The 57,671-nt window shown below is 37.1% G+C and carries 56 protein-coding genes, 1 tRNA gene and 1 riboswitch (2 of these 58 cut by a window edge); of the genes, 38 read left to right on the top strand and 19 right to left on the bottom strand.

Features of this window, described 5'->3' with window-relative positions:
- Positions 1-322: the 5' portion of a deoxynucleoside kinase gene (locus tag B5X51_RS13180; protein WP_057480549.1), read on the bottom strand. It extends 293 nt beyond the left edge of the window; 322 of the gene's 615 nt are visible here — the first part of the coding sequence; it begins with the start codon at positions 320-322; its stop codon lies off the left edge, out of view.
- 177 nt (positions 323-499) lie between these two features.
- On the opposite strand from B5X51_RS13180, the gene B5X51_RS13175 reads away from it, so the two are divergent.
- Complete coding sequence (locus tag B5X51_RS13175) at positions 500-1,393, top strand: DUF302 domain-containing protein (protein WP_079721660.1); 894 nt, start codon at positions 500-502, stop codon at positions 1,391-1,393.
- Here B5X51_RS13175 and B5X51_RS13170 read toward each other — a convergent pair.
- A complete protein-coding gene (locus tag B5X51_RS13170) occupies positions 1,390-2,307 on the bottom strand; it encodes an AraC family transcriptional regulator (protein WP_079721659.1) in 918 nt (305 codons plus the stop codon). The two genes, B5X51_RS13175 and B5X51_RS13170, sit on opposite strands and share 4 nt — an antisense overlap.
- Before the next feature lie 113 nt (positions 2,308-2,420).
- Here B5X51_RS13170 and B5X51_RS13165 point away from each other — a divergent pair, with 113 nt between their 5' ends.
- Positions 2,421-3,920: an aldehyde dehydrogenase family protein gene (locus B5X51_RS13165; RefSeq protein WP_079721658.1), complete on the top strand. Its 1,500-nt coding sequence runs from the start codon at positions 2,421-2,423 to the stop codon at positions 3,918-3,920.
- Between the two features lie 2 nt (positions 3,921-3,922).
- Entirely contained in the window at positions 3,923-4,282 is a 360-nt protein-coding gene (locus B5X51_RS13160) for a DUF779 domain-containing protein (RefSeq protein ID WP_079721657.1), read from the top strand.
- A 299-nt stretch (positions 4,283-4,581) separates the two neighbouring features.
- Here the strand turns inward: B5X51_RS13160 and B5X51_RS13155 are convergent, their stop codons facing one another.
- From B5X51_RS13155 to B5X51_RS13145, 3 genes are all read right to left on the bottom strand, one after another.
- A complete protein-coding gene (locus B5X51_RS13155) occupies positions 4,582-4,950 on the bottom strand; it encodes a DUF6122 family protein (protein ID WP_079721656.1) in 369 nt (122 codons plus the stop codon).
- A 61-nt stretch (positions 4,951-5,011) separates the two neighbouring features.
- Positions 5,012-5,353 carry a DUF202 domain-containing protein gene (locus tag B5X51_RS13150; protein WP_079721655.1) on the bottom strand — a complete coding sequence of 114 codons (342 nt, stop codon included), beginning with the start codon at positions 5,351-5,353 and terminating at the stop codon, positions 5,012-5,014.
- Positions 5,354-5,467: 114 nt separating this feature from the next.
- Positions 5,468-8,761: an amidohydrolase family protein gene (locus tag B5X51_RS13145; protein WP_079721654.1), complete on the bottom strand. Its 3,294-nt coding sequence runs from the start codon at positions 8,759-8,761 to the stop codon at positions 5,468-5,470.
- 334 nt (positions 8,762-9,095) lie between these two features.
- On the opposite strand from B5X51_RS13145, the gene B5X51_RS13140 reads away from it, so the two are divergent.
- On the top strand, positions 9,096-9,614 hold the full coding sequence (locus tag B5X51_RS13140; RefSeq protein WP_079721653.1) for a DinB family protein: 519 nt from the start codon (positions 9,096-9,098) through the stop codon (positions 9,612-9,614).
- Here B5X51_RS13140 and B5X51_RS13135 read toward each other — a convergent pair.
- The 5 genes from B5X51_RS13135 to metK form a co-directional block, all read right to left on the bottom strand.
- The gene (locus tag B5X51_RS13135; RefSeq protein ID WP_079721652.1) at positions 9,611-10,549 is read right to left on the bottom strand and encodes a pyridoxal-phosphate dependent enzyme; all 939 of its coding nucleotides are present in this window, start codon (positions 10,547-10,549) and stop codon (positions 9,611-9,613) included. The genes B5X51_RS13140 and B5X51_RS13135 overlap by 4 nt on opposite strands.
- Positions 10,550-10,622: 73 nt before the next feature.
- A complete protein-coding gene (locus B5X51_RS13130) occupies positions 10,623-11,075 on the bottom strand; it encodes a universal stress protein (RefSeq protein WP_079721651.1) in 453 nt (150 codons plus the stop codon).
- 15 nt (positions 11,076-11,090) lie between these two features.
- Entirely contained in the window at positions 11,091-12,020 is a 930-nt protein-coding gene (locus B5X51_RS13125; RefSeq protein WP_079721650.1) for a 2-hydroxyacid dehydrogenase, read from the bottom strand.
- 29 nt (positions 12,021-12,049) lie between these two features.
- On the bottom strand, positions 12,050-13,414 hold the full coding sequence (locus tag B5X51_RS13120; RefSeq protein WP_079721649.1) for an acyl-CoA dehydrogenase family protein: 1,365 nt from the start codon (positions 13,412-13,414) through the stop codon (positions 12,050-12,052).
- A gap of 132 nt (positions 13,415-13,546) precedes the next feature.
- Complete coding sequence (metK, locus tag B5X51_RS13115) at positions 13,547-14,803, bottom strand: methionine adenosyltransferase (protein ID WP_079721648.1); 1,257 nt, start codon at positions 14,801-14,803, stop codon at positions 13,547-13,549.
- Positions 14,804-15,685: 882 nt separating this feature from the next.
- On the opposite strand from metK, the gene B5X51_RS13110 reads away from it, so the two are divergent.
- From B5X51_RS13110 to B5X51_RS13060, 11 genes are all read left to right on the top strand, one after another.
- Positions 15,686-16,978, top strand: a complete 1,293-nt coding sequence (locus B5X51_RS13110; RefSeq protein WP_079721647.1) for an O-acetylhomoserine aminocarboxypropyltransferase/cysteine synthase family protein — start codon at positions 15,686-15,688, stop codon at positions 16,976-16,978.
- Between the two features lie 87 nt (positions 16,979-17,065).
- Complete coding sequence (locus B5X51_RS13105) at positions 17,066-18,079, top strand: alpha/beta fold hydrolase (protein WP_079721646.1); 1,014 nt, start codon at positions 17,066-17,068, stop codon at positions 18,077-18,079.
- The gene (locus B5X51_RS13100) at positions 18,042-19,115 is read left to right on the top strand and encodes a homoserine dehydrogenase family protein (protein ID WP_079721645.1); all 1,074 of its coding nucleotides are present in this window, start codon (positions 18,042-18,044) and stop codon (positions 19,113-19,115) included. The genes B5X51_RS13105 and B5X51_RS13100 overlap by 38 nt, the downstream gene beginning before the upstream one ends.
- A gap of 20 nt (positions 19,116-19,135) precedes the next feature.
- Complete coding sequence (locus B5X51_RS13095) at positions 19,136-20,299, top strand: trans-sulfuration enzyme family protein (protein ID WP_079721644.1); 1,164 nt, start codon at positions 19,136-19,138, stop codon at positions 20,297-20,299.
- Between the two features lie 95 nt (positions 20,300-20,394).
- The gene (locus B5X51_RS13090) at positions 20,395-20,811 is read left to right on the top strand and encodes an RrF2 family transcriptional regulator (protein WP_079721710.1); all 417 of its coding nucleotides are present in this window, start codon (positions 20,395-20,397) and stop codon (positions 20,809-20,811) included.
- A 123-nt stretch (positions 20,812-20,934) separates the two neighbouring features.
- Positions 20,935-21,186, top strand: a complete 252-nt coding sequence (locus tag B5X51_RS13085) for a DUF2061 domain-containing protein (RefSeq protein WP_079721643.1) — start codon at positions 20,935-20,937, stop codon at positions 21,184-21,186.
- Between the two features lie 66 nt (positions 21,187-21,252).
- A complete protein-coding gene (locus B5X51_RS13080) occupies positions 21,253-21,882 on the top strand; it encodes a phosphoadenosine phosphosulfate reductase domain-containing protein (protein ID WP_079721642.1) in 630 nt (209 codons plus the stop codon).
- Between the two features lie 175 nt (positions 21,883-22,057).
- On the top strand, positions 22,058-24,151 hold the full coding sequence (locus B5X51_RS13075; protein WP_079721641.1) for a HEPN domain-containing protein: 2,094 nt from the start codon (positions 22,058-22,060) through the stop codon (positions 24,149-24,151).
- Complete coding sequence (gene cobA / locus B5X51_RS13070) at positions 24,117-24,926, top strand: uroporphyrinogen-III C-methyltransferase (protein ID WP_394331565.1); 810 nt, start codon at positions 24,117-24,119, stop codon at positions 24,924-24,926. The genes B5X51_RS13075 and cobA overlap by 35 nt, the downstream gene beginning before the upstream one ends.
- A gap of 7 nt (positions 24,927-24,933) precedes the next feature.
- Positions 24,934-25,527: a precorrin-2 dehydrogenase/sirohydrochlorin ferrochelatase family protein gene (locus B5X51_RS13065; protein ID WP_079721639.1), complete on the top strand. Its 594-nt coding sequence runs from the start codon at positions 24,934-24,936 to the stop codon at positions 25,525-25,527.
- Positions 25,520-26,581 carry an NAD(P)/FAD-dependent oxidoreductase gene (locus B5X51_RS13060; protein WP_079721638.1) on the top strand — a complete coding sequence of 354 codons (1,062 nt, stop codon included), beginning with the start codon at positions 25,520-25,522 and terminating at the stop codon, positions 26,579-26,581. Before B5X51_RS13065 ends, B5X51_RS13060 begins: the two co-directional genes overlap by 8 nt.
- A 184-nt stretch (positions 26,582-26,765) precedes the next feature.
- Here the strand turns inward: B5X51_RS13060 and B5X51_RS13055 are convergent, their stop codons facing one another.
- Positions 26,766-28,853, bottom strand: coding sequence for an AAA family ATPase (locus B5X51_RS13055; protein ID WP_079721637.1), 2,088 nt, complete (start codon positions 28,851-28,853; stop codon positions 26,766-26,768).
- Between the two features lie 226 nt (positions 28,854-29,079).
- On the opposite strand from B5X51_RS13055, the gene B5X51_RS13050 reads away from it, so the two are divergent.
- From B5X51_RS13050 to B5X51_RS13025, 6 genes are all read left to right on the top strand, one after another.
- Positions 29,080-29,502: an OsmC family protein gene (locus tag B5X51_RS13050; RefSeq protein WP_079721636.1), complete on the top strand. Its 423-nt coding sequence runs from the start codon at positions 29,080-29,082 to the stop codon at positions 29,500-29,502.
- Positions 29,503-29,895: 393 nt separating this feature from the next.
- Positions 29,896-30,004, top strand: a riboswitch (SAM riboswitch).
- 52 nt (positions 30,005-30,056) lie between these two features.
- Positions 30,057-31,073, top strand: coding sequence for a homocysteine S-methyltransferase family protein (locus tag B5X51_RS13045; protein ID WP_079721635.1), 1,017 nt, complete (start codon positions 30,057-30,059; stop codon positions 31,071-31,073).
- Positions 31,070-34,210, top strand: a complete 3,141-nt coding sequence (locus tag B5X51_RS13040; protein WP_079721634.1) for a vitamin B12 dependent-methionine synthase activation domain-containing protein — start codon at positions 31,070-31,072, stop codon at positions 34,208-34,210. Before B5X51_RS13045 ends, B5X51_RS13040 begins: the two co-directional genes overlap by 4 nt.
- A 15-nt stretch (positions 34,211-34,225) precedes the next feature.
- Positions 34,226-35,182, top strand: a complete 957-nt coding sequence (gene metF / locus B5X51_RS13035) for a methylenetetrahydrofolate reductase [NAD(P)H] (protein WP_079721633.1) — start codon at positions 34,226-34,228, stop codon at positions 35,180-35,182.
- A gap of 24 nt (positions 35,183-35,206) precedes the next feature.
- Positions 35,207-36,307 (top strand): acyloxyacyl hydrolase, encoded by a 1,101-nt coding sequence (locus B5X51_RS13030; RefSeq protein WP_079721632.1) that lies wholly within the window; start codon positions 35,207-35,209, stop codon positions 36,305-36,307.
- A complete protein-coding gene (locus B5X51_RS13025) occupies positions 36,304-37,065 on the top strand; it encodes a head GIN domain-containing protein (protein WP_079721631.1) in 762 nt (253 codons plus the stop codon). The genes B5X51_RS13030 and B5X51_RS13025 overlap by 4 nt, the downstream gene beginning before the upstream one ends.
- 135 nt (positions 37,066-37,200) lie before the next feature.
- Here the strand turns inward: B5X51_RS13025 and gldA are convergent, their stop codons facing one another.
- Positions 37,201-38,118 carry a gliding motility-associated ABC transporter ATP-binding subunit GldA gene (gene gldA / locus B5X51_RS13020; protein WP_079721630.1) on the bottom strand — a complete coding sequence of 306 codons (918 nt, stop codon included), beginning with the start codon at positions 38,116-38,118 and terminating at the stop codon, positions 37,201-37,203.
- Positions 38,119-38,537: 419 nt separating this feature from the next.
- Between gldA and B5X51_RS13015 the strand changes: the two genes are divergently transcribed.
- From B5X51_RS13015 to B5X51_RS12955, 13 genes are all read left to right on the top strand, one after another.
- Positions 38,538-39,362 carry a prephenate dehydratase gene (locus B5X51_RS13015; protein ID WP_079721629.1) on the top strand — a complete coding sequence of 275 codons (825 nt, stop codon included), beginning with the start codon at positions 38,538-38,540 and terminating at the stop codon, positions 39,360-39,362.
- Positions 39,362-40,510, top strand: a complete 1,149-nt coding sequence (locus tag B5X51_RS13010; protein WP_079721628.1) for a pyridoxal phosphate-dependent aminotransferase — start codon at positions 39,362-39,364, stop codon at positions 40,508-40,510. Before B5X51_RS13015 ends, B5X51_RS13010 begins: the two co-directional genes overlap by 1 nt.
- Complete coding sequence (locus B5X51_RS13005; RefSeq protein WP_079721627.1) at positions 40,507-41,355, top strand: prephenate dehydrogenase; 849 nt, start codon at positions 40,507-40,509, stop codon at positions 41,353-41,355. Before B5X51_RS13010 ends, B5X51_RS13005 begins: the two co-directional genes overlap by 4 nt.
- Before the next feature lie 23 nt (positions 41,356-41,378).
- Positions 41,379-42,461, top strand: coding sequence for a bifunctional 3-deoxy-7-phosphoheptulonate synthase/chorismate mutase type II (locus B5X51_RS13000; RefSeq protein ID WP_079721626.1), 1,083 nt, complete (start codon positions 41,379-41,381; stop codon positions 42,459-42,461).
- A 207-nt stretch (positions 42,462-42,668) separates the two neighbouring features.
- Complete coding sequence (gene rsgA, locus B5X51_RS12995; protein ID WP_079721625.1) at positions 42,669-43,619, top strand: ribosome small subunit-dependent GTPase A; 951 nt, start codon at positions 42,669-42,671, stop codon at positions 43,617-43,619.
- Entirely contained in the window at positions 43,616-44,068 is a 453-nt protein-coding gene (gene dtd / locus B5X51_RS12990; protein WP_079721624.1) for a D-aminoacyl-tRNA deacylase, read from the top strand. Before rsgA ends, dtd begins: the two co-directional genes overlap by 4 nt.
- 2 nt (positions 44,069-44,070) lie before the next feature.
- Complete coding sequence (locus B5X51_RS12985; protein WP_079721623.1) at positions 44,071-44,397, top strand: nucleotide pyrophosphohydrolase; 327 nt, start codon at positions 44,071-44,073, stop codon at positions 44,395-44,397.
- Positions 44,397-44,660 carry a hypothetical protein gene (locus tag B5X51_RS12980; RefSeq protein WP_079721622.1) on the top strand — a complete coding sequence of 88 codons (264 nt, stop codon included), beginning with the start codon at positions 44,397-44,399 and terminating at the stop codon, positions 44,658-44,660. The genes B5X51_RS12985 and B5X51_RS12980 overlap by 1 nt, the downstream gene beginning before the upstream one ends.
- A 12-nt stretch (positions 44,661-44,672) precedes the next feature.
- On the top strand, positions 44,673-45,896 hold the full coding sequence (gene aroA / locus B5X51_RS12975; protein WP_079721621.1) for a 3-phosphoshikimate 1-carboxyvinyltransferase: 1,224 nt from the start codon (positions 44,673-44,675) through the stop codon (positions 45,894-45,896).
- An 86-nt stretch (positions 45,897-45,982) separates the two neighbouring features.
- Complete coding sequence (gene queA / locus B5X51_RS12970; RefSeq protein ID WP_176132762.1) at positions 45,983-47,038, top strand: tRNA preQ1(34) S-adenosylmethionine ribosyltransferase-isomerase QueA; 1,056 nt, start codon at positions 45,983-45,985, stop codon at positions 47,036-47,038.
- 13 nt (positions 47,039-47,051) lie between these two features.
- The gene (locus B5X51_RS15965; protein ID WP_079721620.1) at positions 47,052-47,258 is read left to right on the top strand and encodes a hypothetical protein; all 207 of its coding nucleotides are present in this window, start codon (positions 47,052-47,054) and stop codon (positions 47,256-47,258) included.
- A gap of 77 nt (positions 47,259-47,335) precedes the next feature.
- Entirely contained in the window at positions 47,336-48,379 is a 1,044-nt protein-coding gene (gene rlmN, locus B5X51_RS12960; RefSeq protein WP_079721619.1) for a dual-specificity RNA methyltransferase RlmN, read from the top strand.
- Between the two features lie 133 nt (positions 48,380-48,512).
- Positions 48,513-49,490, top strand: a complete 978-nt coding sequence (locus B5X51_RS12955; RefSeq protein WP_079721618.1) for a polyprenyl synthetase family protein — start codon at positions 48,513-48,515, stop codon at positions 49,488-49,490.
- A gap of 123 nt (positions 49,491-49,613) precedes the next feature.
- Here B5X51_RS12955 and B5X51_RS12950 read toward each other — a convergent pair whose 3' ends face one another.
- The 6 genes from B5X51_RS12950 to B5X51_RS12925 all read right to left on the bottom strand — a co-directional run bounded on the left by B5X51_RS12950 (position 49,614) and on the right by B5X51_RS12925 (position 53,808).
- A complete protein-coding gene (locus B5X51_RS12950) occupies positions 49,614-49,847 on the bottom strand; it encodes a hypothetical protein (RefSeq protein WP_079721617.1) in 234 nt (77 codons plus the stop codon).
- A 79-nt stretch (positions 49,848-49,926) separates the two neighbouring features.
- A complete protein-coding gene (locus B5X51_RS12945) occupies positions 49,927-50,163 on the bottom strand; it encodes a hypothetical protein (protein ID WP_079721616.1) in 237 nt (78 codons plus the stop codon).
- Positions 50,164-50,209: 46 nt separating this feature from the next.
- Positions 50,210-50,992 carry a TIGR03915 family putative DNA repair protein gene (locus B5X51_RS12940; protein WP_079721615.1) on the bottom strand — a complete coding sequence of 261 codons (783 nt, stop codon included), beginning with the start codon at positions 50,990-50,992 and terminating at the stop codon, positions 50,210-50,212.
- Between the two features lies 1 nt (position 50,993).
- Positions 50,994-52,253, bottom strand: coding sequence for a putative DNA modification/repair radical SAM protein (locus B5X51_RS12935; RefSeq protein ID WP_079721614.1), 1,260 nt, complete (start codon positions 52,251-52,253; stop codon positions 50,994-50,996).
- Positions 52,254-52,335: 82 nt separating this feature from the next.
- Positions 52,336-52,893: a sulfatase/phosphatase domain-containing protein gene (locus B5X51_RS12930; RefSeq protein WP_079721613.1), complete on the bottom strand. Its 558-nt coding sequence runs from the start codon at positions 52,891-52,893 to the stop codon at positions 52,336-52,338.
- A gap of 15 nt (positions 52,894-52,908) precedes the next feature.
- Positions 52,909-53,808, bottom strand: coding sequence for an alpha/beta hydrolase (locus B5X51_RS12925; RefSeq protein WP_079721708.1), 900 nt, complete (start codon positions 53,806-53,808; stop codon positions 52,909-52,911).
- Positions 53,809-53,984: 176 nt separating this feature from the next.
- Between B5X51_RS12925 and B5X51_RS12920 the strand changes: the two genes are divergently transcribed.
- The 3 genes from B5X51_RS12920 (at position 53,985) to B5X51_RS12910 (ending at position 56,431) form a co-directional block, all read left to right on the top strand.
- Entirely contained in the window at positions 53,985-54,437 is a 453-nt protein-coding gene (locus tag B5X51_RS12920) for a GatB/YqeY domain-containing protein (RefSeq protein WP_079721612.1), read from the top strand.
- 97 nt (positions 54,438-54,534) lie between these two features.
- Positions 54,535-54,608, top strand: a tRNA-Arg gene (locus tag B5X51_RS12915).
- Positions 54,609-54,991: 383 nt separating this feature from the next.
- Positions 54,992-56,431, top strand: coding sequence for a sulfatase (locus B5X51_RS12910; RefSeq protein WP_079721611.1), 1,440 nt, complete (start codon positions 54,992-54,994; stop codon positions 56,429-56,431).
- A 90-nt stretch (positions 56,432-56,521) separates the two neighbouring features.
- Here the strand turns inward: B5X51_RS12910 and B5X51_RS12905 are convergent, their stop codons facing one another.
- Positions 56,522-56,938, bottom strand: coding sequence for a hypothetical protein (locus B5X51_RS12905; protein ID WP_079721610.1), 417 nt, complete (start codon positions 56,936-56,938; stop codon positions 56,522-56,524).
- 393 nt (positions 56,939-57,331) lie between these two features.
- On the opposite strand from B5X51_RS12905, the gene B5X51_RS12900 reads away from it, so the two are divergent.
- Positions 57,332-57,671: the start of a histidine kinase dimerization/phosphoacceptor domain -containing protein gene (locus tag B5X51_RS12900; protein WP_217699553.1), read on the top strand. 1,445 nt of this gene lie beyond the right edge of the window; only the first 340 of its 1,785 coding nucleotides appear in the window; the start codon lies at positions 57,332-57,334; the stop codon falls past the right edge of the window.

Below are 57,671 nucleotides of genomic sequence, written 5' to 3'. Positions count from 1 at the left end.
AACTGTAATTTTCAAAATCGCGATTGGTCATTAATCCCATCGCGTGCAGGTTGGGTGCGAAAATATGGGCATCTTCATAGATGGTTCTGTCCTGGATGATCTTTTTTCCGCTCTCGCGTATTTGAAGTATTTGCCTAAACCTGCTATTTAAAAAGTATATTTGGAGGTTAAAAGACCAACGCTCCATTTTATTATAGAAATCTTCAAGATAGGGGTTCTCCAATACATCTTCATACTGCGCTTCCCAGTTATAATGTTTTGCCAATAATTTAGTAAGGGTGGTTTTTCCTGCGCCAATATTCCCTGCAATCGCTACGTGCATAAATTTGTTATAATTAGATAGTTGTTAGGGCCGCTTTAAAAAGCGGGGTGCAAAGATACAAGAATTAAGGTTCTTTGATTTTTACACTTTGTCAAATTACTCATAAATCTTGAAAAGCTAAAGTTTTTGATTCTATATCTTCTTAAAATTCATTAACTTAAAGTTGAATTTAAAGCTATGAAATCTCTGTTAAAATATTTTATCTTCATTTTTTGTTGCGGTATTCAATTTGGAACAGCGCAAGAAAAAGATAAAGACCACCTAATGCTTACTCGCAGTGATTATAGCTTTAAAGAAACAGCTTCGCGTTTGGATAAGATTTTAAAGCTAAATAATAATCTCACTCTTTTTGCTGAAATTCAGCACTCGGAAGAAGCTAAAAAAGCCGGGTTAGAACTTTCAGCAAAAAATCTGTTTATTTTCGGAAATCCAAAACAGGGCACCTTATTGATGCAATGTGATCAACTGGCAGGTCTGGATCTTCCGCTTAAAATTTTAGTGTATAAAATAGAAAACCAAACCAAAATCACCTACAGTAGTGTTAATTATTTGAAACAGCGGTACGAGCTTAAAAAAGCCAGGAATTTAGGCGACCTAAATAAAGCGCTGAAAAATATAGCTTCTAAGGTATCGGGGAATAGGGTAAAAAAATCAGGGGAGTTTAAGTTAAACAAGCACCAGGGTATAATTTCAGAAATAAGTGAATTTGATTTTCAAACTACCTATGAGCGTCTGGTTTCTGCGATTGAAACTAATCTCAATCTTCAGATTTTTTCAGAAATAGATCATTTTAAAAATGCTGAAGAAATAAACCTGGGAATGCGCCCCACTAGACTTATAATTTTTGGAAACCCTAGAATTGGTACCCCAATTATGCAAGAAAATGCAAAGATAGCCCTGGAGTTGCCGGTTAAATTTCTGGTTTGGCGTGATGAAGCCGGAATCGTGAAAATTTCTTATAATGATCCTGCATTTTTAGTAGAAAGGTTTAAACTTACCAAGAATATTCCTCAGTTGGAAGCCATGAAAAGTGCCCTGGAAAACCTTAGTATGAATGCTGCGAAATATTAAGCAATATTGTTTTTAACCAGTTTTCTATATTGATTGGGTGTAACTTTTTCAAAACGTTTAAATTGTCGATTAAAATAGCTGGTATTGTTAAATCCGCTTTTATAAGCAATATCTGCAAACTTATTGTTTGTTCTTTGAATAAGCTTCTTCGCAAATTTAATTCGTTCTCCGTTTAGATAATCTATAGGACTTTCACCAAGCGTATTTTTAAAACTTCGGTAAAAATTTGAAGTACTCATACATGCTTTATTCGCCAATTTATCTACCTGAATGTTTTCGGTAAGATGTTCTCGCATATATTTTACGATAAACGCCATTCTATTATTATCAAAAAGTGTTTCATTATCCAGGAGCATTACTTTTGCTTTAGTTTGAAGTAACCTTATAATGAGTTCTTTTACCATTAAGTCTAACAACATGTCTTTAGCCCTGCCATCTTCCAGGAATGTGCTAAAAATGCGGTCTAACACAAATTGTACCTGCTGGTTATTGGCCAGATGTACAGCGCTTGCGTCAAAACTATGTTGATCATTTTCGAAATCAATACGAGTATTTTCATTAAAAAATTCAACTGTTTCTTTTATTTTATCCGGATCAATTCCCAGAGCGAGGCATCGCGTAGGATGTTTGGAGTTGGCCAGGGGGAAATCTATGATCATCTTTTTATCTGAAGGCAACACTACCGATTCTCCCGGGAAAAAATCAAAAGATTTCATACCCTCCAGGTGCATTATTTTCTTTCCCGTAAGCATACTTGCAATAATTGGAAACCCAAACTGAAGATTTACACTTTCTGCTACCTGCCGGGTTTCAAAAACATTTAATTCAGCATAATCAGCACTGTAGATCGTCCTGTTTTCTATTGAAGTGTTGAGTTTTAAATCGCGATTGTAGTTTAGTAAATTATTATTCAAAACCTATTTAATTTAATAAGACAGTAGTAATGTAGTATTTATTTGTAGAAAAGTTCAATTATTTAATCTTAAAATTAAGGATATTGTAGTGTTAATTATAAATAATTATTTCAATGAGCTACTCAGCACCAAAATTTAAGGAAAAATATGGCAATTTTATTAATGGAAAATTTCAGGATCCTATTGATGGAGCGTATTTTGAAAACCATTCTCCGGTAGACAATAAACTATTGGCCAGGTATCCAAGGTCTAATGAGAAGGATGTAAAAAATGCGATTGAAGCTGCTAATAATGCAAAGCACGAATGGGGGAAAACATCAGCTTCAGAACGAGCTACTATACTGAATAAAATCGCTGATGTTATTCATGAAAATCTGGAAACTTTTGCGCAAATGGAAACTGCAGATAACGGGAAGTCCATACGAGAGACCATGAATGCAGATGTCCCATTGGCGGTAGATCATTTTAGATATTTTGCAGCAGCAATTCGGGCAGAAGAAGGTTCTGCTACAGAACTTAACGAAAATACACTTTCCTTAATTATTAATGAACCGCTTGGTGTAGTTGCACAAATTATTCCGTGGAACTTTCCATTATTAATGCTTGCCTGGAAGGTGGCGCCTGCATTAGCATCGGGAAACTGCGTTGTTTTAAAACCTGCCGAACAAACCCCGGCCTCAGCAACATTTTTAGCTGAAAAAATTGCAGATCTTTTACCGCCCGGTGTATTCAACGTGATTCATGGTTTTGGTCCCGAAGCGGGGAAACCTCTAGCTTCCAGCCCTAATGTAGATAAGGTGGCCTTTACTGGAGAAACTACTACCGGCCAATTAATTATGCAATATGCTTCAAAGAACCTGCACCCGGTAACTATGGAATTGGGTGGAAAATCGCCCAATGTATTTTTTAATAGTATTATGGACCATGATGATGCTTTCCTTGATAAATGTATTGAAGGCGCTGTGCTTTTTGCATTTAACCAGGGAGAAGTTTGTACCGCGCCATCCAGGATCTTGATTCAGGAAGATATTTATGATGAATTCATTAAGCGGGTAATTGAACGTACCAAAGCTATAAAAATGGGTAATCCTTTTGAAGAATCCACTATGATGGGTGCACAGGCTTCCAGCGATCAGCATCAAAAAATCCTGGAATATATTAAGATAGGAAAAGATGAAGGCGCCGAGGTTATAGCCGGCGGTGGTGCAGCAAAACTTGATGGAGATTTAGCAAACGGATTTTACATTCAGCCAACTATTTTAAAAGGCCATAATAAAATGAGGGTTTTTCAGGAAGAAATTTTTGGTCCTGTAGTAGCGGTTTGCACATTTAAAGATGAAGCTGAAGCGATTGAAATCGCAAATGATACTATGTATGGTCTTGGTGCCGGCGTTTGGACCAGAGATGCACATCAATTATATCAAATTCCACGAGCAATAAAAGCCGGACGGGTTTGGGTAAATTGCTATCACGATTATCCTGCGCACGCCCCATTTGGAGGTTATAAAAAATCTGGTTTCGGAAGAGAAAACCATTTAATGATGCTGAATCATTACCGACAAAGCAAAAACATGTTGATTTCCTATGATAAGAATAAACTGGGATTCTTTTAGAAATGGAATATAAAAGAGTAGAAATAACTCCTGAAGCAAATAAATTATTGCAGGAACTCAAGCAACAGCACGGCGAGGTGATCTTTCACCAAAGCGGCGGCTGTTGCGACGGGTCTTCGCCTATGTTACTGCCAAAAGAGGATTTTTATATTGATGATAATGATATTTTACTGGGGGAAGTTGGCGGCGTAAATTTTTATATGAGCCACGACCAATTTGAGTATTGGAAACATACTCATCTTACCGTAGATATCGTAAAGGGTAGGGGAGGTAGCTTTTCGCTGGATATTCCCACCGGTTATCGCTTTCTAATAAAATCAAGAATGCTTAGCGATGAAGAAAATAATAACCTAAACCCTTAAATTGTTGCTTAAGCAATGCCTGAAATCTGTTTATACCCTAAATATTCAGTTTTTCAGGTTTTTTACTCGATAATCGAGATTTAATACTCTGTTGCGAAGCATCGGGTTGCCTCGAAATCAAAAAAAATCCATTTAATGTCTCGTGCGTTTGCTATGAGTTAATTTTGCTGGTAGGTTTAAATTGTGCTATGACCGTCTAAAGAAATTTGTTTTAGAGCTTGTCCCGATTTTTACTCGGGGGATCTAAGATGTTGGAAATTGAAACAAAATTATGATGTTCCTATATTTCTAAAAAAAAATTAATTAAACCATTTATAAATTTCAGAAGAAGTATAACATTCACCGCATTTAGAAAACATCCAAATGCAATCTATAAAATCGGTAAGCATATGAAATAGCAAACCTATGAATATTAATTTCAATAGTTTGTTTTTTATAAAAAAGAAGCCTAATAAATAGCCAATAATTGCAAAATGAGAATGTAAAGGATGATAGCCAATTCCGCAGCGCATGGGATCAAATAAAGGAGTGGCGAAGACGTGATCAAGATCTACGGCCATAGTAGCTAGTAAAATAAGCCAGTTTTTTTTCCAGTTCTTTTTATCATAAAACCAGGCAATAGCACCAATAGCTATAAAATGAAGAAAATAATGTGTGACTGTTTGCAATTGAAGTTTTTACAAATTGAAGTTTCTAAAAAATATCTAAACCTGGACCTCAATAAACTTATTAATTATTTTCAGGTTCTTCTTCCTCTTCAGCTGTAGACTCTATTTTGCCCTTTAAAAGATCCTTCATCTTATTTTTTAGTACGATGAATCGCCAAATACCAATGGTAAGGAACAATACAGAAATGACCAGGGCCAGGTAGCCAATATAATGCATCTCTTGGTATTCCTTTAGCTGAATTAAAGCCAAACCCCCCAGCAGAAAGTACATAGCCGCTTGGGTATAGGATAACAGCGTACGCTCATTGGCGAGCTTAGTTCTTTCCAGCGCAAGATGTTCGCGAATAATGCTTTCATCTATTTTTCTGTGAGTGAAAAGCTTTCCAAATTTAACCCTTCTCATAAAATTTTATATTTCAGCATAGAAACTGGATAGTTAATTTGCTTTAAAAGTTACCAAATTAGGTTTGTTTAAGCAAGAACTTAATTAACTATCCAGTTTGTGATTTTTGGTTTTTTAATTAGTTAATCTATGGCAGGTACAACCGGGAGCGGTAAAGCTCTGGGTGCTTTCGTGCCATGGGAAAGCCGCATTATATTTGTTATTTTCCCAATAAAATTCGCCGCGTTCTTCTGGATTGTTTCCAATTTCATTCATTGTTTCGGCGTCATATAATCTACCGTTTACCATCGTGTAAATAACCGATTCAGAATTACGAATATCTTCCAATGGATTCTTCTCTAAAACAATTAAATCGGCTAGTTTACCTTCTTCTAAAGATCCAATTTCGCTGCCCATTCCAATATACTCGGCACCGTTAATTGTGGCTGCCTGTAATGCTTCCAAATTGGTCATTCCGCCCATTTGCAGTAGCCAAAGTTCCCAGTGAGCACCAAGTCCCTGCAACTGCCCATGTGCTCCAAGATTAACCTTTACGCCAATGTCAGAAAGTTCTTTAGCAGTGTTTGAAACTAAAATAGGTCCGTTATCATATTCTTCATCAGGAAGTTTTGTACGATGTCTTGATCTTGAATCTACAATTTGACGAGGAGTAAAATTTAGCAAGCGCTCATTCTCCCAAACATTGTCCTTTTGATAAAAGTAATATTCACCGTTTACGCCTCCGTAATTTACAATTAACGTTGGGGTATAACCGGTATTGCTGTTGCTCCAAAGTGTTTCTATATCTTTAAAAACAGGTGCTACAGGAATATTATGCTCTATCCCGGTGTGCCCGTCTACAATCATATTCATATTATGTAAAAAGGTACTTCCACCTTCGGGTACTACATTCATTTCTAGTTCTTTAGCTGCCTGCATAATTTGCTGGCGTTGTTCACGACGGGGCTGATTGTAACTTTTTACCGAAGTCGCTCCAAAGGCTTTTGTTCTTCTTAAAGCCGATTTAGCATCTTCCAGACTATTAATTACCGCTTTAAAATCGCCTTCTGCACCGTAAAGAATAATTCCGGTAGAATAGATTCTTGGCCCTACCATTTCACCGGCTTTCACCATTTCTGCCATACTAAAAATGCTTTCACTTAAAGCCGAAGGATCGTGCACTGTAGTTACCCCAAAAGCCATATTTGCATATAAAGGCCAGTGTTTTTCGGGCGTTAAGCCATATCTAAACGCGCCAATATGAGCGTGAGCATCAACAATACCGGGCATTATTGTTTTCCCTTCCAGGTCATAAACTTTCGCGTTATTCGGAATATTTACTTCGGAAGCTTCGCCTACTGAAACAATTTTATTTTCTTCAATAACCAGACTTCCATTTTCAATTACCTGATCACCGTTCATGGTAATAATCCTGGCATTTGTAAACGCGATTTTGCCTTCGGGAACATCGGTTTTTAATTGCAATCCTATTTTTGTTCCTTTTTCGGTAATAGCAGGAATAGAATCTGGAGAACTTTCTAAGAACGTAAAACGCTCTGAAACTTCATTGGTAAAATATTCGTCACCTAAGGTCCAATGTACATTTTGGCTGTTGTTAGACCAATGTAAGTTCATTCCGGCGTCTTTGGTGATTTGGGTTACCGGAATACTTTTGGTGTTGTTATCTAAATCTAAAGGTCTTCCTGTTAATGTAAGCGGTGCCAAATAAGCCTGGTGCAAATGACTAAAAGCTACCCATTTGTTATCAGGGCTTGGTACTAAACGGTTAGCGTGTTTTGAATTGATGTGCGTGCGCTCGTCATTTCCATTTACGTCAATACTTTTTAAGCTCTTTTGCAGGCTACCCATAAGTGCGCCCCCGGTTTGAAAGAAAATTCGGGAATCGTCTTTGTTAAACACTGGGAAATCTCCCGTGTTGTGGATCTTCTTTTTATTTTCTCCCGAAGCACTTATCGTGTAAATTCCAGGTTCTTTGCTAAATGTTTGTCCCTGGTCGCTATTCCCTCTTTCTTTAACAAAAACAATTTGTTCTCCATTATTTGAGAAGGCCGGGTTTCTATAAATTCCTTTTTCTGAAGTGAGTTTTTGCGGATTTCTTCCATTAAGGCCAACTTTCATTAAAGCCCCCATTTTTGAATCGTTCCAGGTCACATAAACAAGCTCTTTCCCGTTTGGTGAAAAAGCAGGTTCAAACTCAAAATCTTCACTCTTTGTAATTCGCTGAGGTTTTCCGTTAGGTAAAGATTTTTTCCATAGATAACCAACCGCATTAAAAATAAGGGTTTTTCCATCTGGTGAAGTTACTGCGTGACGAATCACTTTAGGATTAAAATCTTCTGAAAACACCTGATGTTCACTGCGATGCGTTTCAGCGATTTCTATGGTATTTTCAGCTTCAAAAGGAATGATTTCAGAAGAATAATCTTCAATATTTACTTTATTAATCTTTCCTTCACTCCAAAAAACAAGCTCTTTTCCTGAAGGCATCCAGCTAAAACCGGGATAAACTCCAAAAATTGCCCATGCTTCCTGCTGGTCTTTACTCAACTTATCGTATACCGGCCATTCTTCGCCAGTTTCCAGGTTATGAATAAATAAAACCGATTTTGTTCTTACGCGTTTTATAAAAGCGAGCTTCTTTCCATCAGGAGAAACCTGAGGTCTTGCTGCACCTCCGGGACCACCGGTAATAGTCTTGTTTTTACCGGTTTCAAAATCGTATCTTTTAATTACATAGATCTGTTTATTAGGGTCTTTATTGTACTGAAACATTCCGCCCGGGTACATATCTTCACTGTAATAAAGGTAGCGGCCATCGGGAGAAACGCTAGGCTCATTGACGTCTTGCTGGTCGTTTTTGCGTTCTGTTAATTGTAAGCCACCTTCGCCACCAATATGATACAACCACATTTCACCGGCACCAAGAGAACGGCCAGAGGTAAAGTGTTTTCTGGCAACGATCGCATTTCCGTCAGGCGTCCAAACCGCATTGTTTAATAATCTAAAATCTTCTTTGGTAAGTTGCTTTGCATTTTCTCCTTCGGCATTCATGACCCAAATATTGTCACCACCGCCGGCATCACTGGTAAAAGAGATTTTAGAACCATCGGGGCTAAAGCGCGGCTGGACTTCATAAGCCATTCCGCTTCTTAAAAGTTCTGCTTTGCCGCCAGTAATTGGCATTTTATAGATATCGCCTAAAAGATCAAAAACAATGGTTTTGCCATCTGGGGAGACATCAAGGTTCATCCACGTACCTTCATCGGTTTGCAGTGGAACTTCTTTAATATTCCAATCATCGGAATAAGGATCGTTTACATCCCATTTTTTTTTCTCTTCTTTTTCTTGAGAGAAAAGTGGTGAAGCGGCTAAAAGTAACATAATAGCCGGAAGAAAATTTCTAAGCATAGTGTAATTTTTAATGATTTTTGTTAGGATGCCAATTAGATGTGCAGGTGTCACTTCGAGTGGTTATTGCTAATTATTGAAACTGTATCGACAAGTGTGAATCGTTTTTAACTTATTCTCGATATGATTTTCGCAAAAAAAACTATTCGAATTAACGTACTCTTAAAAGTGTTTAATAAGCTCCTTTCTTAAAGAGGCTAAATATACTATGAAATGCTCAAAAGCTAAAGCCGAAATGCAGATTTAAAAACTTAAAGCTTACCGACTATTTTTTATGAGCTTTGTTTTTTCTATTAAGTTTTTATTCGATATTTTTTGGATGAAAAATTAAAAAATGGAAAATAATAAACCTGAAGTTTGGTTACGTGGAAAGATACTTGGTGTTCCTAATTTGTTGCAACCTGCTGCTCATGCTCTTTTGCAATCTAGCGAAGAAGTAGAAAAGTATATAAAAGATTTTCCTGAAGAATTGCTTTGGAAAAAGCCTGCAGGTCGGGCTTCAGTAGGATTCCATTTACAACATTTAACCGGAGTGATAGATCGAATGTTAACCTACGCGAAAGCCGAAAAACTATCGGAAACTCAGTTTGAATATTTGGAAAATGAAGGAGTTGTGAATCCGCAGATAGCACTAGTGTTTCTTGTGCAGAATTTTCGGGATAAAGTGGAAGAGGCACTCGTTTTTCTTAAAAATACTCCTGAGAACAAACTAACTGAATTTAGAGTTGTGGGAAGAAAAAAATTACCTTCAACAGTAATTGGCTTACTTTTTCACGCGGCAGAGCATAGCCAGCGGCATGTTGGACAACTTTTGGTAACGGTAAGTTTTTTAAAGGAGAACAGGGAAATTTAAAAAGGTAAATTACTTAAGTCTACATTACCTCCAGAAATGATAATTCCCACCCTTTTTCCGTGAAATTTTTCTTTTTCACGTAGAACAGCCGCAAAGGCTACCGCGGCAGAGGGTTCAACGACAATCTTCATTCGTTCCCAAATAAGTTTCATAGCCGTTATAATTTCCCCTTCTTCAACCCTAATAATTTCGGAAACTTTATTTTGTATAATTGGGAAGTTTTTATCGCCCAAATGTGTTTTTAGTCCATCGGCAATAGTGTTGATAGTTTTATTAAACTCAATTTTTCCGCTTTCTAAAGAGCGGTAAGCATCGTCAACTTCAAAAGGCTCTGCGCCTATGGTTTTACATTTTTCGGCATAAAAATCTACTGCAAGTGCGGTGCCGGCTAAGAGACCACCGCCACCAACGGGAGTGATTATAACATCCAGTTCTGGGAAATCTTCAATAAACTCTTTTGCTGCGGTTCCCTGGCCATAGATTACATTAACATCGTTAGAAGGATGTAGAAAAGTAGCGCCGGTTTCTTTCTGTATTTTTGCAGCAGCTGCTTCCCGGGCTTTTATATTGGGTTCACACTCGGTAATTTGGCCTCCATAAGTTTTTACTGCATCTTTTTTAACTATAGGGGCAGAGGAAGGCATCACGATATAAGCAGGGATTCCCAGGCTTTTTGCTGAAAGTGAAACAGCCTGAGCAAAATTACCTGAAGAATGTGTAACAACTCCTTTTGCTCTTTCTTCTGCGCTTAGTGCTAAAATTGCAGCAGTAGCGCCGCGCATTTTAAAAGCGCCCATTCTTTGAAAATTCTCGCATTTAAAATACACTTCGGTTTCGGCAAGACCATTTAATAATCGCGATCGCATTACAGGCGTGCGCTTAATGTAGGTTGCAATTTGTGAGTGTAGTTTTGTGAACTCCTCTTTACTTATCATTATAACCGGTTTATGCTAATAAAATTAATACAAATTATGCGGTAAAGATTGAAAAATAAGACTGAATAAAATGCTATTTTTCTTCTTCAATTGGAACAGAAAGAACCGGGATTTCAGCATTTTTAAATAGTTCTACCGATACACTCTCGGCAAAAAGATTATAGAAAAAGCTGTGTTTGTGAGTGCCTACAATAAGCATGTCAGCTTTTAATTTTTTGGCTTCTTCAAGTACAGTTTCTACTGTAGAACCTTGAATTAAAAGCGCATCAGATGCTATCTTTTTGCTAATAAACATTTCGCAAATTTGTTGTAGTTCTTTATGTTCTGCCTTAAGTTCATCAGCACGCATATCCCGTATGTATTGAGGTCCTGTACTATAGCCTACGAAATCTGGATCTGGAGCGGCCACGTGGACCACCCAGATTTTTGCTCCAAATTTCTGCGCCATACTTTCAGCGTAAGCCATAAGTTCACCTACGGCATCGTTAAAATCTACCGCTACAAGAATATTTTTGAAATTTTTCATAAGCTTATTTTTTAATTAATAGCCTCTATCTCTTTTCACCTCATTTTTAAGTTCTTCACCTTCCTGTAATCTCTCGTAGTTCTCAATAATTTGTGGTACTACAGAATTTGGCTGAGTAACACTGGCAATGTGCGGGGTTACTCTAATTTTTGGATGTTTCCAAAATGGGTGCTCATCTCTAATGGGTTCTTCCCAGAATACATCTAAGGCAGCACCGGAAAGATGACCGTCGTCTACCTTAGCTAAAAGATCTTGCTCTACCAAATGTTCACCACGAGCAACATTTATTAAATATGCACCTTTAGGTAATTTTTCAAATAATTCTTTATTGAGTATTTTTTCGGTATCTGGAGTTAAAGGAAGCATGTTTACCAAAATATCTGACTGCTCTAGAAAATCATCTAATTCATCTTCTCCGGCAAAGCTCTCTACGTTTTCAAATTCTTTCTTGTTTTTTGAAAATCCAATTACCTTAAAATCGTTTTGAAGCAATTTATGAGCAACCCTTTGTCCCAGGTTTCCAATTCCCAAAATTCCAACTTTAACTTCGTTGTTCCGGGTGTAAGGAACGGGTTCCCATTTTTCGTTAATTTGACTTTCACGATAGTGCAATAGGTTTCTTTGGTGAGCCAAAACAAGGCTGAGTACAAAAGTTCCCATATCTTCCGCTAAACGATTGTCTACCACTTTGGTGATTTTCACATTTTTGGGAAGCTCCTCATCACTGGTGATATGGTCTACCCCGGCACCCATAGAAGCAATAACTTTTAGATTAGGATAATTTTGGAAAATTCCGCGGGGATGATTCCAGGTTAATGCGAATTCTACATCTTCTTTATCGTGGTCTTCGGGATAAACATAAATATTTAATCCTGGATGTTGTTCTTTTAAGGCTTCAACCCAGGCTTCCGGGTCTTTCCCCGGGCTAATAACTAATAATGACATTCTCTTTCTTTTTTTTTGATTATTTAATATCAATTCACAAACGCACTGTAACCGGTAATTGCACGACCTACAATAAGTGAATTTATTTCTTTTGTTCCTTCATAACTATAAATGGCTTCTGCATCTGCTACAAAACGCGCTACATCGTGTTCAAGTAAAATACCGTTGCCACCCATTACCTCTCGAGCACGGCTCACCACATCTCTAGTGCGCATACTACAGAAAACCTTAGCCAGAGAAGCGTGTTCATCTGTGAGTAAGTCGGCATCCTGCATTTCAGAAAGCCTGAAAACTAAAGTTTGCATCGCGGTAAGATTGGAAACCATTTCTACCAAATGATCTTGAATTAATTGATAAGAAGCAATTGGTCTCCCAAATTGTTCTCTTTTTCGGGTATATTTTAAAGCACTCTCGTAAGCTCCACGAGCACAACCCACAGCCTGCCATGCTACGCCAGCTCTGGTCATACGAAGTACTTTTGCAGTATCTTTAAAAGAATCTGCTTTTTGTAATCTATCACTTTCCGGTACTTTGCAATCGGTTAAGGTAATAAGGGCGTTTTGTACAATTCTAAGCGCCATTTTATCTTCCATCTTTTCGGCTTTAAAGCCTGGATTTCCTTTTCTAACGAGGAAACCTTTTACCTGGTTACTATCTTCGTCCCGAGCCCAAATAATAACTACATCGGCGAAGGTGGCATTACTTATCCATTTTTTCTGTCCGTTTAATATCCAATTTTCACCATCAAATTTACAGGTGGTTTCCAACCCCCCGGCAACTCCAGATCCTACATTTGGTTCTGTAAGTCCAAAGGCACCAATAGCATCTAATTTTTGCATCTTTGGAAGCCATTCCTGTTTCTGTTCTTCACTTCCGCAGAGATAAATAGAGCCCATTGCCAGGCCACTGTGCACACCAAAGAAGGTTGAAATGGAAACATCTACCCTGGCAATTTCCTGTGCGATGATGCCTTCCATTAAAAACGGAAGATTTGGGCAGCCGTAACCTTCGTAAGGAACGCCGGTAATATTTAATTTTTTAAATTTTTCAATAATCTCGTGCGGAAATTTAGCGCGGTTCCAATGGTCGTTTACCAAAGGTCTAACTTCATCTTCCATAAAATTTCGCACCTCCATCTGCAACTTGCGTTGCTCATCTGTTAATTTAAGGTCTAAATTGTAAAAATCGCCATCTATGGGAGGGAGGTCGCTTTGCCCTTTTTTACGTTTGGTTTTTAACATTTTCATCAAACCCTTGAGCTGGCGTTCATCGAGTTGGCCTAAACTTTTCATCGCTTCAGAAAGGTCTATTTGCTCATTTATTTTTGCTAATTGATCCATGTCAACCGACTTTAATAGGTTGATGGTGTTTTTTACTTTTTTAAAAACAGACATAAGGTGTTTGATTGGTGGAATTCTAAAATTAGGAATTTAAACTGCGTCCCGTTGTTAAAGCTTTCCGAAGAAAACGTCAAAAAAAATACCGCTGGTTTCAGCGGTATTTTTAATAATTATGGCGTTTATAATTTAAAGCTCAAAAGCTTCCTTAACTTTATCTACATAATCCAGTTTTTCCCAGGTAAAGAGTTCAACTTCTTTCTTTATTTCTCCGGAATAAGGACTTTTAAAGATTTTTGTTATTGTTTTTGGGGTTTTTCCCATATGGCCGTAGGCAGCAGTTTCCCGATAAATAGGATTCCTTAGCTTTAATCTATCTTCAATGGCCCAAGGGCGCATATCAAATATTTGAGCTACTTTCTTCGCGATTTCACCATCTTTCATATCTACTTTAGCTGTGCCGTAGGTTTCTACTGAAATTGAAGTAGGTTCTACAACCCCAATGGCATAAGAAACTTGAACTAAAACTTCATCTGCAAGCCCGGCTGCAACTAAGTTTTTGGCCACATGTCTAGATGCGTAAGCGGCCGAGCGGTCTACTTTACTGGGATCTTTTCCGGAGAATGCACCACCACCGTGAGCACCTTTACCACCGTAGGTGTCTACGATAATTTTTCTTCCGGTAAGTCCCGCATCACCGTGGGGTCCACCAATAACAAACTTTCCTGTTGGGTTTATATGATATGTAATATCATCATTAAATAGTTTCTGAACGTATTCAGGTAATTGAGCTTTTACTCGCGGAATAAGGATTTCAAGAATATCTTTCTTGATTTTTTTTAGCATTTCATCATCATTCTCATCAAAATCATCGTGCTGGGTAGAAACTACCACTGCAACAATTTTTTGCGGAACATTTTCATCGCTATATTCTATAGTAACCTGGCTTTTAGAATCTGGACGCAGGTAGGGGATATCTTTTCCTTCACGTCTTAATTTTGCCAGTTCAATAAGAATTTTGTGAGAGATATCTAGCGCCAGGGGCATATAATTTTCTGTCTCGTTAGTGGCGTAGCCAAACATCATGCCCTGGTCTCCGGCGCCTTGTTCCTCCTTGTTTCCGCGATCTACACCCTGATAGATTTCCTGGGATTGTTCGTGAATTAGGGAGATTACGCCACAGGAATCACCACTAAATTTATAAGCGCCTTTGGTGTAGCCAATGTCATTTATAACTTCCCGCGCAATGTTTTGCACATCTAAATAAGTGTCGCTTCTAACTTCTCCGGCAAGTACAACCTGGCCAGTAGTTACCAATGTTTCGCAAGCAACTTTAGAATTTTCATCAAATGCAAGGAAATTATCTAGTAGTGTATCGCTTATTTGATCTGCGATTTTATCGGGGTGACCTTCAGATACACTTTCTGAAGTAAATAAATATGCCATATTTTAAAATTATTTTTTTAAAAATACGGGCAGAATTTGACAAATAAAGCTAAGAGGAGTGTATTACTGCTTTAGCATTTTTAATACACACATTGTGTATTTCAGGGTTGCAATCAGTCAAATCCTTCCCTTTAATTAATTAAGGTACAAATGTATAAAAATAACCTTAACTCAAACTTGCTTTAACTTTCTTTTTTATTCGGTTTAAGGATGTTAGGATTATTACAAGAAAGAATTATTTGACAGTCTTTATTGTATTTTGTTGTTTTTTAGATAATTAGGTTTTTTTAAAATCTTAAAAATGAATTATTATCATTTTTAATGAAATTTATTCTCGATTATTTACTTTACATGCCCTAAAATATTTTTTTTCATAAAAATGAGGTTTGGGTTTGGATATTATAAATTTCTCCCCTTATATTTGTCCCGAACAAAACGATAAAATGTACCAGACAATTTTCAATATGATGCGTATGATGATGTGGAAAACTTCCGCAGCGCGCTCAATTGTTTAATTCTGAAAAGATATAATTGCAAAGCCGCTGCCAACCGCAGCGGTTTTTTTATGCAATAAAAATAAATTAAAATTAGATTCCCACTTGTGTGGGAATGACAAGAATAAATATGATGAATAAGGCAATAAATAACATGATGATGCGCAATATGATGATGTGTATGTCTATGCGACACATGAAACGCTATTGCCAAAACCGAATTTAACTTAGTTTGTTTAGAGTTCAATTTAAAGGTCCCCTTGGTAATAGCTACTTAAGGGGACTTTTTTTATTTAAATCAATTATTTCTCCGCAAAGGCGGAAATTCAATAAAAACAAAACAAGCTTCAAAAAATTAGAAGCAAGAACTTAAAAAAAACTAGAAATTATGAGTACTCAAAAATTTTCAACAAACGCATTACACGCCGGTCACGATACAAAAATTAACGGAGGAACAAGAGCAGTGCCTATTTATCAAACAACTTCTTATGTGTTTAATAATTCAGATCACGCTGCGAATCTTTTTTCATTAGCAGAGCCTGGTTATATCTACACCCGTTTAAATAACCCAACCAACGATGTGTTGGAACAACGCCTTGCGGCATTAGAAGGAGGTATTGCTGCTGTGGTAACAGCTTCTGGAACTGCAGCCATTAATACTACGCTATTAACGCTTTTAAAAGCCGGAGATCATATTGTAGCATCCAGTAGTTTATATGGCGGAACTTATAATTTATTAAGTGTAACCTTACCAAGATTTGGAATTACAACCACTTTTGTTGATCCGGAATATCCTGAGAACTTTAAAAAGGCTGCTAAAGAAAACACCCGTGCAATTTTTGTAGAATCGCTGGGAAATCCAAAACTTGATGTTTTAGACCTAAAAGCAATTGCTGCAGAAGCCAGTGCCCTTAAAGTGCCATTTATAGTTGATAATACGGTTGCTACGCCTTCTTTACTAAAACCAATAGAGCACGGAGCAGATATTGTTATTGAATCCCTTACCAAATATATTAGTGGTAATGGAACTTCGCTGGGAGGTGCTATTATAGATGCCGGTAATTTTAATTGGGCAAATGGAAAGTTCCCGGAATTTACAGAGCCTTCACCAGGTTACCACGGACTTGTTTATCACGAAGCATTGAAGGAAGCTGCTTTTATAGCCAAAGTTAGAATAGAAGGTCTTCGTGATCACGGTGCAGCTTTAAGTCCGTATAACGCATTCCAAATATTACAAGGTTTGGAAACCCTGGAGATTAGAATAAAGCAGCATAGTGAAAATGCCTTAAATCTGGCTAAGTGGTTAGAGCAGCAGGAAGAGGTGAAATGGGTAAATTATCCAGGATTGGAAAGCAGTAAGTATAATAAACTTGCCAAAGAATACCTTCCAAAGGGGCAAAGCGGTGTGGTTACTTTTGGAGTAGAGGGTGGCTTTGAATCGGCTAAAGTTATAGCTGACGAGACCAAACTATTTTCTCTTGTTGCCAATATAGGGGATACTAAATCTTTGATTATTCACCCGGCGAGTACTACGCATCAGCAACTTGACGAAAAGCAACAGGCAACAACAGGAGTTACGCAAGACCTTATTCGTCTTTCGGTAGGCCTGGAAGATGTAGAAGATTTAAAAACAGACCTAAAAGAGGCTTTCACTAAAATTAAGGAAAAGGCTTTAGTATAATTTATTGTTGGTGGAAAGGCAAGGGAGAAAGCAGCCAGGTTAAGTCTTTTTCCTTTTGCTCTTTCTAAATCAAAAAAAAGAGAAAACATGCTTCAGGAACTCTGTTTAAAAGATTTTAGAAATTCGGCGGGAACGGTACAGGATATCTATTTAAGCTTTCAGCAATTTGGGCAAAGCCACAAGACTGCGCCGGTTGTATTAATAAACCATGCACTCACCGGAAACTCCCAAATTACCGGAAAGTTGGGTTGGTGGACCAAAATTGTAGGTGAAAACAAAAGTATAGATACCAAGAAATTCAGTATCCTGGCTTTTAATATTCCAGGAAATGGTTTCAACGGAAAAAAAGAGCACTTAATTGAAAACTATAGGGAATTTACCCTGGCCGATATTGCTAAAATTCAAGCTTTAGCGCTTAGACAATTAAATATTGAGAAGCTGTTTGCCATAATTGGTGGTTCTATTGGTGGCGCACTTGCCTGGGAGCTGGCTGCTTTAAAACCAGATTTGGCAGAGCATATTATTCCTATTGCTACAGATTATAAAGCGACAGATTGGGTGTTGGCAAATTGTAAGGTGCAAGGGCAGATATTAAATAATTCTAACGCCCCGGTAAAAGATGCCAGAATGCACGCCATGACTTTTTACCGCACGCCACAATCCTTAAGTAAAAAATTTAATAGAAGTAAAGAAGACGTGGAGCCTTGTTATAAAGTTGAAGGCTGGTTGCAATATCACGGTAATAAGCTGGAAGAACGTTTTCAACTTGCTTCTTATAAGTTAATGAACCATTTGCTAACTACTATAGATATTAGCAAAGGTAGCGGTAAGTACCTGGAAGCCGCAAAAAGAATTAAGGGAGATATTCATATTGTAACGGTAAATTCAGATTGGTTTTTCCTGGCCGATGAGAATTGGGATACTTATGTAAATCTCTCGCTAGAAAAAAATAATGTGAGTATTCACGAAATAAGATCAATCCATGGGCACGATGCGTTTTTAATTGAAGCTGCGCAATTGTCTAGATTTTTAAAACCTGTATTTAAAACCAACATTAAAGAAAATGAAAAAAGTGAACATCATCTTGTTTGGGATCGGTAACGTAGGAAGTACCCTTATCAATCAATTACTTAGTGCCAAAGAGCAATGGGAAAAGAATTCTGGAATTTCGGTAAGTATCCCTGTAATTGCCAATTCTACGAAAGCGCTTTTTAATGCTGAAGGAATTTCAAAAAACTGGCAAAAAGATTTCGAAAAATCTGCTGAAAATTATAATCTCGAAGATATCCTGGACTTTACCAAAGCGAATGATTTGGAACACTTAATTGCCATAGATGCTACGGCAAGTAAAGAGTTTGTAGAGATTTATATTCGGTTAATTCAAAATGGCTTTAACCTGGTAGCTGCCAATAAAGTAGCGAATACATTATCCTCAGATTTTTACAAGGAAATACGTAAGGAATTAGATTATCACGGCAAGCATTTTTTCTATGAAACCAATGTAGGTGCGGGATTACCAATTGTACAGACTATACAGGGCTTATATCAATCGGGTGAAAAAGTAACTAAAATTCGCGGTGTTTTTTCCGGCTCTCTAAGTTTTATTTTTAATACGTTTTCTGAAAATAAAGAAAATTTCTCTGATGTTTTGGAAAAAGCTGGGAAGCTTGGCTATACAGAACCCGATGCCCGCGAGGATCTTTCAGGTAACGATGTTGGAAGAAAACTGTTGATCCTGGCTCGTGAGCTTGAGTTAAATAAAGAATTTCAGGAAGTGAAAATTCAGTCTTTAATACCTGAAAAATTAAACGGGAAAACTTCGGCAGAAGAGTTTCAAAAAAGAATAGGGGAGCTGGATGAGATCTTTACCAAGCATAAAACTGAGCAAGAGCAAGGTAATGTGTTACGATATATTGGGGAAATTGAAGTTGCAAGTGCCAGCCTGGAGGCAAAGCTTATTTCTGAACCTAAAAATACGGCATTGGGCCAGATTAAAGGAGCCGATAATATCTTTGAGATTTATACCGAATCCTACGGTGATCAACCCCTGGTTATTCAGGGTGCGGGTGCAGGAGCTGCGGTAACTGCCCGTGGAATTGCAGGCGATGTACTTAAATTATCACAAAGGCTAAATTAGAAACTACCAAACCAACAATTATGCATTTTGAAACCGAAGCCATTAGAACGCAAAACGAACGAACACAGTTCCAGGAGCATTCTACCCCTTTATATCTTACATCTAGTTATGTTTTTGATGATGCCGAAGATATGAGGGCTTCATTTTCTGAAGAAAAAGAGCGTAATATTTATAGCCGATTTACTAATCCCAATACTTCAGAATTTACTGAAAAAATAGCAAAGATGGAGGGGGCAGAGGCTGGCTTTTCTTTTGCTACAGGAATGAGTGCTGTTTTCTCCAGCCTTGCTGCTTTGCTAGATAGTGGAGATCATATTATTTCGGCAAGATCGGTTTTTGGTTCTACCCATAGCTTGTTTACAAAATATTTCCCTAAGTGGAATATCTCTCATTCGTATTTTGGTGTGAATGAAGTTGATAAGATTGAAGATTTAATAAAGCCTGAAACCAAGATTATCTTTGCCGAAACACCAACTAATCCCGGTGTAGATATTTTGGATTTAGAGTTGCTTGGTAAGATTGCAAAAAAGCATAATCTTATTCTAATAATTGATAATTGTTTTGCTACACCCTGGCTTCAAAATCCTATAAAGTTCGGGGCACATTTGGTGATACATTCGGCAACAAAATTAATAGATGGGCAGGGCCGTGTACTTGGAGGGGTAACCGTGGGAAAGGCCGATTTGATTCGTGAAATCTACCTTTTTTCCAGGAATACCGGCCCGGCTTTGTCGCCGTTTAATGCCTGGGTGCTTTCAAAAAGTTTAGAAACCTTATCGGTAAGACTGGATAAACATTGTGAAAATGCTGAAAAAGTAGCTCAATTTTTAGAAACTGAAGCGAATGCTGAAAATGTAAAATATCCATTTTTAAAATCGCACCCGCAATACGAAATTGCAAAAAAGCAAATGAAGAAAGGCGGGAATATTGTTTCCTTTGAGATTAAAGGTGGTATTGAAGCGGGTAGAAAATTTATTGATGCTATTAAACTCTGTTCAAGATCGGCAAACCTGGGAGACACAAGAAGTATTGTTACACACCCTGCCTCCACAACCCACAGCAAATTAAGTGAAGAAGATAGGCTGGAAGTTGGGATAAAGCCAGGTTTAGTAAGGGTTTCGGTAGGCCTGGAACATGTAGATGATGTGATAGAAGACTTGAAGCAAGCTCTAAATTCAATTTAGTTATGGTAATTTCAGTAGATGCCTACCTTCTTGATGTTTCCGCAGAGAAATTAATTATAAATGTGAAAAAGTCAATATTTGAGTATATTCGCAATATGCTTTCAAAAAAGACTAAATACGGTATTAAAGCTCTGGCATTTATCGCGAAAAAAAGCGATAGAAAACCCGTGCAAACTTCAGAGATTTCCAAAAGCGAAAATATATCACAGAAATTCCTTGAAAGCATTCTCCTGGAATTACGAAAATCGGGCTTTTTGGGATCTAAAAAAGGCAAGGGGGGCGGTTATTATTTAATAAAAGAGCCTGAATCTATTCTTATGACGGCAGTAATACGGGTTTTAGAAGGGCCCATTGCCATGGTTCCTTGCGTGAGCCTTAACTATTATGAAAAGTGTGATGATTGCCCTAGTGAAGAGACCTGTTCAGTTCATAGCTTAATGATACAAGTTAGGGATAGTACACTAAAGGTTTTAGGCGATAATACTTTAGCCGATATTTCAGCAAAAAAATAATTTTTTTTAATGTTAAAAACTGAAGATTAGGCCATTATTTATTGGTCTAAAAAAAAATAAAGTTACTTTTGCTTTATAACCTACTAATTCTATAGGTTATTAGAATTAAAAATATAAAACAGTATGATACTGGATCAGGCGAAATCCAAAACCACTTATAAAAAAGACAGGACTTCAGAAAAGCCCTTGCGCAGTATTTTAAAAACGGTGAGTTGGAGGATTGTAGGGACCATAGATACCATAGTTATTTCCTGGGTTCTTACGGGAGAAATAGAAACCGCACTCGCAATTGGGTCGGTAGAATTGGTTACCAAGATGATCTTATATTTTGGCCACGAGCGGCTTTGGAATATGATCAGTTTTGGGAAAGATTGAAATTGTGTTTTAGAAAGATATTTAAAGTATAGCTAGGTTCTAAAAGAGCCAAAAAATATTAAAAAGATGAAACGGTATAGTGAAAAAGAATTAAAAATCCTCAATCAGCAGTTTAAGGGAATAACCCCGGCAGAGATTGTACAATGGGTGACTTCCAATGCGGCAAGACCTGTGATCACCACTAATTTTAGACCTTATGAGGCCGCGATTTTACATGCAGTTTCAGAAATAGATCCTGTAATTAAAGTCATTTGGTGCGATACCGGTTATAATACACCACAAACGTATAAACACGCAAAAAAAGTAATTGATCAATTAGGACTTAATGTAAAGCTTTATACGCCAAAACAAACCGCAGCCTATCGCGATGCCCTTTTTGGTGGAATCCCCGATATTAATAATCCGCAGCATGAGGAGTTTACCAGGCAGGTTAAGCTAGAACCTTTTATGCGAGCTATGAGTCAGCAAAATCCAGATGTTTGGTTTACTAATCTTAGAAAAGGCCAAACCAATTTTAGGGATAGTATCGATATTTTGAGCTATAGTAAAGATGGAATCTTAAAAGTAAGTCCTTTTTATCACTGGAGTGACGAGAAACTGGATGCTTATTTAGAGCAAAATGAATTGCCAAATGAGTTTAAATATTTTGATCCTACTAAAGTATTGGAAAATAGGGAATGTGGACTTCACGCTTAAAATTAAAAAATTGAATAAAGAAAAATCACAGTTAATTATGTGCCGCTTTATGTGTATTCCCTGCACTTAAAGGTATCTTTTTGTAAAATTTATAAAAGGTTCTTTTAGGTGAAAACACAAAAGAACCTTTTTTATTAAACGCCTGTTTTAGGCTTCATTTTAAAAATTATTAGTAATGCAAAGTTTTAGAACCGAAATAGAAAACCCAGTAGTAGAGAAAGATATCCTGGATTTAGAGAAGAAAATCAGGTTATTTCGTGAAGGAAAAGCCGATGAAGAAAAATTCCGAAGCCTGCGTTTGGCTCGTGGAGTTTATGGGCAAAGGCAAGCTGGAGTACAAATGGTTCGTATAAAACTACCATTTGGAAAAGTTACTTCAGAACAATTACATAGAATTGCCGATGTTTCTGATGAATATTCTAAAGGGCGCTTGCATATTACTACACGCCAGGATATTCAAATTCATCACGTGAGTTTAGACAGAACACCAGAGCTTTGGGCGCAATTGGAAAAGGATGATATAACCTTGCGTGAAGCTTGTGGGAATACGGTTAGAAATGTCACGGCTTCGCCAACCGCGGGAATTGATAAAAATGAGCCTTTTGATGTCTCGCCTTACGCACACGGAACTTTTCAGTTTTTTCTACGGAATCCAATTTGCCAGGAAATGGGAAGGAAATTTAAGATTTCCTTTTCTTCTTCAGATGAGGATACAGCATTGAGTTATATACATGATCTCGGATTTATCGCTAAGTTGAAAGATGGGAAACGAGGATTTAAAGTAATGCTAGGCGGCGGACTCGGTTCTCAGCCAAGACACGCCGATGAACTTTATGATTTTCTACCCGTTGAAGAATTGTTGCCGCTTATAGAGGGTGTGTTACGGGTTTTTGATAGGTATGGTGAACGTGCAAAAAGACTAAAAGCCAGGATGAAATTTCTCGTAAAAGATATAGGAAAAGATGCTTTTATGAAGTTGGTGTCTGAGCAAAATACGGCGCTTTCTCAAAACCATCCAGATTTTGAAATCGCAAAATTTGAGGTAGAACCACCACTTCAGGAAGTTGAGGTGCCTTCAGTAGAAATTGAAGACAAAAAGGATTTTGACACCTGGAAAAGCACCAATGTAATTCCGCAGAAACAGGAAGGATTATTTGCTATTGGAATTCGTGTTCCGCTAGGTGATTTTTATACCGGTGGTGCGAGAAAATTAGCCGATTTGGTTAAGAAATACGCCGGAAATGAAATCAGGCTAAGTTTAAGACAGGATATCTTAATTCGTCATGTTCGGGAAGAATTTTTGCCTTTTTTCTATTCAGAATTAAAAAAACTGGGATACGCTGAAACCGGTTATGACAAAACCGTAGATATTACCGCCTGCCCGGGAACAGATACCTGTAATCTTGGGATTGCCAGCAGTACTGGAATTGCAGATGTTCTGGAAGATGTTTTAAAGGAAGAATATCCGCAATATATAAACGGAAAAGATATTACCATAAAAATAAGTGGCTGTATGAATGCTTGTGGTCAACATAATATGGCCGAGATTGGTTTCCAGGGAATGTCTGTAAAAGTTGGCAAAACCGTGGCGCCGGCACTTCAGGTTTTACTGGGTGGCGGAACGCTTGGAGATGGAAAAGGCCGTTTTGCCGATAAAGTAGTGAAAGTGCCCAGTAAAAGAGGGCCACAAGCCTTAAGATTGTTGCTTAACGATTTTGAGGCGAATGCCAATTCCGAAGAAAAATTTGCAGAATATTATGATCGCCAGGGAAAAACTTATTTCTATGATTTGTTGAAAGAACTGGCCGATACTTCAAACTTAACAGAAAATGAATTTGTGGATTGGGGTCACGAAAAACCTTATATAAAAGCGGTTGGAGTAGGTGAGTGTGCCGGAGTGGTTATAGATCTTATTGCAACATTATTGTTTGAAAGTGAAGAGAAAATAGATAATGCCAAAAGTGCGCTGGAGCGAAAAGCCTGGGCCGATAGTATTTATCATTCTTATACCTCGATAGTAAACTCGGCTAAAGCATTGTTGTTGGCAGAAGATGTGAAAACTAATACCCAGGCAGGGATTGTTTCTCAGTTTGACGAGTTGTTTGTAGATACCGGTAAAATTGAATTGTCAACATCTTTTAGAGAATTCGTTTATCAAATGAATGAACACGAGCCAACTGAAGCTTTTGCAAATAAATATTTAGAAGACGCGCATTTGTTCCTAAAAAGGGTAGATGCATTTAGAACAAAGGAGGTACAAAATGTATAATTCACCAAAATTGAGCGTGGTAGGCGCAGGGCCAGGAGATCCTGAATTGATAACACTAAAAGCTTTAAACACTTTAAAAGAGGCAAAAGTGGTGCTTTTTGATGCGCTTATAAATAGAGAGCTATTGGAATACGCCCCGCAAGCCGAACATGTTTTTGTTGGAAAACGAAAAGATAAACACCGTTATTCTCAAGATGAGATTAATGAGCTTATTGTAAAGTATGCGCTAGAGAGAGGTCACGTGGTTCGGTTAAAAGGAGGGGATCCTTTTGTCTTCGGAAGAGGCTCAGAAGAGATTAATTATGCAAAACATCACGGCCTGAAAACCGCTGTGGTTTCGGGAATAACTTCCTCAATAGCCGTTCCGGCTAATTTAGGGATCCCGCTTACGCAACGTGGCACCTCTGAGAGTTTTTGGGTAATTACAGGAACCACAACTCAAAAGAAAATTTCAGAAGATGTTCGTCTGGCTGCGCAATCTACCGCAACGGTGGTTATCTTAATGGGGATGGCAAAACTCAGAGAGATTGTTGAGATTTTTAGTCATTACGGAAAAGAAAATATTCCGGTAGGAATTATCCAGAATGGAACTACTGCCAACGAAAAATCAGGTTTTGGAACCATAAAAAGTATAGAAAAAGTAGTTGCTGAAAAACAATTAACAGCCCCGGCAATTATCGTAATCGGGGAAGTGGTTCGCGAAAGCGGACAGCTTAAAGCTGTTACTGAAAATTTTGTTGAATACGAACTTAAAAATTCCCCCTTTGGGGGCTAGGGGGCTTATGGAAGAAAGAAACGAATTATATCCGGTGTTCCTAAAAGTCAATAAGCTAAATATTTTAGTTGTTGGTGGTGGTAGTGTGGGGCATGAGAAACTTCATTTTCTCTTTAAATCGAGTCCGAATGCCAAAGTAGAAATGGTGGCAAAATGGTTTTTACCGGAAACAGAAGAGCTGGCTAAAAAACATGGTGCCAAATTAACTAAAGGTCGGTATAAGAAGAAATATTTAAAAAACCGTCATTTTGTAATTGCGGCTACCAACGATGCAAAATTAAATAAACGAGTATACCGGCACGCCAAAAAACGCTACTTACTGGCCAACATTGCTGATACGCCTGAACTCTGTGATTTTTATATGGGGGGAATTGTAAATAAGGGTCACGTAAAAATAGCAATTTCTACCAATGGGAAATCCCCTACTGCTGCCAAGCGTTTACGCCAGTTTTTTGAGGAAGTAATTCCCGAAAATATAAACCAAATGGTAGAAAATCTTAATGAATACCGAAGCACTATAAAAGGCGATTTTGAAGCCAAAGTGGAGCAAATGAATACTATAACAGAATCTTTAAAAGTTAAAAACCAGAGTGATGATTAAAACTGATATCCTCATCATAGGAGCCGGACCAACCGGGTTATTTACCGTTTTCGAGGCGGGATTATTAAAGTTGAAAACCCATTTAATAGATGCGCTGCCGCAACCCGGCGGGCAATGTTCTGAGATATATCCTAAAAAACCAATTTATGATATTCCGGCATTTCCTGAAATTTTAGCGGGAGATTTGGTTGGAAATCTAATGGAACAAATAAAACCTTTTGAACCAGGTTTCACTTTGGGCGAACGCGCCGAAACTTTAGAAAAGCTGGATGATGGTACATTTATAGTAACCACCAATAAAGGAACCAAACACCACGCCCCGGTGGTGGCAATTGCTGGTGGATTAGGTTCTTTTGAACCCAGAAAACCCCCAATCGCTAATATCGCAGATTTTGAAGATAAAGGCGTTTCTTATTTTATTAAAGATCCTGAAGTTTATCGAGATAAAAAAGTAGTGATTGCCGGTGGTGGAGATTCGGCTTTAGACTGGGCGATTTATCTTGCTGATGTTGCTGCTGAAGTGGCCCTGGTGCATAGAAGGGCTGAATTCCGTGGCGCCCTGGATTCTGTAGAGCGAGTATCAGAATTGGCAAAACTCGGTAAGATTGAGATGATCACCAATGCTGAGGTGGTTGGTCTAAGAGGAGAAGATAATCTTGAGCAAGTGGTAATTAGGCATAAAGATGAAGCCCGCGGGGAAGAATTTAAAGAGGTAGATGATTTTATTCCGCTTTTTGGATTGTCGCCTAAACTTGGACCAATTGGAAGTTGGGGACTGGAAATAGAGAAGAACGCTATAAAAGTTGATAATTCTTATGATTATCAAACCAATATCCCCGGGGTTTATGCCATTGGTGATGTAAATACTTATAAAGGAAAATTAAAACTAATCCTTTCCGGATTTCACGAGGCGGCTATTATGTGCCAAAGTGCTTACAACCGTATTTTTCCAGATAAAAAATATGTGCTTAAATATACCACCGTTGGTGGCGTAACCGGATTTGACGGTAGTAAAAAAGAAGCTAAAAAAGAAGTGGTACAGAGTATTGGCTAAGAAGCCCCCTAACCCCCAAAGGGGGAATAAAATGAATGTTTTTTAAAGCTTATTAGCTCCCCTCCTTTAAAAGGAGGGGTGGCCGATAGGCCGTGGTGGTTGAAGGCTTTTTTTAGTCAAATTAATTATTTTCTTTCTAGCGGCTCCGGCTATTGGCGATTAACCGTTGTTTTGGCCAGTACTATTACTCTATAGCTAATATTTTGTCAATTATTTCTTTCATTCCATTAGGTTGAAAATTTTCGTCTTTCATTTTTGATATGATCAAGTTTCGAAATAGTTCGTATCGTATTACTTTGATTTTTTTGGTAAAACAGTTTAGAATATTTCTACCATTGAATATAAGTTTCCAAGAATCATCCTTCAAAGATTGCTTGAATTTATTAGCTATAAATATCTCTTTCTTTTTAAGTTCTTTTTGACTTAATGAATTAATTTTCTTTGTTTCTATTTCTGAAATTGTCCTTTCTACGACTTTAAAATATTCTTTGTTCAATACGTTAGAAGCATCAATCTTTGTAGTAATAGAGCTGTTTAATTCGGAGGATACAAATTGATTCAATTCATGTTGAATGTGGAATGGCAAAGTTTCCTTCGCGCATTCTTTTAAGGCTTCTAGAATTTTTACTTCACTATCAAACTCTTCATTATTTATATGAAGATCATCCAAAACCTTTTTTATAAAAGTTTCGTTCAAAAGGTAGTTCTCAATATGATATGCATTCCACGAAAAATTCATTGTTTCTAGGTCATTTATAACTTTATTTGAATCCTTATCGACAATGGAAACAAACTTTTTAGAAATTAGTCCTTCGTCAGATGCTGTTTTTAATACTTTTTGCAAATTAGCAACATTTGATCTGCTACCAGCAGAAATTGAATTTGTGCTGTTTTCGAACTCTGGAAAAAGTATATTAGTTATTGTTTTATCAAATTCTGAATCTTCACCTTCAAAAATTACAATCTTGTTTCTTTGGTCATAAGCAGAAAATTCGCCAATTAAATCAATTAAAGCTGCCTCAGCTTCATTTTCTAGGGAGATTTTGTGAACTTGATTATTACCATCATTTAAGGATTCTGACATATGGAAAATACTATATTCATTATTTCCAGCTACCTCTTTTAAAATCGCATCCGAATGGGTAACCAACCATATTTGATTATTTAATTGCTTGCCTATCGTTTCATAATAAAATTCTGGTAGTTTTTTGGCTATTTTCGGATTTAAGTGCAATTCTGGTTCGTCTATAAGAATTACAGAATTTCTAGGGGCTTGATTTCTAAGTCTAAGGTATCCAAATAATATTTCTTTCTCACCTGAACTCAAGTCAGCAATATCATGCTTTTCTCCAGTTTTAATTTTAACCGGAAATTCTAATGTGCCATTTGAATTTGGTACCATTCCGTTGAAGCTTTTACCAGGAAAAAACTTTGAAAATAATGAACTTAATGAATTGTTCAAATCAGACAACGCTTGGTCTGTTGCTCCGCTTTCTTTGGCGATTAGAGCTTTGACATAGCTAGAAGCCATTTCTGTCTTTACGTTGTTATATTTATTGGTGTAGTTGTATAAAGCATGATTTTGATAATTTTCTTTTGAATTGCTAAAGTTTAGATTCAAGTTTTGCAAATGTTCTTTTTGGTAGCTTCTATGTGCACCATGATAATCGATTATTCCAAGCTCATCTGGACTGAAAGTATGAAATAACAATTCTAATAAGATGTTTGGCTTTACTTTTAAAGAATTATCCGAATAAATTTCAACTCTACCTTCGAATTCATTTTGCTGTACTAATCTTTCAAATTCAACCATATACTTTTTGGTTTCTGTTTGAACCGTCTGACCATACATCCTTTGGTTTGAAGCTGCAGAATTTGATAAATCGTCCATTGCTGGATCAAAGTTTGGATTTTTGGTATATAATCTCCATAGTAATTTCTCAAGCAATTTTTCACCATTATTTTTTAAATAATCAATTTCAGTTTTTGACAATTCTATTGTCGCCTCTATCTCAATAGGATTTTTATTATCTCTGAAAAGTTTATCTAAATTGAAATTATTTCCAATTTTAACTTGGAATTCATTATAAAAGTTGTTTACCTCATTTTGATTGTAACTCCCATAGTTAGACTTAAACAATCTAATACAATCAAATATGCAAGATTTTCCTACTCCATTTTGACCTGCTATAAGAACTAAATCTCCAAGGGATTCCATTTTCACTAATTCAATCGCCTTAAAGTTTTTTATGTGGAGTTTTTTAAATTTCATTATGTACTCGGATTTTGTTTAGTATTGCCTACAACCCCTTATACCCCTACTATTCCCAATTGCATCATAATGGATAACCGGAATAAAGTCAGTTTTAAGTATAACTTCCTGTAAATCTATTAAAAATTTGCTACTATCATTTACGGAAAACCCTAATATGTTATAAGCTAAAGAACGGTGAGGTTTTTTAGTATGCTTTGACTAAATTTGTTTAAAACAAAATATTATGAAAATTAGCCTTAAAAGACTTAATAAAGATTATCATTTTGAAACTGTAAATGAGCGAGGAGACATTGTTCATTTAGATAATAAAACCGATGCCGAGCCAAAAGGTGCCAGCCCTATGGATTTGCTGCTTCGCGCCATTGCCGGATGTAGCAGTATAGATATTGTAATGATCTTAAAAAAACAACATATAGAATTAGAAGACCTTCAGGTTGAGGTAGAAGGCTTTAGAGAAGATGGAGCCATACCTAATGTTTTTAAGAAAATTCAGCTTAATTTTCTTCTTAAAGGAGATTTACCTGTAGCAAAGGCCAAACGTGCAGTAGACCTTTCTATGGATAAATATTGTTCGGTATCTAAAATGCTGGAGAAAGCAGCCGAGATTAATTACGCTATCACTTTAAATGGCGAGTTGATTAACTAACACCTCAATCCTGTCTGTGGAGACCGTGTTTGTTTGCGTTGACTTTACCTGTCTGAAAGAGTTTTATAACAAGACTGGCAGTTTTAATTTAAAGATATGGTCTCGGTATAGTATAAAAGAGAACCTATAGATATTCCCGGATTATTTGAATATGATTATTTTTAGTAATATTCAAAAGTTCGGGATTTCTTTATTTTATCTCAATTTGGTTTTTTAAAAACTGAGACTTCTTTAAGAGCAGGTATTCGTTTTTAACGCTTTTTTTATTCAATTTTTTTAGAAAAAAGCTTTAAAAAAACGATTTAAGTAGATTTTTAATAAAAATAGTCTTGAGGCCTTGTGTTTAATAGGCTGTATCGTATATTTGTTGGTTCAAGTTCATTGTTTGTAATATCGTTATCAAGAAAGGTTGAGGGATTAGACCCGAAGACACCTTGGCAACCCTCCTGTAATGGGAGAAGGTGCTACATTCTACTCCGTACTGTACGCAGATAGATAACAGAAAAGAATTCTTTCCCGCTTCTTTTTTTGATAGTGATTTTAGATAAAATTATATGTCAGAATTAGAAGAACAACTTCAAAAAAACATACTTGTTTTAGACGGTGCCATGGGTACAATGCTTCAGGAATATAAATTCTCTGAAGAAGATTTCCGTGGAAAACGTTTTGCCGATTGGCCTGTTTCCGTACAGGGAAATAACGATTTGCTATCTATCACCCAACCTAAGGCAATTGCCACAATTCACCGTAAATATTTTGAGGCCGGTGCAGATATTGTAGAAACAAACACCTTTTCTGCAACCACTATTGCTATGGCCGATTATGAGATGGAGGAGCTGGTGGATGAACTCAATTATGAGTCGGCCAGAATTGCCAAAGAAGTGGCTGTAGAGTTAACGCAGAAAAACCCTGAAAAGCCTCGTTTTGTAGCGGGAGCTATGGGACCTACCAATAAAACAGCCAGTATGAGCCCAGATGTTAATGACCCTGGCTTTAGAGCAATTTCCTTTGAGGAATTGCGCCTGGCGTATAGACAACAAGCCAAAGCTTTAATAAAAGGAGGCGTGGATATTCTTTTATTAGAAACCGTTTTTGATACTTTAAATGCTAAGGCCGCCCTTTTTGCCATAGATGAACTTAAAGAAGAATTATCTCTGGATATCCCGGTGATGGTTAGCGGTACAATTACCGATGCTTCCGGGCGTACCTTATCTGGGCAAACCGCTGAAGCTTTTCTTATTTCTGTATCACATATTCCATTGTTAAGTATTGGTTTTAACTGTGCTTTAGGCGCTAAACAACTCACTCCGCATCTGGAAGTTTTAAATCGTTTTGCGAGTTCAGGGGTTTCTGCCTATCCTAATGCCGGCTTGCCAAATGCTTTTGGAGAATATGACCAGGATGCGGAAGAAATGGCTGGCGAGATCAAAGAATATTTAGAAAAAGGACTAGTGAATATTTTGGGTGGCTGTTGCGGAACCACCCCCAAACATATAAAAGCTATTGCTGATATTACTAAAGATTATAAGCCGCGAAAAATAGTGAAACCTAAGTTTTCTACTGTATTATGATAGTATCTGAAAATAAAGAAGAAGGTCAGGAAGAATTTTCTACGAGTACACAGCAAAAAGAGGTAAGGCCCTTAAAACTATCTGGGTTGGAACCTTTAATAATAACGCCCGAGAGTAATTTTGTAAATGTTGGGGAGCGTACCAATGTTGCCGGTTCTAAAAGATTTCTACGTTTAATAAAAGAAGAGAAATTTGAAGAGGCGCTGGAAGTAGCCAGAGACCAGGTAGACGGTGGTGCACAGATTATCGACATTAATATGGACGATGGTCTTATTGAAGGGAAAGAAGCTATGGTGAAATTCCTGAACCTTATTGTAGCCGAACCCGATATTGCCCGCGTTCCTATTATGATAGATAGTTCTAAATGGGAAATTATTGAAGCCGGTTTACAGGTAGTGCAGGGAAAATGTGTGGTGAATTCTATTAGCCTAAAAGAAGGGGAAGCAGAGTTTATTGAACATGCCAAAAAAATTAAACGCTATGGCGCGGCAGTAATTGTAATGGCTTTTGATGAAGTTGGACAGGCCGATAATTATGAACGCCGAATTGAAATTGCAAAGCGTTCTTATGATATTTTGGTGAATGAAGTGAAACTTCCGCCGGAAGATATCATTTTTGACCTGAATATATTTCCGGTAGGAACCGGGATGGATGAGCATAAGAGAAATGCTATAGACTTTATTGAAGGAACCCGATGGGTAAAAGAAAATCTACCGCATTGTAGTGTGAGTGGAGGAGTAAGTAATGTTTCGTTTTCTTTCCGCGGAAATAATCCGGTACGGGAAGCCATGCATTCGGTGTTTTTGTATTATGCAATTAAAGCAGGAATGAATATCGGTATTGTAAACCCTGCCCTTTTGGAAGTTTACGATAATATCCCCAAGGATCTTTTAGAACATGTAGAAGACGTAATTCTTGATAGAAAAGAAGATGCTACAGAACGCTTGCTTGAATTTGCCGAAACTGTAGTGGGCTCCAAAAAGGAAAGCAAATTAGATCTATCCTGGAGAGAAAACCCTCTTCAGGATAGAATAACCCATGCGCTAGTAAAGGGTATAGACGCTTATATTCTTGAGGATATAGAGCAAGCCCGCCAGGAAGCAAGTAAACCTATTGAAGTGATAGAAGGTCATTTAATGATTGGAATGAACGTGGTGGGTGATCTATTTGGAAGCGGAAAAATGTTTCTGCCACAGGTGGTGAAATCTGCCAGGGTAATGAAAAAGGCAGTGGCTTACCTTCTTCCATATATTGAAGCCGCAAAAGAAGCCCCCCAACCTCCAAAGGGGGAGCGCTACTGGCAAACGGCTGAACCGGCACTCTACGGTTTAATGAAAGAATTTGCTCAAAAGAATCGATATAACCAGCCAACTGAAGCTGAAACTTTGCTTTGGGATTCCTTAAAGGATAAGCAACTTGAAGGTTTTAAATTTAGGAGGCAGCATATTATTGGCAGTTATATAGCCGATTTTGTTTGTCTTAAAAAGAAACTTGTAGTGGAAGTTGATGGTTTAATTCATCAATTACCCGAAAATAAAAAAAGTGACGAGGAAATAACAGCCTGGTTAAAGGAGCACGAGTTTCGGGTAATTAGGTTTACTAATGAAGAAGTGCTTACCAATTTAGACCACGTACTGGATAAAATTTTGCGTACGCTTAAAAAAGCTCCCCCATCGGGGGCGGGGGGGGCTGGAAAAGTTCTTATGGCTACGGTAAAAGGAGATGTTCATGATATTGGAAAAAATATTGTAAGCGTAGTATTGGGTTGTAATAATTATGAAATTATAGACCTGGGCGTGATGGTTCCCCCAGAAAAAATTATAGAAACTGCAAAGGCCGAAGGTGTGGACGCTATTGGCTTAAGTGGCTTAATTACCCCTTCTCTAGACGAGATGGTTTTTTTAGCCAAAGAAATGCAGCGGCAAAATTTTGATGTGCCTTTACTTATTGGTGGCGCCACTACCTCTAAAGCGCATACCGCTGTAAAAATAGATCCACAGTATAAAAATGCGGTTGCTCATGTTAACGATGCATCACGAGCGGTGACAGTAATTGGCGATCTTTTAAAAGAAGAAACCCGAATAAAATATATGAGCGATCTTAAAGCCGAATATGATAAATTCAGGCTTAATTTTAAGAAAAGAAGCAAAGTAAAATCTTTCTTATCTATAGAAGATGCAAGGGATAACAAATACAGTATAGATTGGGAAAACACAAAAATAATCGAACCCAACAAGCCGGGAATTCAGCAAATAGATAATTTCGATCTAAAAGAACTTGAAGCTTATATAGATTGGAGTCCATTTTTTAGAAGTTGGGATTTGCATGGACGTTATCCAGATATTTTAGAAGATAAAGTTGTAGGAGAGCAGGCTACTTTACTGTTTGAGGATGCTAAAGTTTTGCTGAAAAGAGTTTTGGATGAGAAATTACTAAAAGCAAAAGCCGTTTACGGATTGTTTCCGGCTAACACCATTAATAGCGATGATATAGAGGTTCGTTATCAGGACAATTCCGAAGAAAAAAAGATTCTTTTTAGAACACTTAGGCAACAACTAAAGAAATACGGGGGAAAGCCAAATTTTGCGCTTTCTGATTTTATTGCACCTAAGGAAACTGGAATCCAAGATTATATAGGCTGTTTTTGTGTGACTACCGGTTTTGGAACTGCAGAACTTGCTAAAAAGTTTGAAGAAGATTTTGACGATTATAACTCGATTATGATCAAAGCGCTGGCCGATAGGCTGGCCGAAGCTTTTGCAGAATATTTACATAAAAAAATAAGACGCGAAGACTGGGGCTATGAGCCTGAAGAAAATTTAAGCAACGAAGAATTAATAAAAGAAACTTATAAAGGAATTAGGCCTGCGCCCGGTTATCCTGCCTGTCCAGACCATTTAGAAAAATTAAGTATTTGGGAAGTTTTAAAGGTTAAAAAACGAATAGGAGTTGAACTAACCGAAAGTTTGGCGATGTGGCCGGCAGCGAGCGTAAGCGGATATTATTTTGCCAATCCCGAAGCACGTTATTTTGGCCTGGGGAAAATTAAGGACGACCAGGTGAAAGATTTTGCCGAAAGAAAGGGGATTCCGTTGAAAAAAGCCGAAAAATGGCTAAACCCAAATATTGCAGATTAAAACAATAGTGATACCATGAAGATTACCGAACATATAAAAAAAGCCAAAGGGGAAACCTTGTTTTCTTTTGAAATTGTGCCTCCACAAAAAGGAAAAAATATTCAGGATCTATACGATAACATAGATCCATTAATGGAGTTTAATCCGCCGTTTATAGATGTTACTACCTCCAGGGAAGAGCATTTGTATATTAAGAAAAATAACGGCTTACTGGAAAGAAAAATAACACGTATGCGTCCTGGAACGGTGGGTATATGCGCCGCAATAAAGCAAAAGTACCATGTAGATACTATTCCTCATGTACTTTGTGGCGGCTTTACCCGAGAGGAGACCGAGTATTTGCTGGTAGATTGTCACTATTTGGGTATAGATAATGTAATGGCCTTACGTGGTGATGCCATGAAGCATCAGCGGTATTTTGAACCTACTGATGGAGGAAATTGTTATGCCAGCGACCTGGTTAGCCAAATTAAAAATCTGGGGGCAGGTAAATACCTTAACGAGGTCATAGAATCTGATAATAATGCAGATTTCTGTGTGGGTGTAGCAGGATACCCGGAAAAACATTTGGAATCTCCTTCTCTCACTACCGATTTAAAGTGGCTTAAAGCAAAAGTAGATGCCGGTGCCGATTATGTGGTTACTCAAATGTTCTTTAACAACCAGGCTTATTTTGAATTTGTAGATAAAGCCAGGGAAGCAGGGATAAATGTTCCTATAATTCCCGGTATCAAACCTATTGCTGTTAAAAAACACTTGCAATTATTACCGCAGGTATTTAGTATAGATCTACCCGAGGAGTTGATAACAGAGGTTGAGGCTTGTAAAGATAATAAAGAGGTAAGAAAAGTGGGGATTGAATGGGCTATAACGCAATCTCGGGAATTAAAAGAAGCCGGAGTGCCGGTTTTACATTACTACTCGATGGGAAAAAGTAGCAATATTCAAAAAATAGCAGAAGCTGTTTTTTAAAATATTAGGCTACATTTGCGGGTAATGAAGAAAATTACCGCCCTTATTTTTCTTTTTAGCATTTATAATCTTTCGGCCCAGGAATTAGGGAAGAATTATTATTCCTTTGATGCTAGTTATTTCTACGGAACCATAGCTGAACATAGCCCTGATATTGCCCATTTAATTACCGGGCACCCTACCGGGCTTATTCTTGGTTTGAATAAAAAAAGCTTCGGTTTTGAAGATTGGGAAAAACGCTACAATTACCCCGATGTTGGAGTGTCTTTTACCTATCAGGATATGAAAAATCCGAATTTAGGTGAAAACTACGGATTATATGCTCATATGAATTTCTACCTGTTCAAAAGAAATTTGATGTTTAGAATTGGGCAGGGGTTGGCTTATGCTTCCAATCCTTATCATCCTGATGAAAATTATAAAAATAATGCCTATGGTTCGCGGCTGCTAAGCTCTACCTACCTAATGGCAAATTATAAAAAGGAAAATATTTTTCAGGGATTGGGTTTTCAAACGGGACTTTCTTTGATTCATTACTCTAACGCCGATTTTAAATCTCCTAATTCAAGTACAAATACCATTACGTTTAACCTGGGCTTGAATTATGCTTTAGATCATCAAAATCTGCCGAATTATATTGCCGGGGGAACGAGAGAAAAATACACAGAACCCATTCATTTTAATTTTGTGTTGAGAAGTGGTGTAAATACTATGGGGATTATTGGTTCTAAGCAATATCCATTTTTAACTTTTTCCGCTTATGCTGATAAGGTGCTAAATCATAAAAGTACACTGCAGGGGGGAGCCGAAGTTTTCTTTTCTAAAGCTATGGAAGAACGTATTTATTACCAGTCGGTAGCTTTTCCTTCGGGAAATACCACCGGAGATGAAGATTCCAAACGAGTAGGAGTTTTCGTTGGGCATCAGCTAAACTTCAATAAATTATCGGTGATCACGCATTTGGGGTATTATGCATATTATCCTTACGAACATTTTGTAGATCAACTATATAACAGGCTTGGTCTGCAAAGAAAGATCACGGAAGATATTTGGGCTTCACTAACGGTTAGATCACATTATGCAAATGCTGAAGCTGTAGAATTTTCAATAGGATATCGTTTATGAAAAATCGAGTTTTAGGAATAGCGATCTTAATTTTTGTCTTTTTAGGATGTGATTCTGAAGAATTGCCGACTTGCGTAAAGACTTCTGGAAAAATCGTTTCTGAAGAATTTAGCGTTGATGCTTTTGAAGAAATTATAGTTTATGAACGTGTGAAATTGTTTATTGAACAGGGCGATGACTATAAAGTGAAGATCGAAACAGGAGAAAATCTTCGAGAAGATGTTTATGCTGAAGTTGTAAATAATCGACTTGAACTCAGAAACGAAAATTCATGTAATCTTTTTAGGGATTACGAGATCACTAAAATCTATGTCACTACGCCAAGCTTAAACTGGTTGCAAAATAGTAGCGGAATCAGCATTGAAAGTATTGGTAGCTTAAATTTTCCAGAACTTTGGTTACGTTCATTTAACCAGGAAAGGGATCCGAATATTCATACCAATGGTGACTTTATTCTTGATTTGGAAGTTGAAAATCTAAGAATCACCAACGATAATTTTTCTAATTATTTTCTCACCGGAAACGCCAGTAATGTCAACCTGTTTTTTGCCAATGGAGACGGAAGGCTGGAAGCAGGAGATTTTATCGTGGAGCATTATGAAATTTTACATCGTGGAACCAACAAATTAATAATCAATCCGCAGCAGTCTTTAAAAGGAGATATTTTTGGTTTTGGAGATATTATTTCCAAAAACCGCCCGCCTGAAGTTAATATTGAAGAACACTATACCGGCCGACTTATATTCGAAACCCCCTAACCCCCGAAGGGGGAACTCCGAGCACCCTGTATATATTTACAAGGAGTCAAACACAAAAATTAAGGTAATATCTTTAAAGTATCCCAAAATAAAACTCCCCCTTTGGGGGGCGGGGGCTCTTTCTCCCTTTGGGGGTTAGAGGGCTTTTTGGGGGGCTGTTAGTTCAGCAAATAAACTTTCTAAATTTTTTGTTTTTTGATTCAGTTGTAAAGTCTTCAATCCGTTATCATGGGCAAAATCGAATACTGCGGGGCGCATATCTTTTTTAGTGTCAAAAGTAAGTTCATAGGCAAATCCGCCTACATTTTTAGATGAAATAAGATGTGGTAATTTTTGGAGAGCAACTTGCTCCACCCGGTAATCGAATTCCACTAAAATAACTTGTTCGCTTTCTTCGCGTAAACCTTTTAAATTTTTATCAGCAACTATCTTTCCTTTATTGATAATGATCACACGGTCACAAACAGCTTCAACTTCTTGCATAATATGCGTGGAAAGAAATATGGTTTTTCCTGATTTTTCTTTTCCAATTTGCTTTATAAGAGCTCTTATTTCTACCAATTGATTAGGATCTAATCCTGTGGTTGGTTCATCTAAGATTAAAACCTGAGGATCGTGAAGCAATGCTGTTGCCAGTCCAACCCTTTGCCGGTAACCTTTAGAAAGCTGCTCTATCTTTTTATTGGCTTCTGGTTTTAGGCCAGTAAGTTCAATAACTTCTTCAATTCGGGATTTATTGGTTTTGTAGATTCTGGAATTAAATTCTAAGTATTCCCGTACATACATTTCTGTGTATAAGGGATTGTGTTCCGGTAGATAGCCTATTTGCTGCTGAATTTTATGTAAATCGTCTTCAAGAGAAACTCCATTTATTTCAGCTTTTCCTTCTGAAGCTTTTAAATATCCGGTTAATATTTTCATTAAGGTAGATTTTCCGGCACCGTTTGGTCCCAAAAAACCAACAATTTCTCCTTTCTTCAGCTCAAAGGAAACAGCATCCAGCGCTTTTTGTTTGCCATAAAACTTAGAGATTCCTTGAATATGAATAGACATAACCAGCTTTTTTTCAAAAGTAAGGATTTTTATACCACTGGAAATGAAGAAAATTGTGGTATATCTGGTTATAAGTAATTGACGGCTTTGTAGATTTCGGAATTAAGAACTGATTAGTTAAAGTCTTATTGTAAATCTTTCGATTTTTTTATGGAAAAAAAATTAAGTCTGTAAAAAGCTTTGTAAACTTTAAAAAAAAATAAAAAAAGATTTTTCATTAAAGAATTATATTCTACTTTAGCCCCGTAACAAAGAAACAATGAATCACTTAATTAGCTGGAACGCATTTTATTTTTTTTATTTCTATTTCAGAGATAGGAACGGGAATGCTATGTAGTTAAGTAAAAAATTATATAAAAAAGTCCCGATAAATATCGGGGCTTTTTTTTTACTCATTTTTGAGATTTAATTAAAAATAAATGGATAAAATTATTGCAATACAGGGAGTTCAGGGATCATTTCATCATTTGGTGGCTCAGGAATATTACCACAAAGAAGTTGATGTTTTAGAATGCATGTCTTTTGCAGAACTCACCAAAAGCCTGGTGAATGGTGTAGCTAATGAGGGGGTAATGGCCATAGAAAATTCTATTGCAGGTTCAATTTTACCAAATTATGCGCTTATAGATGAAAATAATTTAAAAATAGTTGGAGAGCATTATATACCCATAGATATGAATTTTATGGCAATGCCGGGACAAAAAATAGAGAACATAAAAAAGGTCTATTCACATCCCATGGCACTTTTGCAATGCAAGGAATTTTTTAAAAAGCATCCGCATATTAAATTAATTGAAGATGCTGATACCGCTGAAGTAGCCAGAAGGATTTCAGAAAAAGGAAGTACAAAAGTAGCGGCAGTAGCCAGTAAAGCGGCAGCACAATTATTTGGGCTTGATATTCTGGCTGAAAGTATTCATACCAAGAAAAGCAATGCAACGCGTTTCCTGATTATTAGTACAAAAAAGAAAGAGCCTAATGGCGATAAAATAGATAAAGCATCTTTAAAATTTGAATTAGAGAGTAAGCGTGGTAGCCTGGTTTCGGTATTAAATATTTTAAGGGATTTTAACCTGGATATGACCAAAATACAGAGTATGCCTATAATAGAATTTCCCTGGAAATATTCATTTTTTATAGATGTGATCTTTGAAGATTATACCGAATTTCAGAAAGCAATGGAAATTCTGCAAGTAATGACAGAGCGATTAACAATTTTAGGAACCTACAAAAATAGTTTGTAATGATAGAGCAGGCCAAGAGATTGGATAGTGTAAAAGAATACTACTTTTCTTCAAAGTTAAGAGAGGTGCGTGCTATGGCGGCTGCCGGGAAAGATATTATTAACCTGGGCATTGGTAGTCCAGATTTGGCGCCACCACCGCAGGTGATTTCGGCCTTAAATGAGGCGCTGGTAAACACCGGTGCGCATCAATATCAGCCATATAAAGGCACCGCAGATTTTAGAAATGCCATAGCTGAATTTTACCAAAATCATTATCAGGTTTCTCTTGATGCAGAGACTGAGATTTTGCCCCTTATGGGAAGCAAAGAAGGGATTACCCATGTTTCTATGGCTTTTTTAAATGAAGGCGATGAAGTGCTTATCCCAAACCCGGGTTATCCAACCTACTCTTCGGTTACCGAACTGGTGGGAGCTAAAGCGGTGTATTACGATTTAACTGCTGAAGGAAATTGGTTGCCAAATTTGGAAGAACTGGCTAAAAAAGATTTGAGTAAAGTGAAATTAATGTGGGTTAATTACCCGCATATGCCAACCGGAGCTTCTGCAAATGAAAGTCTTTTTGAAGAACTTGTGACTTTTGCTAAAACCCATAATATTTTAATAGTAAACGATAATCCTTATAGTTTTATACTGAATGAGCACCCAAAAAGTATTTTGAAGGCTGAAGGAGCCAAAGATATGGTTTTGGAACTTAATTCGTTGAGCAAGAGTTTTAATATGGCCGGCTGGCGAATAGGAATGCTTTGTGGCAGTGAAAGAAACCTGAATACAGTTTTAAAAGTAAAAACCAATATGGATAGCGGGATGTTTTATCCGCTTCAGGCAGGGGCAGCAGCAGCTTTGCGTTTAAATGAAGATTGGTTCTCTGATCTAAATAAAATTTATCAAAGTCGAAAAGAAAAAGTCCTGGAGCTAGCTGAAGCTTTAGAGTGTGAGCCCGAAAAAGATCAAACAGGAATGTTTGTTTGGGCAAAGGTTCCGCAGGGAACAAACGCTGAAGCTTTTGTAGATTTTCTACTGAATAAATACCACATTTTTACCGCACCAGGTTTTATTTTTGGTAGTAATGGTGAAGCCTACATTCGGTTTTCACTTTGTGCCTCCCAAGAAAATATAGAACGTGCAATTAAACGAATTAAGCAATGAGGGTTCAGGTAATAGGAATAGGACTTATAGGCGGTTCGTTTGCGTTGGATATTAAATCGGCTTTTCCGGAAGCCGAAATCTATGGAAGTGATGCCGATGAAAAAAACCTAAAAAAAGCGAAAGAACTTGGGATTATAGATCATTTAGCTAAATTAGAAGATACACAACACGCTGAGGTTGTGGTAGTAGCAGTTCCGGTAGATGTTGCAAGTAAGGTAGTAGCCGATGTTTTGGACTTAGTTAGTGACAATACGCTGGTTTTTGACGCCGGTTCCACAAAGTCTGGTCTTTGTAAAGAAATCGCCAGTCATCAAAATAGAAGAAACTTTTTAGCAGCTCATCCTATTGCAGGTACCGAATTTTCTGGTCCCGAAGCAGCAATTTCTAACCTATATAGGAATAAAACCAATATTATATGCGAAGTAGAAAAAACAGCTTTTAAGCTTCAGGAACGGGCGCTGAATATTTTTCAGAAATTAGGAATGCGAATTCGGTATATGGATCCTGTTTCGCACGATAGACATATTGCTTATGTTTCGCATTTATCACATATAAGTTCTTTTATGCTGGGGAAAACAGTTCTGGAAAAAGAACGTAACGAGCGCGATATATTTGATTTAGCAGGCAGTGGATTCGCTTCTACGGTGAGACTTGCCAAAAGTTCACCGGCCATGTGGTCGCCTATTTTCAGGGAAAATAAAAGTAATGTTTTAGAGACGCTTAACGAGTATATAAATAATCTAACGCATTTTAAAGAATTACTTGAGAATGATGATTTTCAAGAGGTGTATAACGAAATGCAACGCACCAATCATATTAAATCAATATTAAACGGAATAAAATAATAATCAGGACTAAATTTTAAATTATGGAAAACAAGAAAGAATTAAGAAACTGGCTAGACGCTTTCGGATTAGATCATCCGTTGGTAATTGCAGGGCCTTGTAGCGCAGAGACCGAAGAACAGGTTTTAAAGATTGCACACCAATTAAAAGATAGTGACGCAACCGTATTGCGCGCCGGAATCTGGAAGCCAAGAACCAGACCTGGGAATTTTGAAGGTGTAGGGGCACTAGGTTTAAAATGGTTAAAAAAAGCCAAAGAAGAAACCGGGATGTTAACTACAACCGAAGTTGCTAACCCGCATCACGTAGATCTTGCTTTAGAAAATGATATTGATATTCTTTGGATAGGAGCAAGAACCACGGTTTCTCCTTTTATTGTTCAGGAAATTGCTGAAGCACTTAAAGGAACTGATAAAACTGTATTGGTAAAAAACCCGGTAAACCCAGACCTTTCGCTTTGGTTGGGCGCAGTTGAAAGATTGTATACTCAGGATATTAAGAATTTAGGAGTTATTCACCGTGGATTTTCGGCTTACGAAAAAACGAAATATAGAAATAACCCAGAATGGCAAATAGCGATAGAGCTTCAGAATAAATTTCCAGATCTTCCGCTAATTTTAGACCCTTCACATATTGCAGGTCGTAGGGATATTATTTTTGATCTTTGTCAAACTGCACTTGATCTTAATTATGACGGGATTATGGTAGAAACACACCATACTCCAGATGATGCCTGGAGTGATGCCGCGCAACAAATTACCCCTTCCACGCTTATTCAAATTATGAAAGATTTGAAGATTAGAAAAGAGATTTCAGAAAGTGAGGAATTTCAGAATAAGTTAGGTACTCTAAGAGCTAAGATTGATGTAGCCGATAATCAATTAATTGAATTGCTTGCAAAAAGAATGAAGGTTTCTGATGAGATTGGCCAGGTTAAAAAATCACAAAACGTTTCTGTATTGCAAACCAAGCGATGGAATGAAATTCTAGGAAAAATGGTTCTTGAAGGTGAGCAACACGGTTTAAGCGAAGAATTTATTTTGCGTTTATTTAAAGCCGTTCACCAGGAATCTATTAATCACCAGGAGAAAATTATGAAAGCTTAAGAATCTTGTTTTCCATGATTTTTGGTTTAAAAGCAACTAGTGAAAACTGCTTTTGCTATTTTAGCAAAGTGGCTGTTTGAAGGTTGACTTATGGACGTCATCCTGAACTTGTTTCAGGATCTAAATTGTTAAGATATTAGATGCTGAAACAAGTTCAGCTTGACGGAAATTAGAATTCTCAAACAGCCACTTAAAACCATAATGTGAATGAAAGGAACCGTTTATAAATCTACTGGAAGCTGGTATCAGGTAAAAAGTGAAGCTGGAAAGTTCTATGATTGTCGAATTAAAGGGAAATTTAGGATTAAAGGTATTAAGAGCACCAATCCTGTTGCTGTGGGAGATCGCGTGGAGTTTGATATTGAAGATAAGGAAGGTGCAGAGCAGGGAGTGATTAAAGAGATTGGGAAACGGGAGAATTATATTATTCGAAAATCGGTTAATCTTTCTAAGCAAACCCATATTATAGCGTCTAATATAGACCAGGTATTTTTGCTGATTACCCTTAATAACCCGCCTACACTTACCACCTTTATAGATCGATTTTTGGTTACTGCGGAAGCGTATCACGTAAAAGCGGTGCTACTTTTTAATAAAGTAGATACTTATAATGAAGATGAACTGGTAGAGGTGAAATATCTTGCTGCAATGTATAGAAATGCCGGTTACGATTGTATAGGGATTTCAGCTAAAACAGGGAAGAATGTGGAAAAGGTGAGAGAGATGATGACCGGGAAAACCAGTATGTTCGCCGGCCACAGCGGTACGGGGAAGTCTACTTTGGTAAATGCTATAGAGCCCGGTTTGAATTTAAAAACTTCAGAGATTTCAGAACAACACAAACAAGGGCAACATACCACCACTTTTGCTGAAATGTTTGACCTTAGTTTTGATGCCAGAATTATTGATACTCCGGGAATTAAAGGTTTTGGGGTTGTAGAAATTGCACGTGAGGAATTGGGAGATTATTTTCCCGAATTCTTCGAACTTAAACAAGATTGTAAATTTCATAATTGTCTACATCTGGAAGAGCCAAAATGCGCTGTAAAAGATGCCCTGGAAGAAGGCGAAATCGCCTGGAGCCGTTATAAAAGTTATTTGCAGATTTTAGAAGGGGAAGAAGATAATTACAGAGCAGATATTTATCCAAAAAAATGAGAGTAGTTTTACAAAGGGTTTCAAAAGCTTCGGTGCAAATTAACCACGAGATTAACGCAGTGATGCGTAAGGGGCTTCTAATTTTACTGGGAATAGAAGCTGAAGATACCCAGGAAGATATAGACTGGCTTTGTAATAAAATTGTGAAAATGCGCATTTTTAATGATGAAAATGAAGCTATGAATCTTTCTTTATTAGATGTAGATGGTGATGCTATTGTAGTGAGCCAATTTACCTTGCATGCTTCTACTAAAAAAGGAAACCGACCAGGTTTTATAAAAGCAGCAAAACCTGATGTTGCTGTTCCAATTTATGAGAAATTCCTTAAAAAATTGGAAGAAAGTTTAGGGAAGCCAGTAGGAAGTGGAGAGTTTGGCGCAGATATGAAAGTGGAGTTAATTAACGATGGGCCGGTAACGATAATTGTAGATTCAAAACAAAGAGAATAGAAATGAACATAGAAAACGCTCAAAAAGCGGTAGACCACTGGATAAATGAACATGGGGTTCGGTATTTTAACGAGCTTACCAATATGGCACAACTTACCGAAGAAGTAGGGGAAGTAGCCAGGATAATTGCCCGCCGTTATGGTGAGCAAAGTGAAAAGGAATCAGATAAAGAAAAAGATTTGGGAGAAGAGCTTGCAGATGTAATGTTTGTAGTGTTATGTCTTGCCAATCAAACCGGGGTTGATTTACAGGAAGCTTTTGATAAAAAATTAGATTTGAAAACAAAAAGGGATCACGATAGGCATCATAATAACCAAAAGTTAAAATAATGAAATTCAAAGAGATGATTTCGCAAAAAGCCTTCTGGAAATCGGTTTTATTGCTTGGGTTGGGCTTCCTTATTGTGTATGATATTGTAAGTATGCTGTTTGAATACGGCGGATTTCATTTTAAAGCCTATTTTACCGAACGTACTGAAGATGGTAAGTTATTTCGCTTTATCGCGGGGCAGTTCCTGGCTGCTTTTGCTTATGGTTTTATAATCTCGTTTGGGCAATTTAGAGCAAAAAATAAGAAGGATGCAGCAAACTAATATAGTTAATTAATGAATTTAGAGATCTCAAATACCAAAAAGCATCTGTCGGGAAATATTAAAATTACTGGCTCTAAAAGTGAATCTAATCGCTTGTTGATTCTACGAGCTTTATATCCAAATCTGGAGATTAACAACCTATCTAATAGTGACGATACCCATTACTTGCAAAAGGCACTTAAGAGTGAAGACGAATTAATTGATATTCATCATGCAGGTACGGCGATGCGCTTTTTAACGGCCTATTTTGCTACGGTAGAAGGTAGAGAGGTAGTTTTAACCGGAAGTAAAAGAATGAAGGAACGCCCGGTTAAATTATTGGTAGATGCTCTTAAAACTATGGGTGCCGATATTTCTTATGAAAATAACGAAGGTTATCCACCAATTAGAATTAAAGGAAGAAAACTAGAAGCCAAAACGGTAAGTCTGGAAGCCAACATTAGTAGCCAATATATTTCGGCATTAATGCTTACTGCGCCTTCCCTGCCCAATGGACTGGAAATTAACCTGGAAGGAACAATTACTTCTACACCTTATATTAAAATGACTTTAGAGCTCTTGCAAAGAGCTGGCATAAGCGGAACTTTTGAGGGTAATACTATTAAAATTGAACCGGCAAAGCAATTAAAAAATCTAACTTTAGCGGTAGAGTCAGATTGGAGTTCTGCTTCTTATTATTACAGCCTTGCGGCAATAAGCGAATCTGCTGAACTTAAATTGAGCACTTATAGAGAAACCAGTTTACAGGGAGATTCCTGTTTAGCAGAGATCTATAAGCAATTTGGGGTGACTACTAAGTTTGAACACGATTATATTATCTTAGAAAAACTTCCTGGCGGTAAACCAAAAAAGATAAAAGAAAACCTTCAAAATGCTCCCGATATCGCTCAAACCATAGCGGTAACCTGTTTGGCTTTAAATGTGCCCTGTTATTTAACTGGTTTGCATACTTTGAAGATTAAGGAAACCGATAGACTGGAAGCTTTAAAAGCTGAAATCGAAAAATTTGGAAGTAAGGTGACTGTAACCCAGGATAGCCTGGAGCTTTTTCCAGAGGAAGAATTTTTAGAAAATGTTTCAGTAGCTACTTATAACGATCATCGTATGGCAATGGCTTTTGCGCCATTAGGGCTCAAAGTTCCTTTTGAAATTGAAGATGCCGGGGTAGTTTCAAAATCTTACCCCGGCTTCTGGGAAGATTTTCAAAAACTCAATTTCGAGATTAAGAAATGCTAAATTCAAAGCATTTTTTAAATAAACGCCTAAATACTTGACAACGCCTATCTTGAGATTGTATATTTGCGCCTTCTAAAAATTCAATTATGGGAATGAAACTTTCACACTTCAATTTTGAACTTCCGGATGAACTTTTGGCCGAGTATCCTTCAGAGAACAGGGATGAAGCAAGGCTTATGGTTCTTAACCGAAAAGAACAAACAATTGAGCATAAACAATTTAAAGATATTCTAGATTATTTTGAGCCAGAAGATGTCATGGTATTAAATAATACCAAGGTTTTTCCGGCGCGCTTATATGGAAATAAAGAGAAAACCGGTGCGCGGATTGAAGTATTCCTTTTAAGAGAATTAAATCCAGAAACTAAACTTTGGGATGTACTTGTAGATCCTGCCAGAAAAATTAGAATTGGAAATAAACTTTATTTTGGGGACGACGAAAGTTTGGTGGCAGAAGTTATAGATAATACTACTTCCCGCGGAAGAACGCTTCGTTTTCTTTATGATGGTTCTTATGAAGATTTCAGAAAGAAACTAAAGGAACTAGGGGAAACTCCACTACCAAAATATATAAAACGTGACGTGCAACCTGAAGATCAGGAGCGTTACCAGACCATTTACGCTAAAGAAGAAGGAGCTGTAGCAGCACCAACTGCGGGTCTGCACTTTTCTAAACACCTTTTAAAGCGTTTGGAAATTAAAGGGGTAGATTTTGCTGAAGTTACGCTACACGTTGGTTTAGGAACTTTTAGCCCGGTTGAGGTAGAAGATCTTAGCAAACATAAAATGGATAGTGAAGAAGCTTTTATTGAAAAGAAAGCAACTGAAACTATTAATAGGGCTAAACGCGAAAACAGAAGAGTTTGTGCGGTAGGTACTACTGTTATGCGTGTTATGGAAAGCGCTGTGTCTTCAAACCATACTTTGAATGAGTTTGGTGGATGGACCAATAAATTTATCTTTCCTCCTTACGATTTTAGTATTGCAAACTGTATGATCACTAATTTCCATACGCCAAAATCTACGCTACTTATGATGATCTCTGCCTTTGCAGGTCATGATTTTATGAAGCGTGCTTATGAAGAAGCAGTAAGAGAAAAATATCGTTTCTATACTTATGGAGATGCGATGTTGATTATCTAGTTTTTAAAAGAAATTGAATAAAAAGCCACAGCTTAAAAAATTAAGTTGTGGCTTTTTGTTTAGCTTAAGTTCAGAAATTAAAACACTTATCAACTTAATTTTTCAATGTCGCGCAGAAAACGAAGTTGCTTTTTTTGTCTGTGACGCTGTGATTGATTTGCATAGCCATAACTATGGAAATTATGAGCAAGAAAATAGAGCGGAAAATGAACGAGTTTGAATGCGTTATTACATGGTTAAATTGGTATTAGCTTTGGCTTAACTTAAAAATCCTTTAATTCTTAGTACTTTTGCAGCGTGATAAATAAGAAGAAAGACATACGAGCACTTACCAAAGCACAATTGCAGGATTTTTTTGTGGCCAATGGCGATAAATCTTTCCGTGGAAGCCAGGTTTATGAATGGCTTTGGAACAAAGGTGCGCATAGCTTTGAAGCGATGACCAATATCTCTAAAGCTACGCGTGAAATGCTGGACGAGAATTTTGTGATAAATCATATTCGGGTAGACCGGATGCAGCGCAGTAGTGACGGGACCATTAAAAATGCCGTGAAGCTACACGATCAGCTCACCGTGGAATCGGTTTTAATTCCTACGGCTACCAGAACTACGGCTTGTGTTTCTTCACAGGTAGGTTGCAGTTTAGATTGCCAATTTTGCGCAACCGCCCGCTTAAAAAGAATGCGAAACCTGAATCCAGATGAAATTTACGATCAGGTAGTTGCTATAGATAATGAAAGTCGTTTGTATTTTGACAGGCCTTTAAGCAATATTGTTTTTATGGGAATGGGCGAGCCACTTATGAACTATAAGAATGTAATGAAGGCAGTTGAAAAGATTACTTCTCCAGAAGGTTTAGGGATGTCTCCTAAACGTATTACTATTTCTACATCTGGCGTACCTAAAATAATTAAAAAATTGGCTGATGATGAAACTAAAATAAAACTTGCAGTTTCGCTTCACGCCGCAACCGATGAGGTACGGACTAAAATAATGCCTTTTAATGAAACCTTTCCACTAAAAGATCTTAGGGAATCTTTAGAATACTGGTACTCAAAAACCAAAAGCCGAATTACTTACGAATATATTGTATGGAAAGATATTAACGATACTCGTAAAGATGCAGAGGCTTTAGTGCGTTTTTGTAATTACGTGCCGTGTAAGGTGAATTTGATTGAATATAACCCAATAGACGATGGAAACTTTCAGCAGGCTTCTGCTAAAGCTACAGATATGTATCAACAAATTTTAGAGCGAAATGGTATTACGGTTACCGTAAGACGATCTCGCGGAAAAGATATAGATGCTGCTTGTGGTCAATTAGCAAATAAATCAGCTTAAAATATTTTTTAATTTTTAAATCCTTGCTCAAAATTACAATTTTTTGTAACCTTTCAAACATGGCTAATATTCTTGATTTTGACGGAAAAGCGTCACTAAATATTCTCTATAAATAATTATCTTTGGTGGCTTAATGAAAGTAATTTCCCAAATAAAACTTCCGGTAGAGAAAGAGATGGAACTTTTTGAAAGAAAGTTCCTGGAGGCTATGTCTTCTAAAGTCGCCCTTCTTAATAGAATAACCCATTATATTGTAAACCGTAAAGGAAAGCAGATGCGGCCTATGTTCGTTTTTCTGGTCGCCAAAATGGTTTCAGAAGGTAAGGTGAACGAGCGTACTTACCGCGGAGCTTCAGTAATAGAACTTATACACACCGCCACTTTGGTACATGATGATGTGGTAGATGATTCTAACCGCCGCCGGGGATTCTTTAGTATAAATGCTTTGTGGAAGAATAAAATTGCTGTTTTAGTGGGTGATTATTTACTTTCCAAAGGTTTATTGCTGTCTATAGATAACAATGATTTTGATCTATTAAAAATAATCTCTGTTGCTGTAAGGGAAATGAGTGAAGGGGAACTGCTGCAAATTGAAAAAGCCAGAAGGCTGGATATTACAGAGGATGTTTATTACGATATTATTCGGCAAAAAACCGCTACCCTTATCGCTGCTTGCTGTAGTTTAGGTGCGGCTTCGGTAAAACCAGATTCTGATGCCGTTGAGAAAATGCGAAAATTTGGAGAGTTGATTGGTATGGCTTTCCAGATAAAAGATGATCTTTTTGATTATGGCAACGAAAAAATAGGAAAGCCTACGGGTATTGATATTAAAGAGCAAAAAATGACTTTGCCATTAATCTATGCTCTAAATAATTCGAACAAGAAAGAAAAGGACTGGGTGATTAATTCGGTTAAAAATCACAACAAGGATAAGAAGCGGGTAAATGAAGTAATCCAGTTTGTAAAGGATAAAGACGGATTGGAATATGCCGTAAAGCGTATGAAAGAATTTCAGCAGGAAGCTTTAGTGATCCTGGAAGATTATCCTGCCTCTCCTTACCGGGAATCTCTGGAACTTATGGTGAATTATGTAATAGAACGTAAAAAATAAGGCTGCTTTTAAGTTGTTCTGTGCTTTTTCCAGAGAGCCACTAACTAAGGCTACTGTTTATAATATTATCTCAGCTTAATAAACAGTAAAAACAGTCTCAATCTTTTATTAAAATCTTTTTTGTTAGTGATCATTGGAGTTGTGAAGCTCTTCATCGATCTCTTTTTCTACCTTTTTAGCACTCTCTTTAACTTTTTTTGCGCCTTCTTTAACTTTGTCGCCAGCCTTGTTTACATTGTCTTCAATGTCTTTGCCGATGGCTTCCACAGCATCTTCTGTTTTTTCCTGGGTTGTTTCACGACATGAATATAAGCTCAAGCAAAAAACGGCGATTAAAATTAATACTTTTTTTTTCATTTTATTACTTTCAATATTAATTAAAAAAAGCTGCTTTCTGTAAAGAAAGCAGCTTTTAGAATTTTTAAGAATAAGACGATTACATGTTATCGTCTTCGTTCATTTCTTCTTCCATTTCAGCCTCAGCTTCTTCAGCTTCTGCTTCAATTTCGTTTCCAGCCTCTTCAAGTTCGTTTCCGGCTTCGTCAGCTGCGTTTTCTATATCTTCACCTGCAGACTCCATAGCGTCTTCAGTTTTTTCTTCAGTAGTCTCTCTACAAGAGTAGATAGAAAGAGACATTGTTGCAACAGCAAAAAGTAAAAATAATTTTTTCATTTTAGAATTTGTTTAATTAGTTGAAGCAACAAATTTAAACTATTTTTTAATTATGCAAGGGATTCTTTTCACTCAAATATCTCCAGTAACGTTTAGGCATGTGTTGTTTGTGAAGCCTAGTATTTATGCGGGACTTGATGGTGGTTGCTTCAAAATATTTCTTCCATAATTTCTGAAATTCAATTTCTGAAGTATCAAATAAATGCTCTTTTTCTTCTGATAAAGTCGAATTTTCGGAAAAATTAATATGAATTATTTTCGGCTTTTCTAAGTCATAATATAACCCAAAATTGCGTTTTAGGTCATAAATAATCCATTGTTGATCGCTATAGCGGGAAGTGAAATGCTTTTCAATTATTGGAAGTACATTGAAATCAGGTTCAATATTAGAGAAATAGATATTGTCTTTAGTAAGCTGAAACCTAACAAAAGCTTCCATTCTATGTTTTTCCCTTCCCACCTTTTTAGCAGTTTGCGCAATTTTTAAAACGTGAGTATTAGTAAAATCACCATCAACACTCGTCTTGCAATTAAAGGTGTGCTGCATATACCTTAAAATATCAAGTTCAATCTTGGGTATTTCACTCAGGTAAGCGTAATAGACCGCATTTTGACCACGTTGAGTAGCATATTTTATAAACCCTTTCCAAACACGCTTAGCTTTACCTTCATCTGTAAGGACCTCAATATTTTCGGCAAACATTTCAGTTTGAGGAGTGCCCGGCGGGAGAATATTATTTACAAGTATTTTTTCCTCAAAAACAGTATAAACGCAAGTAAGTAAACCTTTGAATGTGCCATCGTAGATAAGACAGGTAGTTGGTTTCATTTTAAAATAAGCTTAATTGACTGCTATAATCTTTCCGGAATTTCCCAATGGAATTTCGGAGAATTAAAGATTTTATTTTGGCTGGCCCAAGGTCTCGCGTTTCCCAGCCTCTGGAGTCACAGATAATAAAATAACGGGCGCGGTTTAAAGCAACGCCTATAGCTTTTAGATGATCGTAATTTAGTTTTCTAAACCTCCTGGCCTGAAGTATTTTATGAGCAGACTTTAAACCAACTCCAGGAATTCGCAATAACATTTCTTTTTCGGCACTATTTACATCTACTGGAAACTGATGTTGATTCCTCAAGGCCCAACTTAGTTTAGGATCTATTTCTACATCTAAATTAGGAAATTGCTGATTTAATAATTCGTTTACATTAAATCCGTAGAATCTCATTAGCCAATCTGTTTGATAAAGGCGGTTTTCTCTTAACATAGGAACTTGTGAGCCTAGTGATGGTAGCCTTGGGTCGTTACTAATAGGGACATAGCCGGAGTAATACACCCGTTTCATATTGTAGTTTTTATAATAATAATTTGCCGAAAGCATAATTTCCCGGTCACTTTCTCCCGAGGCTCCAACAATCATTTGGGTGCTTTGCCCCGCAGGCGCATACTTTGGTGTACTTTTAATTAATTTTTTTTCAGAATTATACTGTATGATTTCATTCTTTACTTTATTCATTGGTTTAATAAAGTCTGAATGATTTTTTTCTGGAGCAAGTTTCTTTAGACCGGAGACTGTTGGAATTTCAATATTCACACTTAGCCTATCGGCATATAAGCCGGCTTCGCGCATAAGCTCGTCACTTGCACCGGGAATAGATTTTAAATGAATATAACCGTTAAAGTTTTCTTCCAGTCTCAGTTTCTTTGCCACGCGTATAAGTCGCTCCATAGTGAAATCGGCATCCTTGAATATGCCAGAGCTTAAAAATAGCCCTTCAATATAATTTCTTCGGTAAAAATTAATTGTTAGATCTACTACCTCCTGGACTTTAAAAGCAGCTCTTTTAATATCGTTACTTTGGCGGGTTACGCAATAGGCGCAATCAAAAATACAATGATTAGTGAGAAGAATTTTAAGTAGGGAAACACAGCGGCCATCCTGGGTATAAGAATGGCAAATTCCCATTCCATCTGAATTTCCCAAACCTTTATTTTTGTTACTCCGTTTACTGCCGCTACTGGAGCAGGAAACATCATATTTGGCAGCATCGGCAAGAATTTCTAATTTCTCCTTTATTCGGTCAAACATCATAATTCTGAAATTTGAATCAAAAATAGGAAAAAATCCAATAAGTCGGAATAATTACTAATATTTCTTAATTTAGTTATGAAAACTATTCATTTTTATAACCGGGATAATTTTTTGGGTTTTCTCCTGCCATTCGTGCAAAGTTTCTGTAAGCTTGATTTACCTTAGTTTTGGGGGTTGTAGCAAATTCTTCTTCGGTGACCTTATATTTTTGCTGAAGGGAATCCAGGTTAGAATGTAGCTCTTTTCTAACCTCGGCATATTTTGGATTAGTGTAAATATTATCCATTTCATTTGGGTCTTCCTGCAAATCGTACATTTCCCAAACATCAATATCATCATAAAAATGCATTAATTTAAATCGGTCGGTTCTAATTCCGTAATGCCTTTTTACCATATGAAAGGCTGGGAAATCATAGTAGTGATAATAAATGCCATTTCTAAAATCTTCATCAGAAACGGAGTTGTTCATTAAGGAACGCAGAGACCTACCTTGCATTGCTTCGGGGATTTCAGCACTAGCAAAATCCAGGAAAGTTGGCGCAAAATCCAGATTTTGGGTCAGAGCATCAATTTCGCTCCCTGCTTCAATTACACCGGGAAATTGCATAAGCATAGGCATTGCCAAAGATTCTTCATACATAAAACGTGGGTAATCTTATCTCCAGACTTCAATTTGTTGATTTTCTCCATTCAGCAATACCTCGTTGAAAAACTCAAAAACTTCCGGTAAATAGTTAAAAGGCATCCCTGAATGTTCGTGTTTTCCGCCTTTAAAACTATAAAGCATATAAGCGGTATTTAAATTTGCCAGCTTTTGGGTAATTGTTCTGGAGCCGTCCAGCATAATATATCCCGGCTGGTTTGGATCACACCAGTGATGAGGTGCGGTTGCGTAAGGCACCAGATTATCTTCGGTTCCGTGGAAAAATATTCCGGGAACGGCGTTTTCTTCAGTAATATATCGCGAATCTACAATGGCGCCGGCAAGAGAGAAAACCCCGACAAAATCTATGTTCTTGTATTTAGCAGGGTCTTTAAACATTAGCCTGTCGTTATAGACGGCGTTTAGAACTGCTTCGGCCCCGGCGCTGCTTCCTCCCACGATTATTTTGGAAGTATCTATACCGTATTCGTCTTTATTTTTCACCATAAAATTAACCGCATCCATAAAGTCTTCGGCAGCCAGTTTAAAGGTTTCTATTTTTCCGGAGGCTTTATAATCGCAACCAAAAGATTGTCCTTTGCGGGTTAACCTGTAAGAGATCTGCACTGCAACGTATCCTTTTTTGGCCGCGTTTTCTGCAAATTTAACTTCGGCGGGATTGGTTCGTGTTCCACCAGCGAAGCCACCACCGTGCATAAAAATAATGACAGGCCGTTGTTGCATGGTATCTTTTTCAGGCTGATAAATATCCAGCTTTAAAGCTTCACCATTTTTAGTAGCGTATGTTCTGGTTACCGTGTTTTGTAGATTAAAAGCATTGTCTATAAATCGTTCTTGTGCTGAAATTGAAAAGCTTAAAAGAAGTAGGGTAGTAATAAAGAGGTTTTTCATAATAAAAGCTGCGTTTGAAGTTTCAAGATACTTAATTTTCAAAGGAGAATAAGTGGGCTTTTTAATTTTAAAATTTTATCTTCGCTGCGTAATTTAGATTTCTGCTCCGGATAATTATCGAGAGGGGAATTACAATAATTAGATTTCCGTCTGCGCGGAAAGGACACAAGTTATATATGAGTTTACAGGATAAAGTAATGGCAGAGATGAAGGCTGCTATGAAGGCTAAAGACAGAGAAAAGCTAGAAGCTTTACGATCGGTAAAAGGTGCTATTTTATTGGCAAATACCGAAAGTTCTGCCAAAGATGGTTTAACCGAAGATGAAGAGTTAAAAATCTTGCAAAAATTGGTGAAGCAACGTAAAGACAGTGCTGCTATATACCGGGAACAAAATAGACCAGACCTGGCAGAGCCTGAAGAAAAGCAAGCTGCTGTGATCGAGTCTTTTTTACCAGAACAGTTAAGCGAAGCTGAGATTGAAGCTAAAGTAGACGAGGTCATCGCTAAAACCGGAGCCAGCGGAATGCAGGATATGGGAAAGGTGATGGGAATGGCCAGTGCAGAATTGGCTGGTAGAGCCGATGGTAAAACAATTTCTACTATTGTTAAGAAGAAATTGAGTAAGTAATTATTCAAAATAAATTTTAAAGGAAATATTTTTTAGTTTTTGCTAAAAGCTAAAAGCTAAAAGCTAAAAGCTAAAAGCTAAAAGCTAACAAAATAACGGCCCCGTGGCGCAACTGAATAGCGCATCAGATTTCGGCTCTGAGGGTTGCAGGTTTGAATCCTGCCGGGGTCACGAATTAATAAAAAAATCTCACGTCATATCAAGCTCGCTTGAATTTGAAAGTGAGATTTTTTTATTTTCAAAGCGGAGCTTTACCAGGAAAAGCGTAGCCAATTCTGCAGAAGCCACAAAATAGAAAAGTCTACACGAGGTTGTGGACTTTTTTATTGCTCAAAAAACTAAGCTTACTCAAAGCTTTTGTTTTTATTGAACCAGGATTTTTTCTTGCTTTTTAGCGTAAATTGTTATTATTCTTTTTGAAGATATGGGGGCAAAAAAGCATTATTAATAGCGGGAATAGAAGTGTTTTTTAGATATTTATTCTTATAATTTAGCTGTAGAGATATAATTTAATATTTATTGAGAATATATAATTAAATAATAAAACACCAGGAATGACCAGATTAATACTTTTTGCATTTTTTATAGGGATAACGGCAATTCAGGCTCAAGAAAAAAAATACAATGTGCTTTTTATTATCGCAGATGATCTTACCACAACTGCGGTTTCGGCCTATGGAAATCCTATACCAAAAACTCCTAATATTGATAAATTAGCTTCGCAAAGTGTGAAATATACCCGGGCTTACTCTCAGTATCCGGTTTGTGGACCTTCCAGGGCGTCTATGATGTTTGGATATTACCCAAATGCAAGCACTACTTATGGATATGTAAGCGGAAGAGAGAATATGGGGCCTCAACGAAAATCATGGTCTCAATTATTCAAGGACCATGGGTATTATGCAGCAAGGGTGAGTAAAATTTTTCACATGGGTATTCCTATAGATATTGAAACTGGTTCTAATGGAGAAGATGACGCTGCATCCTGGACAGAACGTTTTAATAGCCAGGCCCCCGAATGGAAATCTGAAGGAGATGCCGAACTGGTTCAGAATAACCCTTATGGCAATAAACCACGCAAAGGTGGGAATGTGATGACTATTGTAAGGGCTGAAGGAGGCGACAGTATTCAATCTGACGGAAAAACTGCCGAAAAGGCATCTAGTTTAATCAGGGAACATAAAAATGAACCTTTCTTTTTAGCGGTTGGTTTTGTTAGGCCGCACGTACCGTTTGTAGCTCCTAAAGAATATTTTAAGTCCTATCCTTACAGGGAGATGATATTGCCTCCCCAGGTAGCAAATGATTGGGATGATATACCTCAACGAGGTATTAACTATGTAAACAGCGTGAACGCACAAATGACAGAGGAACAAGAAAAAAAGGCCATAGCAGGCTATTATGCTTCAGTTTCGTTTATGGATGCCCAGGTGGGCAAAGTGCTAAAAACTTTAGAAGAGGAGGGATTAGAAGATAATACCATTGTTATTTTTACCTCAGATCACGGATTTCATTTAAACGAGCATCGTTATTGGATGAAAGTAAGTTTGCACGAAGAATCGGTGCGTGTACCATTAATTATTAAAGTTCCCGGAAAGAAACCGGCGGTTAGTAATTCGTTTGTAGAACTGCTTGATCTATATCCCACAGTAGCCAACCTGGTAGGGCTGGAATATTCTAAAGATTTACAGGGTAAGGATATAGGGAAAACTTTAGATAATCCTGATTTTGAAGTGCGGGATATGGTATTTTCGGTCACCCAGGGCGGTGAATCATTTTTGATAAGAAACAAAGATTGGGCTTATATTCAATATGATGAAGATGCCGGTGCAGGAATGGAATTATATAATATGAAAATTGATTCCCAACAGTTTAATAATTTGGCTTATAACCCCTTATATGCCAATGTTGTTACAGAAATGCAAAAGGCTCTCAAACTTAAACTAAAGGATGTCCGTAATAACGATTTAGGGATAGATTATACTAAAAAGTAAACTACTTCGGAGCAAGCTCACGAAGCATTAAATGGATTTTTTTTATTTCTAGGCATCTCGATGATTCGGGACAAAGCATTTAAATCTTGATTATCGAGTAAATCCAAACATTCTAATTATTACAAAAGTTCCAATTAATCCAGTAATTGAAGCTACTAGATCATTAAGATCATAAACGTTATTTCCACCTAAGTTGTGAAATTTTAGTTCTTGAGATATTACATAAACTGTAGCGAGGCCTAACGCGATTAAATGAATATGCAAGGTTTTTATAAAGCCGAATTTCTTATTGAAGTGTTCTCGTACTTGCAATAGAATTCCGGTCAAAATTAGAGTGGCAATAATCGCTTCTATAAGGTTCGGAATTGAAAAGCTAAGGATATGAAGAAATTCAGGGACATCGTTTTTAAAAATCCAGCTTCTGAAGTACAGCTTATTCAGTAAAAAAATAAAAATTGACCCCCCGAATAAGTAGATCACATATTTTTTGATCAGTATCTCTTTCATTTTTAATGTACTACTTCTCTAAGATACTATCTTTTTGAGATTATGATTTTAATTAAAAGATACTTTTTAAAAGTCTTCTATTGCTAATAGAGCAAGGTGAAATTTCATTCTGTGGTTTTATAAATAGCTACATCCCGACGAGAACAAATAAAGAAAAAGGAGAACCTTGTTTGTGCTTTTTTCTTTCTGAATTATTCGTGATCACCTTGAATTAATTGTTTTACAGGTTATTATGAATTTATTCCGGTAAATTTTAATAGAGAATGTTGTATATTCATGCCTAGTATAATTCCTGCCCCCAGTATTTCAATAGGTATGAAAAAAATAATTTTCACAATTATACTGGTTTGTTTTTCTTTCGGGCTATGCTTTTCGCAGTCTAAAAATTTAAGCGTGCAACCAATAGACTCCAGCCTTAGTTGGATGCAATCTCATGAAACTTCAGGGGAGTATTTAGACGAATTTCATCCCCTGGCACTAAAAACTCTAGAACGAGGGTTAAAATCAGCGCCAGATAGTATAACTGCTCAAATCCACGAATCTTTAGCCAGCTGGCATTCTTATAATGGCTTTTTTTCACCAGACTCGGTGGTGCATCACGCTGAAAAAGCATTGGGTTATTATTTAAAGGCGAATAATAAAAAGAAAATTGCAGATGCCTACCGCTCTCTTTCTATAGATTACTTGAACACAGGGGAATTAGAAAAAGCACAGGAAGTACTATTCAAGTCAA

Source organism: Salegentibacter holothuriorum (assembly GCF_900168045.1).
Classification (GTDB): Bacteria; Bacteroidota; Bacteroidia; order Flavobacteriales; family Flavobacteriaceae; genus Salegentibacter; species Salegentibacter holothuriorum.
The sequence above is the reverse complement of the archived record's forward strand: the minus strand, read 5'-3'. Positions and strand labels throughout refer to the sequence as shown.

Coding starts and splice junctions, on each gene's coding strand:
- B5X51_RS13175 (WP_079721660.1), top strand. CDS start 500: ATGAAATCTCTGTTAAAATATTTTATCTTCATTTTTTGTTGCGGTATT.
- B5X51_RS13165 (WP_079721658.1), top strand. CDS start 2,421: ATGAGCTACTCAGCACCAAAATTTAAGGAAAAATATGGCAATTTTATT.
- B5X51_RS13160 (WP_079721657.1), top strand. CDS start 3,923: ATGGAATATAAAAGAGTAGAAATAACTCCTGAAGCAAATAAATTATTG.
- B5X51_RS13150 (WP_079721655.1), bottom strand. CDS start 5,353: ATGAGAAGGGTTAAATTTGGAAAGCTTTTCACTCACAGAAAAATAGAT.
- B5X51_RS13145 (WP_079721654.1), bottom strand. CDS start 8,761: ATGCTTAGAAATTTTCTTCCGGCTATTATGTTACTTTTAGCCGCTTCA.
- B5X51_RS13140 (WP_079721653.1), top strand. CDS start 9,096: ATGGAAAATAATAAACCTGAAGTTTGGTTACGTGGAAAGATACTTGGT.
- B5X51_RS13135 (WP_079721652.1), bottom strand. CDS start 10,549: ATGATAAGTAAAGAGGAGTTCACAAAACTACACTCACAAATTGCAACC.
- B5X51_RS13130 (WP_079721651.1), bottom strand. CDS start 11,075: ATGAAAAATTTCAAAAATATTCTTGTAGCGGTAGATTTTAACGATGCC.
- B5X51_RS13125 (WP_079721650.1), bottom strand. CDS start 12,020: ATGTCATTATTAGTTATTAGCCCGGGGAAAGACCCGGAAGCCTGGGTT.
- B5X51_RS13120 (WP_079721649.1), bottom strand. CDS start 13,414: ATGTCTGTTTTTAAAAAAGTAAAAAACACCATCAACCTATTAAAGTCG.
- metK (WP_079721648.1), bottom strand. CDS start 14,803: ATGGCATATTTATTTACTTCAGAAAGTGTATCTGAAGGTCACCCCGAT.
- B5X51_RS13110 (WP_079721647.1), top strand. CDS start 15,686: ATGAGTACTCAAAAATTTTCAACAAACGCATTACACGCCGGTCACGAT.
- B5X51_RS13105 (WP_079721646.1), top strand. CDS start 17,066: ATGCTTCAGGAACTCTGTTTAAAAGATTTTAGAAATTCGGCGGGAACG.
- B5X51_RS13100 (WP_079721645.1), top strand. CDS start 18,042: ATGAAAAAAGTGAACATCATCTTGTTTGGGATCGGTAACGTAGGAAGT.
- B5X51_RS13095 (WP_079721644.1), top strand. CDS start 19,136: ATGCATTTTGAAACCGAAGCCATTAGAACGCAAAACGAACGAACACAG.
- B5X51_RS13090 (WP_079721710.1), top strand. CDS start 20,395: ATGCTTTCAAAAAAGACTAAATACGGTATTAAAGCTCTGGCATTTATC.
- B5X51_RS13085 (WP_079721643.1), top strand. CDS start 20,935: ATGATACTGGATCAGGCGAAATCCAAAACCACTTATAAAAAAGACAGG.
- B5X51_RS13080 (WP_079721642.1), top strand. CDS start 21,253: ATGAAACGGTATAGTGAAAAAGAATTAAAAATCCTCAATCAGCAGTTT.
- B5X51_RS13075 (WP_079721641.1), top strand. CDS start 22,058: ATGCAAAGTTTTAGAACCGAAATAGAAAACCCAGTAGTAGAGAAAGAT.
- cobA (WP_394331565.1), top strand. CDS start 24,117: ATGCATTTAGAACAAAGGAGGTACAAAATGTATAATTCACCAAAATTG.
- B5X51_RS13065 (WP_079721639.1), top strand. CDS start 24,934: ATGGAAGAAAGAAACGAATTATATCCGGTGTTCCTAAAAGTCAATAAG.
- B5X51_RS13060 (WP_079721638.1), top strand. CDS start 25,520: ATGATTAAAACTGATATCCTCATCATAGGAGCCGGACCAACCGGGTTA.
- B5X51_RS13055 (WP_079721637.1), bottom strand. CDS start 28,853: ATGAAATTTAAAAAACTCCACATAAAAAACTTTAAGGCGATTGAATTA.
- B5X51_RS13050 (WP_079721636.1), top strand. CDS start 29,080: ATGAAAATTAGCCTTAAAAGACTTAATAAAGATTATCATTTTGAAACT.
- B5X51_RS13045 (WP_079721635.1), top strand. CDS start 30,057: ATGTCAGAATTAGAAGAACAACTTCAAAAAAACATACTTGTTTTAGAC.
- B5X51_RS13040 (WP_079721634.1), top strand. CDS start 31,070: ATGATAGTATCTGAAAATAAAGAAGAAGGTCAGGAAGAATTTTCTACG.
- metF (WP_079721633.1), top strand. CDS start 34,226: ATGAAGATTACCGAACATATAAAAAAAGCCAAAGGGGAAACCTTGTTT.
- B5X51_RS13030 (WP_079721632.1), top strand. CDS start 35,207: ATGAAGAAAATTACCGCCCTTATTTTTCTTTTTAGCATTTATAATCTT.
- B5X51_RS13025 (WP_079721631.1), top strand. CDS start 36,304: ATGAAAAATCGAGTTTTAGGAATAGCGATCTTAATTTTTGTCTTTTTA.
- gldA (WP_079721630.1), bottom strand. CDS start 38,118: ATGTCTATTCATATTCAAGGAATCTCTAAGTTTTATGGCAAACAAAAA.
- B5X51_RS13015 (WP_079721629.1), top strand. CDS start 38,538: ATGGATAAAATTATTGCAATACAGGGAGTTCAGGGATCATTTCATCAT.
- B5X51_RS13010 (WP_079721628.1), top strand. CDS start 39,362: ATGATAGAGCAGGCCAAGAGATTGGATAGTGTAAAAGAATACTACTTT.
- B5X51_RS13005 (WP_079721627.1), top strand. CDS start 40,507: ATGAGGGTTCAGGTAATAGGAATAGGACTTATAGGCGGTTCGTTTGCG.
- B5X51_RS13000 (WP_079721626.1), top strand. CDS start 41,379: ATGGAAAACAAGAAAGAATTAAGAAACTGGCTAGACGCTTTCGGATTA.
- rsgA (WP_079721625.1), top strand. CDS start 42,669: ATGAAAGGAACCGTTTATAAATCTACTGGAAGCTGGTATCAGGTAAAA.
- dtd (WP_079721624.1), top strand. CDS start 43,616: ATGAGAGTAGTTTTACAAAGGGTTTCAAAAGCTTCGGTGCAAATTAAC.
- B5X51_RS12985 (WP_079721623.1), top strand. CDS start 44,071: ATGAACATAGAAAACGCTCAAAAAGCGGTAGACCACTGGATAAATGAA.
- B5X51_RS12980 (WP_079721622.1), top strand. CDS start 44,397: ATGAAATTCAAAGAGATGATTTCGCAAAAAGCCTTCTGGAAATCGGTT.
- aroA (WP_079721621.1), top strand. CDS start 44,673: ATGAATTTAGAGATCTCAAATACCAAAAAGCATCTGTCGGGAAATATT.
- queA (WP_176132762.1), top strand. CDS start 45,983: ATGGGAATGAAACTTTCACACTTCAATTTTGAACTTCCGGATGAACTT.
- B5X51_RS12955 (WP_079721618.1), top strand. CDS start 48,513: ATGAAAGTAATTTCCCAAATAAAACTTCCGGTAGAGAAAGAGATGGAA.
- B5X51_RS12950 (WP_079721617.1), bottom strand. CDS start 49,847: ATGAAAAAAAAAGTATTAATTTTAATCGCCGTTTTTTGCTTGAGCTTA.
- B5X51_RS12945 (WP_079721616.1), bottom strand. CDS start 50,163: ATGAAAAAATTATTTTTACTTTTTGCTGTTGCAACAATGTCTCTTTCT.
- B5X51_RS12940 (WP_079721615.1), bottom strand. CDS start 50,992: ATGAAACCAACTACCTGTCTTATCTACGATGGCACATTCAAAGGTTTA.
- B5X51_RS12935 (WP_079721614.1), bottom strand. CDS start 52,253: ATGATGTTTGACCGAATAAAGGAGAAATTAGAAATTCTTGCCGATGCT.
- B5X51_RS12930 (WP_079721613.1), bottom strand. CDS start 52,893: ATGTATGAAGAATCTTTGGCAATGCCTATGCTTATGCAATTTCCCGGT.
- B5X51_RS12925 (WP_079721708.1), bottom strand. CDS start 53,808: ATGAAAAACCTCTTTATTACTACCCTACTTCTTTTAAGCTTTTCAATT.
- B5X51_RS12920 (WP_079721612.1), top strand. CDS start 53,985: ATGAGTTTACAGGATAAAGTAATGGCAGAGATGAAGGCTGCTATGAAG.
- B5X51_RS12910 (WP_079721611.1), top strand. CDS start 54,992: ATGACCAGATTAATACTTTTTGCATTTTTTATAGGGATAACGGCAATT.
- B5X51_RS12905 (WP_079721610.1), bottom strand. CDS start 56,938: ATGAAAGAGATACTGATCAAAAAATATGTGATCTACTTATTCGGGGGG.